Source organism: Teichococcus oryzae, assembly GCF_008386565.1.
GTDB classification, from domain to species: Bacteria; Pseudomonadota; Alphaproteobacteria; order Acetobacterales; family Acetobacteraceae; genus Pseudoroseomonas; species Pseudoroseomonas oryzae.
In genome coordinates this window covers 439,160-494,596 of the sequence record NZ_VUKA01000002.1, presented here as the reverse complement: position 1 = coordinate 494,596, position 55,437 = coordinate 439,160, and the positions used below count along the sequence as shown (strand labels likewise).

Annotated in this window: 53 protein-coding genes and 1 tRNA gene (2 of these 54 only partly in view); 20 read left to right on the top strand and 34 right to left on the bottom strand. The window is 70.0% G+C overall.

Annotated elements, in window-relative coordinates; genetic code table 11:
* Window positions 1-225, top strand: partial view of an SDR family NAD(P)-dependent oxidoreductase gene (locus F0Q34_RS08445; RefSeq protein WP_149811709.1) — the 3' portion only. It extends 690 nt beyond the left edge of the window; only the last 225 of its 915 coding nucleotides appear in the window; its start codon lies off the left edge, out of view; it ends in the stop codon at window positions 223-225.
* Between the two features lie 46 nt (window positions 226-271).
* On the opposite strand, the gene F0Q34_RS08440 is transcribed toward F0Q34_RS08445, so the two are convergent.
* The 6 genes from F0Q34_RS08440 to F0Q34_RS08415 all read right to left on the bottom strand — a co-directional run bounded on the left by F0Q34_RS08440 (window position 272) and on the right by F0Q34_RS08415 (window position 6,324).
* Window positions 272-1,285 carry a Bug family tripartite tricarboxylate transporter substrate binding protein gene (locus tag F0Q34_RS08440; RefSeq protein ID WP_241665392.1) on the bottom strand — a complete coding sequence of 338 codons (1,014 nt, stop codon included), beginning with the start codon at window positions 1,283-1,285 and terminating at the stop codon, window positions 272-274.
* Between the two features lie 75 nt (window positions 1,286-1,360).
* Window positions 1,361-2,194, bottom strand: a complete 834-nt coding sequence (locus F0Q34_RS08435) for an IclR family transcriptional regulator (RefSeq protein WP_241665391.1) — start codon at window positions 2,192-2,194, stop codon at window positions 1,361-1,363.
* A 40-nt stretch (window positions 2,195-2,234) separates the two neighbouring features.
* Window positions 2,235-3,191, bottom strand: coding sequence for an SMP-30/gluconolactonase/LRE family protein (locus F0Q34_RS08430; RefSeq protein ID WP_241665390.1), 957 nt, complete (start codon window positions 3,189-3,191; stop codon window positions 2,235-2,237).
* Between the two features lie 19 nt (window positions 3,192-3,210).
* Entirely contained in the window at window positions 3,211-4,293 is a 1,083-nt protein-coding gene (locus F0Q34_RS08425) for a phosphotransferase (RefSeq protein ID WP_149811708.1), read from the bottom strand.
* A gap of 4 nt (window positions 4,294-4,297) precedes the next feature.
* A complete protein-coding gene (locus F0Q34_RS08420) occupies window positions 4,298-5,086 on the bottom strand; it encodes an SDR family NAD(P)-dependent oxidoreductase (protein ID WP_149811707.1) in 789 nt (262 codons plus the stop codon).
* Entirely contained in the window at window positions 5,083-6,324 is a 1,242-nt protein-coding gene (locus F0Q34_RS08415; protein WP_149811706.1) for an acyl-CoA dehydrogenase family protein, read from the bottom strand. Before F0Q34_RS08415 ends, F0Q34_RS08420 begins: the two co-directional genes overlap by 4 nt.
* 106 nt (window positions 6,325-6,430) lie before the next feature.
* On the opposite strand from F0Q34_RS08415, the gene F0Q34_RS08410 reads away from it, so the two are divergent.
* A complete protein-coding gene (locus F0Q34_RS08410) occupies window positions 6,431-7,429 on the top strand; it encodes an NADPH:quinone oxidoreductase family protein (RefSeq protein WP_149811705.1) in 999 nt (332 codons plus the stop codon).
* Here the strand turns inward: F0Q34_RS08410 and F0Q34_RS08405 are convergent.
* From F0Q34_RS08405 to F0Q34_RS08340, 14 genes are all read right to left on the bottom strand, one after another.
* Window positions 7,398-9,575 (bottom strand): acetate--CoA ligase family protein, encoded by a 2,178-nt coding sequence (locus F0Q34_RS08405; protein WP_149811704.1) that lies wholly within the window; start codon window positions 9,573-9,575, stop codon window positions 7,398-7,400. The genes F0Q34_RS08410 and F0Q34_RS08405 overlap by 32 nt on opposite strands.
* On the bottom strand, window positions 9,572-10,555 hold the full coding sequence (locus F0Q34_RS08400) for a branched-chain amino acid ABC transporter permease (RefSeq protein ID WP_149811703.1): 984 nt from the start codon (window positions 10,553-10,555) through the stop codon (window positions 9,572-9,574). The genes F0Q34_RS08405 and F0Q34_RS08400 overlap by 4 nt, the downstream gene beginning before the upstream one ends.
* The gene (locus tag F0Q34_RS08395) at window positions 10,555-11,421 is read right to left on the bottom strand and encodes a branched-chain amino acid ABC transporter permease (protein WP_149811702.1); all 867 of its coding nucleotides are present in this window, start codon (window positions 11,419-11,421) and stop codon (window positions 10,555-10,557) included. The genes F0Q34_RS08400 and F0Q34_RS08395 overlap by 1 nt, the downstream gene beginning before the upstream one ends.
* Window positions 11,418-12,149, bottom strand: a complete 732-nt coding sequence (locus F0Q34_RS08390; protein WP_149811701.1) for an ABC transporter ATP-binding protein — start codon at window positions 12,147-12,149, stop codon at window positions 11,418-11,420. Before F0Q34_RS08390 ends, F0Q34_RS08395 begins: the two co-directional genes overlap by 4 nt.
* Window positions 12,146-12,928 (bottom strand): ABC transporter ATP-binding protein, encoded by a 783-nt coding sequence (locus tag F0Q34_RS08385; RefSeq protein WP_206667973.1) that lies wholly within the window; start codon window positions 12,926-12,928, stop codon window positions 12,146-12,148. The genes F0Q34_RS08390 and F0Q34_RS08385 overlap by 4 nt, the downstream gene beginning before the upstream one ends.
* A complete protein-coding gene (locus F0Q34_RS08380) occupies window positions 12,925-14,073 on the bottom strand; it encodes an ABC transporter substrate-binding protein (protein WP_149811700.1) in 1,149 nt (382 codons plus the stop codon). Before F0Q34_RS08380 ends, F0Q34_RS08385 begins: the two co-directional genes overlap by 4 nt.
* Window positions 14,074-14,166: 93 nt before the next feature.
* Complete coding sequence (locus F0Q34_RS08375) at window positions 14,167-15,228, bottom strand: SDR family oxidoreductase (RefSeq protein ID WP_149811699.1); 1,062 nt, start codon at window positions 15,226-15,228, stop codon at window positions 14,167-14,169.
* A gap of 5 nt (window positions 15,229-15,233) precedes the next feature.
* The gene (locus F0Q34_RS08370; RefSeq protein ID WP_149811698.1) at window positions 15,234-16,208 is read right to left on the bottom strand and encodes a Bug family tripartite tricarboxylate transporter substrate binding protein; all 975 of its coding nucleotides are present in this window, start codon (window positions 16,206-16,208) and stop codon (window positions 15,234-15,236) included.
* A 50-nt stretch (window positions 16,209-16,258) separates the two neighbouring features.
* Entirely contained in the window at window positions 16,259-17,023 is a 765-nt protein-coding gene (locus F0Q34_RS08365) for a tyrosine-protein phosphatase (RefSeq protein WP_161600804.1), read from the bottom strand.
* 2 nt (window positions 17,024-17,025) lie between these two features.
* A complete protein-coding gene (locus F0Q34_RS08360; RefSeq protein ID WP_149811696.1) occupies window positions 17,026-17,820 on the bottom strand; it encodes a crotonase/enoyl-CoA hydratase family protein in 795 nt (264 codons plus the stop codon).
* The gene (locus tag F0Q34_RS08355; protein WP_149811695.1) at window positions 17,817-18,791 is read right to left on the bottom strand and encodes an acyl-CoA dehydrogenase family protein; all 975 of its coding nucleotides are present in this window, start codon (window positions 18,789-18,791) and stop codon (window positions 17,817-17,819) included. The genes F0Q34_RS08360 and F0Q34_RS08355 overlap by 4 nt, the downstream gene beginning before the upstream one ends.
* Window positions 18,791-19,951 carry an acyl-CoA dehydrogenase family protein gene (locus tag F0Q34_RS08350; RefSeq protein WP_149811694.1) on the bottom strand — a complete coding sequence of 387 codons (1,161 nt, stop codon included), beginning with the start codon at window positions 19,949-19,951 and terminating at the stop codon, window positions 18,791-18,793. Before F0Q34_RS08350 ends, F0Q34_RS08355 begins: the two co-directional genes overlap by 1 nt.
* A gap of 4 nt (window positions 19,952-19,955) precedes the next feature.
* The gene (locus tag F0Q34_RS08345) at window positions 19,956-20,930 is read right to left on the bottom strand and encodes a Bug family tripartite tricarboxylate transporter substrate binding protein (RefSeq protein WP_149811693.1); all 975 of its coding nucleotides are present in this window, start codon (window positions 20,928-20,930) and stop codon (window positions 19,956-19,958) included.
* A complete protein-coding gene (locus F0Q34_RS08340; protein ID WP_306419383.1) occupies window positions 20,927-22,225 on the bottom strand; it encodes a CaiB/BaiF CoA transferase family protein in 1,299 nt (432 codons plus the stop codon). The genes F0Q34_RS08345 and F0Q34_RS08340 overlap by 4 nt, the downstream gene beginning before the upstream one ends.
* 205 nt (window positions 22,226-22,430) lie before the next feature.
* Here F0Q34_RS08340 and F0Q34_RS08335 point away from each other — a divergent pair, with 205 nt between their 5' ends.
* Complete coding sequence (locus tag F0Q34_RS08335; protein ID WP_149811692.1) at window positions 22,431-23,225, top strand: IclR family transcriptional regulator domain-containing protein; 795 nt, start codon at window positions 22,431-22,433, stop codon at window positions 23,223-23,225.
* A 66-nt stretch (window positions 23,226-23,291) separates the two neighbouring features.
* On the opposite strand, the gene F0Q34_RS08330 is transcribed toward F0Q34_RS08335, so the two are convergent.
* From F0Q34_RS08330 to F0Q34_RS08315, 4 genes are all read right to left on the bottom strand, one after another.
* Complete coding sequence (locus tag F0Q34_RS08330; protein ID WP_161600803.1) at window positions 23,292-24,296, bottom strand: Bug family tripartite tricarboxylate transporter substrate binding protein; 1,005 nt, start codon at window positions 24,294-24,296, stop codon at window positions 23,292-23,294.
* A gap of 162 nt (window positions 24,297-24,458) precedes the next feature.
* Window positions 24,459-25,256, bottom strand: coding sequence for an SDR family NAD(P)-dependent oxidoreductase (locus F0Q34_RS08325; RefSeq protein WP_149811690.1), 798 nt, complete (start codon window positions 25,254-25,256; stop codon window positions 24,459-24,461).
* A gap of 30 nt (window positions 25,257-25,286) precedes the next feature.
* A complete protein-coding gene (locus F0Q34_RS08320) occupies window positions 25,287-26,096 on the bottom strand; it encodes an SDR family NAD(P)-dependent oxidoreductase (RefSeq protein ID WP_174242011.1) in 810 nt (269 codons plus the stop codon).
* Window positions 26,083-26,631, bottom strand: coding sequence for a carboxymuconolactone decarboxylase family protein (locus F0Q34_RS08315; RefSeq protein WP_149811689.1), 549 nt, complete (start codon window positions 26,629-26,631; stop codon window positions 26,083-26,085). The genes F0Q34_RS08320 and F0Q34_RS08315 overlap by 14 nt, the downstream gene beginning before the upstream one ends.
* Before the next feature lie 242 nt (window positions 26,632-26,873).
* On the opposite strand from F0Q34_RS08315, the gene F0Q34_RS08310 reads away from it, so the two are divergent.
* Together F0Q34_RS08310 and kdgD are read left to right on the top strand one after the other, a co-directional pair.
* Window positions 26,874-28,130, top strand: a complete 1,257-nt coding sequence (locus tag F0Q34_RS08310; protein WP_149811688.1) for a DNA polymerase IV — start codon at window positions 26,874-26,876, stop codon at window positions 28,128-28,130.
* 147 nt (window positions 28,131-28,277) lie between these two features.
* Window positions 28,278-29,213 (top strand): 5-dehydro-4-deoxyglucarate dehydratase, encoded by a 936-nt coding sequence (gene kdgD, locus F0Q34_RS08305; RefSeq protein ID WP_149811687.1) that lies wholly within the window; start codon window positions 28,278-28,280, stop codon window positions 29,211-29,213.
* A 104-nt stretch (window positions 29,214-29,317) separates the two neighbouring features.
* Here kdgD and F0Q34_RS08300 read toward each other — a convergent pair whose 3' ends face one another.
* Window positions 29,318-30,076 (bottom strand): HpcH/HpaI aldolase family protein, encoded by a 759-nt coding sequence (locus F0Q34_RS08300; RefSeq protein ID WP_149811686.1) that lies wholly within the window; start codon window positions 30,074-30,076, stop codon window positions 29,318-29,320.
* Window positions 30,077-30,203: 127 nt separating this feature from the next.
* On the opposite strand from F0Q34_RS08300, the gene F0Q34_RS08295 reads away from it, so the two are divergent.
* The 6 genes from F0Q34_RS08295 (at window position 30,204) to F0Q34_RS08270 (ending at window position 36,894) form a co-directional block, all read left to right on the top strand.
* Window positions 30,204-31,271, top strand: a complete 1,068-nt coding sequence (locus tag F0Q34_RS08295; RefSeq protein ID WP_149811685.1) for a metal-dependent hydrolase — start codon at window positions 30,204-30,206, stop codon at window positions 31,269-31,271.
* Between the two features lie 82 nt (window positions 31,272-31,353).
* On the top strand, window positions 31,354-32,223 hold the full coding sequence (locus tag F0Q34_RS08290; RefSeq protein ID WP_149811684.1) for a dimethylarginine dimethylaminohydrolase family protein: 870 nt from the start codon (window positions 31,354-31,356) through the stop codon (window positions 32,221-32,223).
* Window positions 32,220-33,614 (top strand): FAD-binding oxidoreductase, encoded by a 1,395-nt coding sequence (locus tag F0Q34_RS08285; RefSeq protein WP_149811683.1) that lies wholly within the window; start codon window positions 32,220-32,222, stop codon window positions 33,612-33,614. Before F0Q34_RS08290 ends, F0Q34_RS08285 begins: the two co-directional genes overlap by 4 nt.
* Window positions 33,615-33,755: 141 nt before the next feature.
* Window positions 33,756-34,865, top strand: coding sequence for a TRAP transporter substrate-binding protein (locus F0Q34_RS08280; protein ID WP_149811682.1), 1,110 nt, complete (start codon window positions 33,756-33,758; stop codon window positions 34,863-34,865).
* A gap of 35 nt (window positions 34,866-34,900) precedes the next feature.
* A complete protein-coding gene (locus tag F0Q34_RS08275; RefSeq protein WP_149811681.1) occupies window positions 34,901-35,449 on the top strand; it encodes a TRAP transporter small permease subunit in 549 nt (182 codons plus the stop codon).
* A gap of 32 nt (window positions 35,450-35,481) precedes the next feature.
* A complete protein-coding gene (locus F0Q34_RS08270; RefSeq protein WP_149811680.1) occupies window positions 35,482-36,894 on the top strand; it encodes a TRAP transporter large permease in 1,413 nt (470 codons plus the stop codon).
* Window positions 36,895-36,945: 51 nt separating this feature from the next.
* Here F0Q34_RS08270 and F0Q34_RS08265 read toward each other — a convergent pair whose 3' ends face one another.
* Window positions 36,946-38,577, bottom strand: coding sequence for an FGGY-family carbohydrate kinase (locus F0Q34_RS08265; RefSeq protein WP_149811679.1), 1,632 nt, complete (start codon window positions 38,575-38,577; stop codon window positions 36,946-36,948).
* 28 nt (window positions 38,578-38,605) lie between these two features.
* Window positions 38,606-39,409, bottom strand: a complete 804-nt coding sequence (locus F0Q34_RS08260; protein WP_149811678.1) for a DeoR family transcriptional regulator — start codon at window positions 39,407-39,409, stop codon at window positions 38,606-38,608.
* 131 nt (window positions 39,410-39,540) lie between these two features.
* Between F0Q34_RS08260 and deoC the strand changes: the two genes are divergently transcribed.
* The 7 genes from deoC to rbsK all read left to right on the top strand — a co-directional run bounded on the left by deoC (window position 39,541) and on the right by rbsK (window position 46,955).
* A complete protein-coding gene (gene deoC / locus F0Q34_RS08255) occupies window positions 39,541-40,263 on the top strand; it encodes a deoxyribose-phosphate aldolase (protein ID WP_149811677.1) in 723 nt (240 codons plus the stop codon).
* 32 nt (window positions 40,264-40,295) lie between these two features.
* Window positions 40,296-41,369, top strand: coding sequence for an autoinducer 2 ABC transporter substrate-binding protein (locus tag F0Q34_RS08250; protein ID WP_149811676.1), 1,074 nt, complete (start codon window positions 40,296-40,298; stop codon window positions 41,367-41,369).
* A gap of 65 nt (window positions 41,370-41,434) precedes the next feature.
* Window positions 41,435-42,931: a sugar ABC transporter ATP-binding protein gene (locus tag F0Q34_RS08245; RefSeq protein WP_149811675.1), complete on the top strand. Its 1,497-nt coding sequence runs from the start codon at window positions 41,435-41,437 to the stop codon at window positions 42,929-42,931.
* Window positions 42,928-43,920, top strand: coding sequence for an ABC transporter permease (locus F0Q34_RS08240; protein WP_149811674.1), 993 nt, complete (start codon window positions 42,928-42,930; stop codon window positions 43,918-43,920). Before F0Q34_RS08245 ends, F0Q34_RS08240 begins: the two co-directional genes overlap by 4 nt.
* Before the next feature lie 16 nt (window positions 43,921-43,936).
* On the top strand, window positions 43,937-44,929 hold the full coding sequence (locus F0Q34_RS08235; RefSeq protein ID WP_149811673.1) for an ABC transporter permease: 993 nt from the start codon (window positions 43,937-43,939) through the stop codon (window positions 44,927-44,929).
* Between the two features lie 2 nt (window positions 44,930-44,931).
* The gene (locus F0Q34_RS08230) at window positions 44,932-46,026 is read left to right on the top strand and encodes an aldose 1-epimerase family protein (protein ID WP_149811672.1); all 1,095 of its coding nucleotides are present in this window, start codon (window positions 44,932-44,934) and stop codon (window positions 46,024-46,026) included.
* A complete protein-coding gene (gene rbsK, locus F0Q34_RS08225; RefSeq protein WP_149811671.1) occupies window positions 46,023-46,955 on the top strand; it encodes a ribokinase in 933 nt (310 codons plus the stop codon). The genes F0Q34_RS08230 and rbsK overlap by 4 nt, the downstream gene beginning before the upstream one ends.
* Before the next feature lie 22 nt (window positions 46,956-46,977).
* On the opposite strand, the gene F0Q34_RS08220 is transcribed toward rbsK, so the two are convergent.
* The 6 genes from F0Q34_RS08220 to F0Q34_RS08195 all read right to left on the bottom strand — a co-directional run bounded on the left by F0Q34_RS08220 (window position 46,978) and on the right by F0Q34_RS08195 (window position 52,693).
* Window positions 46,978-48,093 (bottom strand): FAD-dependent oxidoreductase, encoded by a 1,116-nt coding sequence (locus F0Q34_RS08220; protein ID WP_161600802.1) that lies wholly within the window; start codon window positions 48,091-48,093, stop codon window positions 46,978-46,980.
* A 75-nt stretch (window positions 48,094-48,168) separates the two neighbouring features.
* Window positions 48,169-48,972, bottom strand: a complete 804-nt coding sequence (locus F0Q34_RS08215) for an aldose 1-epimerase (RefSeq protein WP_241665389.1) — start codon at window positions 48,970-48,972, stop codon at window positions 48,169-48,171.
* A gap of 11 nt (window positions 48,973-48,983) precedes the next feature.
* Window positions 48,984-49,826, bottom strand: a complete 843-nt coding sequence (locus F0Q34_RS08210; RefSeq protein WP_149811668.1) for an NAD-dependent epimerase/dehydratase family protein — start codon at window positions 49,824-49,826, stop codon at window positions 48,984-48,986.
* Between the two features lie 39 nt (window positions 49,827-49,865).
* Complete coding sequence (locus F0Q34_RS08205) at window positions 49,866-51,146, bottom strand: TRAP transporter large permease (RefSeq protein ID WP_149811667.1); 1,281 nt, start codon at window positions 51,144-51,146, stop codon at window positions 49,866-49,868.
* A 13-nt stretch (window positions 51,147-51,159) separates the two neighbouring features.
* Window positions 51,160-51,696, bottom strand: a complete 537-nt coding sequence (locus F0Q34_RS08200) for a TRAP transporter small permease (protein WP_149811666.1) — start codon at window positions 51,694-51,696, stop codon at window positions 51,160-51,162.
* 1 nt (window position 51,697) lies between these two features.
* Window positions 51,698-52,693 carry a TRAP transporter substrate-binding protein gene (locus F0Q34_RS08195; protein ID WP_149811665.1) on the bottom strand — a complete coding sequence of 332 codons (996 nt, stop codon included), beginning with the start codon at window positions 52,691-52,693 and terminating at the stop codon, window positions 51,698-51,700.
* 232 nt (window positions 52,694-52,925) lie between these two features.
* Between F0Q34_RS08195 and F0Q34_RS08190 the strand changes: the two genes are divergently transcribed.
* Both F0Q34_RS08190 and F0Q34_RS08185 read left to right on the top strand, forming a co-directional pair.
* Window positions 52,926-54,287 (top strand): amidase, encoded by a 1,362-nt coding sequence (locus tag F0Q34_RS08190; protein WP_149811664.1) that lies wholly within the window; start codon window positions 52,926-52,928, stop codon window positions 54,285-54,287.
* Window positions 54,288-54,358: 71 nt separating this feature from the next.
* Window positions 54,359-54,435: transfer RNA gene (locus tag F0Q34_RS08185), tRNA-Arg, on the top strand.
* 313 nt (window positions 54,436-54,748) lie between these two features.
* Here F0Q34_RS08185 and F0Q34_RS08180 read toward each other — a convergent pair.
* Window positions 54,749-55,437: the end of a N,N-dimethylformamidase beta subunit family domain-containing protein gene (locus F0Q34_RS08180; RefSeq protein WP_149811663.1), read on the bottom strand. It continues 1,507 nt past the right edge of the window; 689 of the gene's 2,196 nt are visible here — the last part of the coding sequence; its start codon lies off the right edge, out of view; it ends in the stop codon at window positions 54,749-54,751.

Below are 55,437 nucleotides of genomic sequence, written 5' to 3'. Positions count from 1 at the left end.
GCGGTGTTCCTCGCCAGCGATCAGGCAAAGGACATCAGCGGCCAGGTCTTCGCCGCGCGCAACAACGAGATCTTCCTGATGACCCAGTCCCGTCCGGCGCGCAGCGCGCATCGGAGCGAGGGTTGGACGCCGGAGCTGATCGCGGAACATGCGATGCCGGCGCTGCGCTCCGGCTTCATGCCGCTGGACCGCAGCGGCGAGGTGTTTTCCTGGGATCCCGTCTGAAACCCAGGAAGCGCGCCCTTCCCTTCCGGGAGGGCGCGCCGGCGCTCTAGCCGATATCCATCTGCAGGCCCTCGCGCCGCACCACGCTACCCCACTTCTCTGTCTCGGCCCGCACAAAGGCGGCGTATTCGGCGGGCGTGCCATAGGCGGGGACACCGCCCATCTCCGCGAAGCGCCGCTGCGTTGCTGGCATCTCCAGCAGCACCTTGATAGCGGCGTTCAGCTCAAGAACCGCCGCTTCCGGCGTTCCGGCGGGCAGGAAGGCACCGAACCAGGTGCTGACATCGTATTCGGCCAGTTCCGGCATGGTTTCGCGCATCGGTGGAAGTTCCGGGATCTGCGCATTCCGCTCGGCGCTGGTGACGCCGAGCGCACGCACCTTGCCGGCGCGGATCTGCTCGACGGCGGTGGTCAGGTTGTCCACCGCGAACTGCACGTCGCCGCCCACCAGCGCCAGCATCGCGGGCCCCGCGCCCCGGAAATGCACCGCCGTCGCCTGCGTGCCGGTGAGCTGCTGCATCCAGACGGCGGAAAGATGCCCGGACTGCCCAGGGCCGGAGGTGCAGTAGTTCAGCTTGCCCGGATTGTCCTTCAGGTATTGGATGAACTCCGGCACGGTTCGCGCCGGCACCGAGGGATGCACCATCAGGGCGTTGGGCCCGCGGATCATGTTCGACACCGGGACCAGCTGTTCCGGCCGGTAAGGCAGGTTGCGGAACAGCGAATAGGCGATCGCCTGCGGGCCGATATTGCCGACAAGGATCGTGTGCCCGTCAGGCTTCGCGCGAACCACCTCGGCCGTGCCGAGCGTGCCGCCGGCACCGGACTTGTTGTCCACCACGGCCGGCTGGCCCCAGCGTTCCTGCAGCACCGGCGCCAGCAGGCGGCCCATGATGTCGGTGGTGCCGGCGGCGGCGGCCGGCACCACGATGCGGACCGTCTGCGTCGGGCGCCAGGCGCCCTGGGCACGAATTGTCCGGGGTGCCGCCAGGCCTAATGCCAGGCCGCCCATGGTCAACGCGCCGCCCCACAGCGCATCACGGCGATGGACCTGCCTCATACCGCCTTCTCCCTCATGACCGGCTCGGTAGCCGCTTTTGCATGATGCCGATGGTGCGTCAGGAGAGGCTGGATGTCATGGTAAATCCGGCCCCGGCCGCGCGGCGAACAGGGCGCGCCCAGCAGAACAGCCCACTTCGCGAAGATCCTCTCCCAGCAAGGGAAAAGCCGCGGGATCGTGCTGCGCGGCGATGGTGATTCCGCTGAGGCCGAAGCGCGGCCGGCCAGCCGGGTCGGTGATCAGCGCGGCCACCGTGACGATGCCGCGGTAAAGATGGCCGTCATCCATGCTCCAGCCCTTGTCCCGCGCCGCGCGCACATCCTGGAGATAGCTCTCGAAGCTGGGCGGCGATTGCCAGCGCAGCCGCGCGAAGCGCTCCCGCAGCTCGGCTTCCGGCAGGTCCAGGATGGCGGCGATGCAGCGCCCGACGGCGCCCACCAGCATCGGCAGCCGGATGCCGGTCGACATCTCCACCCGCACGCCATGCGGGTTGTGGGCGCGATCGGCCAGGATGATGTGGCCATCCTCCGTCACGCGCCACAGCGCGATCAGCATGCCGTGCTTCAACGCCAGCCTTTGCAGCTCCGGCCGGATCAGTTCCGTGTGGCTGATGCCAAAGAAACGTGTCGCCAGCTCCGCCACGCCGAGGCCCAGGGCATAGACCTTGCGCGCTTCGTCGAAGGACACGAAGCGGGCCCGCGTCAGGGTGCGCAGGATGTTGAAGCAGGTGCTGGCGCTGATGCCGGTGCCACGGGTGATGGCGGCGACGCCAAGGGGCTGCGCCGCCGCCGCGAGATAGCGCAGGATGGCGATGGCATGAACCACCGCGCCGACATCCCGCCCATGCCCGGCGGCGCGCTCCGGGCCGGCAAGCGGCGTGTCAGGAATCCTGCTGTCCATCGCCGCCATGTTAAGGCGGCTGGTCCCGCCCCGGCAATGATGGCAAGCCTCAACCGGCCAGGGCCAGCCCGGCTTCGGCCCAGGGCAGCATCAGCAGCCGCCCGGTGTTGGAAAGGGTGACATAGGCCGTCCTGCGGTCCGCGCCGCCGAAGCAGAGATTGGTCGGCATCCGCTCGTCGCAGCGCACGACATCGAGGATGCGGCCATCCGGCGAAACGGTGGTGATCTCCCCCGCCACCAGGGTCGCCACGCAGATATTGCCCGCTTCCGTCACCGCCAGGCTGTCGAGCCGGCGGAAGCCCGGGAACTGGCACAGCATGCGGCCGCCATGCGGGCTCGGCCACGGCTCCTTGCGCAGCTCCCCGGGGCCCAGGATGTCGAACGCCCAGAGGCGGCCGGTTTCGGTTTCCGCCACGTAGAGGATGCGCCCGTCGGGCGACAGGCCGATGCCGTTGGCGCCGCCGGGAAAGGGATGCGCCGCCTCGACGATGCGGCTGCCATCGAGCGCGATCCAGTAGACGGTGCCATGATCGCGGTCGCGCGCGCGGCTCTTGCCGTAATCGGTGACCCAGGCACCGCCCTGGCCATCCAGCACGATGTCGTTTGGGCCGCGCAGGCGCCGCCCGTCGCAGGAATCGTAAAGGCGGGTGATGGCGCCGGTGGCGGGATCGATCCGCTCGATCCAGCCGCCGGCATAATCCGGCGGGCAGCCATGCGGGCGGAGCACGCCCGGCTCCTCGATCCATTCGAAGCCGCCATTGTTGCAGCAATACAGCATCCCGTCGGGGCCGAGGGCCATGCCGTTCGGCCCGCCGCCGGGCCGCGCCAGCACCGTCCTGGTGCCATCCGGCGCCACGGCGGTGATGCAGCCGGAGGCGATCTCGACCAGCGCCACGCGCCCATCCGGCAGGATCACCGGCCCTTCCGGAAAGCGCAGCCCTTCGGCCAGGATGCGCGCCCCCGGCATTTCAGCCGCGTCACGGCCTTCCGGCGTCATGCTTGTCATGTCCGTTTCCTTCCCCAATTCAGCTGCGTGCCTGGCAGGCGATGTCCCAGGCGCGCTGCGCCATGCCCCGGTAGCGCTCGCGATAGGCGATGGCGCGCGGGTCGGAGGCATTGCCGTCCAGCGCGCGGCGCCAGACGCCCGCGACGATGGAAGCCAGCCGGAACATCGAGAAGACGATGAAGACATCGAGGCCGCCGGGCACGGGCCTGCCGGCGTGCCGGCAATAGGCCGCGACGAACTCGGCCTCGGACGGGATGCCCGGAAGCTCCGCCTCTGCGCCCAGGATGCCGGTCAGCCCGCTGGGCCCCGGCGGCATGTGGTAGGTGAGGCAGGCATAGGCGAGATCCGCCAGAGGATGGCCCAGCGTCGCCAGTTCCCAGTCCAGCACGGCGACGATGCGCGGCTCATGCGGGTGCAGGATAACGTTGCCGAGGCGATAGTCGCCATGCGCGATGGTGGTTTCCTCCTCCTCCGGCAGGTGCGCGGCGAGCCAGGCGGCGGTGCGGTCCATCGCCGGCATCTCCTCCACCTTCACGGCCTCCCATTGCCGCGTCCAGCGCTGCACCTGCCGCTCCATGTAGCGCCCGGGTCGGCCGAAATCGCCGAGGCCCGCCGCCTGCCAGTCGACGCGGTGCAACGCGGCCAGCACCCGCGCCAGGTCGGCGTAGACGGCGCCGCGCTCCTCCGCGCTGCCGGACCGCATCACGCGGTCCGGGAAGATGCGGCCGGGCACGTGGTCCATGATGAAGAAGGCCGTGCCGATAACCGACGCATCCTCGCACAACAGGCGCGCCGCCGGCACCGGCACGTCGCCGCCGGCCAGGGCGCGCATCACCTGGAACTCGCGCTCCACCGCATGGGCCGAGGGCAGCAGCTTGCCCGGCGGCTTCTTGCGCAGCACGTATTCTTCCCCTCCGGCGCGGAGGTGGAAGGTCGGGTTGGACTGGCCGCCCTGGAACTGCCGGACCTCGACCGCGCCACCGTCGAAGCCGGGCAGGCGTCCCGCCAGGTAGCGCGCCAGCGCCGCCTCGTCGAAGCGGTGGTTGTCGAGCACGGGCACCAGCACGGGCATGCCTTCCGCCGCCGCGCGATCGGTCGCCATGGCGTCAATCCTCCCGCGGCAGGGGCGGGCCGGCCATGACGCCGCCATCGATGACGATGGTCTGCCCGGTCATGAAGCTGCCCGCCGGCGCGGCGAGGAAGACGGCGGCGCCGGCGATCTCGTCCGGCTCGCCGATGCGCCCCAGCGGGGTGTCACGGGTGCGCTTGCGGTAGGTCACCGGGTCCTCCCACAGGGCGCGGGCGAAATCCGTGCGTACCAGGCCCGGCGCGATGCAGTTGGCGCGGATGTTGCGCGGCCCCCACTCCACGGCGAGGTTGCGCACCAATTGCATGTCGGCCGCCTTCGAGATGCCATAGGCGCCCAGCACCGCCGAGCCGCGCAGCCCGCCGATCGAGGAGATGACGATGACCGAGCCGGAACCGCGCTCCGCCATCCCCGGCAGCACCATGTTCGCCAGCCAAAGGTTGGAGCGGATGTTGGAGGCCATGATCTTGTCGAACGCCGTGTCCGGCAGCTCGGCCGAGGGGCCGAAATGCGGGTTCACCGCGGCGTTGCAGACAATGCAGTCGATGCGGCCCCAGCGCGCCATGGCGGCATCCACCAGCGCCTGCAGATCCTCCTTGCGGCCGATGTTGCAGGCCTGCGCGAAGGCCTCGCCGCCGCGCGCGGCGATGCCGGCCACCACTTCCTCGCAGGCGTCCAGCTTGCGGGAGGAAACAACGACCCGCGCCCCATGCTCCGCCATGCGTTCGGCGATGGCGCGGCCGATCCCGCGCGAGGCGCCGGTGACAAGAACCACCTGCCCCGTCAGGTCGAACAGCGATCCGGTCATGCCGGCGCCCCGCCGGCGCCGTTGCGGGGCGGCCGGTACTTGTTCAGCTCCATGCGGCCGAGCTGGAAGCGGTGCACCTCGTCAGGCCCGTCGACGATGCGCAGCGTGCGCGCGATCTTGAACATGTAGGCCAGGGCGAAATCCTCGGTCACGCCGGCGCCGCCATGCGCCTGGATCGCCCAGTCGATCACCTGGCAGGCCATCTCGGGCGCCGCCACCTTGATCTCGGCGATCTCGGTGCGGGCTTCCTTGTTGCCCACCATGTCCATCCGCCAGGCGGCGTTCAGGGTCAGCAGCCGCGCCTGGTCAATCAGGATGCGCGACTTGGCGATGCGCTCGATGATGACGCCCTGTTCCGCCAGCGGCTTGCCGAAGGGTCGCCGTTCCAGCGTGCGCCGGCACATCATCTCCAGCGCGCGCTCGGCCAGCCCGATGGCGCGCATGCAGTGATGGATGCGCCCCGGGCCGAGGCGCCCCTGCGCGATCTCGAAGCCCCGGCCCTCGCCCAGCAGGATGTTCTCCACCGGCACGCGGACATCCTCGAACAACAGCTCGGCGTGGCCATGCGGCGCGTCGTCGAAGCCGAACACCGGCAGCATCCGCTTGATGGTGAGGCCCGGCGTGTCGCGGGGCACCAGGATCATGGATTGCTGGCGGTACTTGTCGGGATTGTCGGGCGAGGTCTTGCCCATGACGATGAACACCGCGCAGCGCGGATCGCCCGCGCCCGAGGACCACCATTTCCGCCCGTTGATGACGTAGTGGTCGCCGCGCCGCTCGATCCGCGTCTGGATGTTGGTGGCGTCGGAGGATGCGACATCCGGCTCCGTCATGGCGAAGCAGGAGCGGATCTCGCCCGCCAGCAACGGCTTCAGCCAGCGCTCCTTCTGTTCCTCCGTGCCGTAGCGTTCCAGCGTTTCCATGTTGCCGGTGTCGGGCGCGGAACAGTTGAACACTTCGCTCGACCACGGAATGCGGCCCATGATCTCGGCCAGCGGCGCGTATTCCAGGTTGGTCAGCCCGGCGCCATGCCGCGACGCGGGCAGGAACAGGTTCCACAACCCCGCCTCGCGTGCCTTCGGCTTCAGCGCCTCGGTGATGGGCACGGGCTGCCAGCGGTCGGTCATCGCCGCCTGCTGCTCATGGTGCAGGTGGTCGTTGGGCAGGACGTGCTCGTCCATGAAGGACTGGAGCCGGCGCCGCAACTCCAGCACCTTGTCCGAATAACCGAAATCCATGCGCCTTCTCCCTTTCTGTTATCGGGGCTTGTGCCCTGGTCCGCCTCTCGCCCAGTCTGCGGTGGCATCGCTTTCCGCTGCCGCAAGATCAGGGAGGACGGACATCATGAAAGCCGTCATGTGCCACGAATACGGGCCGCCATCCGCGTTGCGGGTCGAGAACGTGCCGGAACCGCGTCCGGGGCCGGGCCAGCTCCTGCTGCGCGTCGAAGCCTGCGGCGTGAACTTTCCTGACACACTGATCATCGAAGGGAAATACCAGCAGAAGCCGCCCATGCCCTTCATCCCCGGCGGCGAGGTCTGCGGCGTGGTGACCGCACTGGGCGAAGGCGTCGGCGGTCCCGCACCCGGCACGCGCGTCGCCGCCGTCATCACCCATGGCGGCTTCGCCGAGGCGGTGGCGGTGGACGCGGCCAAGGCTGTCCCGGTGCCGGAGGGCGTGGCGCCGGAGGATGCGGCGGCGCTCGGCCTCGCCTACGGCACTGTGCTGCACGCGCTGGAAGACCGCGGCGCCCTGAAGCCCGGCGAAACGCTGCTGGTGCTGGGCGCCGCGGGCGGCGTCGGCATGGCCGCCATCCAGATCGGCAAGATCCTCGGCGCCCGCGTCATCGCCGCGGCGTCCACGGCGGAGAAGCTCGAAGCCTGCCGCGCCGCCGGGGCGGACGACCTGCTCGATTACGCCCAGGAAGGCTGGCGGGACCGGCTGCGCGCGATGTGTGGCGGCGAAGGGCCGGACGTCATCTTCGATCCGGTGGGCGGCCCCTATAGCGAGCCGGCGCTGCGCTCCATCGGCTGGCGCGGGCGGTTCCTCGTGGTGGGCTTCGCGGCGGGGGAGATCCCGCGCATTCCGCTGAACCTGGCGCTGCTGAAGAACTGCGCCATCACCGGCGTGTTCTACGGCGCCTTCACCCGGCGCGAGCCGGAGCGCAACCGCGCCCTGCTCACCCGCCTGTTCGCCTGGGTGGCGGAAGGCCGGCTGCGGCCGGCCATCTCGCGCCGCTTCCCGCTCGACGCGGCGGCGGAGGCGCTGGAAACGCTCGCCAGCCGCCGCGCCACCGGCAAGCTGGTTCTCCTCACCCATCCGACGGTGCCTCCGGCGGGCTGAGGGCGATCAGCGCGTCCACCGCGATCTGCCGCGTGCCGGCGCAGATCACCGGGTTGACGTCGATCTCGGCGATGCGGCCGGCATGGTCGGCCGCCAGCTCGGACACCCGCTGGACGATGCCGGCCAGGGTGTCGAGGTCGGCCGCGGGCAGGTTGCGGAAGCCCGAGAGCAGCCGCGCCCCCTTCAGCCGGCCGAGCATCGCCCGCGCTTCCCCGGCGCCGACCGGCGCCAGGGCCACGGCGCTGTCGCGCAGCAACTCCACCAGCACGCCGCCCAGGCCGACCAGCACGGTGGGGCCGAACAACGGGTCCCGCCGCGCGCCCACCACGATCTCGATCCCCGCCGGCACCATGGGCTGCACCAGCACGCCGTTGATCGGCGCGTCCGGCGCGGCGCGGCGGGCATTGTCCATCACCTCCGTGAAGGCCGCGCGCACCGCGCCGGCATCGCCGAGGCCGAGTCGGATCACCCCCGCCTCCGTCTTGTGCGGCAGGGCCGGGCTCTCGACCTTCAGCACCACGGGGAAACCGGTGGCCTCGGCCGCCCGCACCGCCGCCTCGGCATCCGTCGCCAGGGTTTCCTGCACCACGGGGATGCCATAGGCGGCCAGCACCGCCTTGGCTTCCCGCTCGGTCAGCACCGGGCCGCTCGCTTCCGCCAGGAGCCGCGCCGCCTGCTCCCGCGCGGCGGGCGGCGAAAGGCGCGTGGGGGGCGCCTCCGGCATCGCCGGCCCGGCCTGCGCCTGCCAGGCTGCGATGGCGGCCAGGCACCGGTCCATGGAGCGGAACAGCGCCACATTCCGCGTCGCCTCGACCTCCCGCGCGCCCGGCCCTTCCAGCCACTGGCTGGTCCACACCACGCAGGCTGCCTTGCCATGTTGCGCCGCCAGCTCATCCAGCAGGCGGAAGCGCGGCGTCGCCACGTCATAGGCGAAGCCGTTGGGCAGGATCAGCGCGCCATAGGCCGGGTCGGCGAGCAGCGCCTCCATGCAGTCCCGCAGGGAGCCCGGGTCCGTCAGCACCTGGGCGGTGACGTCGCAGGGATTGCGGGCCGAGCCGAATTCGGGAATGCGCGCGGCCAGCACGGCCTGCGCCTCCGGCCCCGGCTGCGGCAGGGGAACGCCATGCGCCTCGGCGCAGTCGGCTGCCATGATGGCGGCGCCGCCCGAGGTCGACACCACCGCGACGCCCGCCGCCCCCGGCGCCGGCGCCTTGGCGAAGAAGCCCGCCAGTTCCAGCAGCCCCTCGAAGCTGTCGGCATGGATCATGCCGGCGCGCGCGAAGGCGGCCCGGTAAACCTCGTTCGAGCCGGCGAGGGAGCCGGTATGGGACATGGCGGCCTGGGCGCCCTGTTCCCCGGTGCCGAGCTTGTGCACCACCACCGGCTTGCCGTTGCGCCGCGCCAGCGACGCGGCCTCGATCAGCCGCAGCGGCTCGGCCATTCCCTCGAACAAAAGGGCGATGGCGGAACAATTCGGGTCCTCGGCCAGCGCCGCCACCAAGTCGGCCACGTCGATGTCGCCCGAATTGCCGCAGGTCAGCACGCGGCCGACCTGGGCGCCGGCCTCCACCGCCTGCGCCAGCGCGAAGCCCAGATTGCCGGACTGGCTGACAATGCCGATGGCCGGCCCCGTTGGCGGCGCGGCCGGGCGCGGGATGGCCACGAAGCTGATCTCGGCGCGGCGGACATAATCGGTGAGGCCGATGCAGTTCGGGCCCAGCAGGCGCAGCCCGCCCGCCCGCGCCATGCCGACGATGCGCCGTTGCAGCGCCGCGCGCTCCGGCCGGCCGGTTTCCGCGAAGCCGGCAGCATACAGCACCAGCGCCCCCACCCCGGCGGCGACGCAATCGGTCACCACGGATTCGCAGGCTTCCATCGGCGTGGCGGCGACCACCAGGTCCGGCACTTCCGGCAGGGCGGCGATGGAGGGGTGGCAGGGCCGCTCCCCCAGCCGGTCATAGCGCGGGTTCACCAGGTGCAGGCGGCCGGCGAACTGCGCGAGGTTGCTCACGGTCCGCTCGCCGAAAGAGCCGGGGCGGGCGGAAGCGCCCACCACGGCGATGCTGCCCGGCTCCAGCAGCTTCAGCAGGTCGGCCCGGCGGTAGAGCGGCCGGGTGGGCAGGGCGTGGTGCGGTTGCGGCGTCATGACTGAGCGACGGGCCTCCTGTCGGAATGAGGGGCGGGCTGGGCGGTCCGGGCGAAGGCGCGGCGGAACAGCCCGTCCAGCCCGCCCGGCAGGACGGCCAGCGCCAGAACAAGGGCACCGCCCAGGATGATGGCGTTGATGTCGCCGCCAAAGGACAGGAAGCGTTCCTGCCCGATGATCAGGGCGGTGCCGATCAGCGGCGCCAGCAGGCGGCGGCGCCCGACCAGCACCACGGCGGTCAGCATCAGCACCAGGAAATAGGTTTCGAACAGGTCCGGCCCGACATAGGCGCGCTGATAGGCATAGAGCCATCCGGCCACGGCACTGAACGGCGCCGACAGCACGAAGACACCGAGCCGCACCCGCCGCACATCAATGCCGGACATGGTCGCCAGGCGGGGGTTCAGATGCACCATCATGGCCATGGCGCCGAGGCGCGAGCGCCGGAACTGCCGCACCGCGTAGAGCGTCAGCAGCAGCAGGCCGAAGGCGAAGGGCCAGAGCTGGACGTCGTTGGTGGCGCCCAGGCGCAGCGGCCCCAGCGGCAGGTCCAGCGTCGGGATGCCAGAAACGCCGTCCGAGCCGCCGAGGACGTCCCAGTTATGCGCCACCGCCGCGGCGACCACCGTGGCCGCGTAGGTCACGAGGGAGAACACGAATTCCCGCAGCGCCAGGGTGATGAGCCCGAGCACCAGCGCGATCAGCGTTCCCGCCGCCAGGGCGCCGGCCAGCGTCAGCCAGCCATTGGCGCCGAGCCGCGTCGCCAGCAGCCCGGTGGCATAGGCGCCGGCGGCGAAGAACACGGTGTGCGCCAGGCTGACCTCGCCCAGATCCGACACCACGATGTCGAGGCCATAGGCAGCGATCGCCATGATGGCGATCACGGTGAAGGCGCCATGCACGCCGCCCAGCCATCCCGGCAGCAGAAACACCAGGATGGCGAGCGGGACGGCCAGGAAGGGCGCGAGGCGGCCGGCCATCAGCGGCCTCCCGCGCGCATGGCCAGGCCGCTCGGCCGCAGCACCAGCACCACGATCAGCACGCCGAACGCCGCCGTGGTGGCATAGGCCGGCGACACGAAGCCGCCGAACAGCGCCGTGAAGATGCCGAGCCCGAGCCCGGCCGCGTAGCTGCCCGCGACCGAGCCGATGCCGCCCAGCACGACAACCACAAAGGTCACGATCACCTCCTCGAAGCCGATGCTGGTCAGGATCGGGGTGCGCGGCGCGACCATGGCGGCGGCCAGGGCGACGGCCGCCCCCTCGAAGGCGAACACGGCGAAGTAGACGCGCTTCACATCGATGCCGGCGAGCTGCGCCAGCTTCGGGTCTTCCGCCACCATGCGCGCGGTGCGGCCCAGCGTGCCGCGCTCCAGCCCGAAATGCAGCAGCGCGAAGGCGGCGATGCCGACCAGCACCACCGCCAGGTCCTGCGCCGTGACCCAGGCGCCGGCGATCTCGAAATCGATGTAGCTCAGCGGCGTTTCCAGCACCTGCGGGTGGCCGCCGAAGACCAGGCCGGCGATGCCGCGCATCATGTGGCCGAAGCCCAGCGTCACGATCATGATGGAGACGAGATCCTGCGCGAAGGTCAGCCGCAGCATCGCCGCCTGCATCAGCAGGCCGATCAGCACGCCCGCCAGCATGGCGGCCAGGATGGCGACGGGATAGGGCAGGCCAAGCCCCGCCACCGCCCACCAGGTCACGAAGGCGGCCAGCATGTAGATCTGCCCATGGCCGAAATTCACCAGCCGCGCGACGCCGAGAAGCACCGTCCAGCCAACCGCGATCAGCGCGTAGCCATGGCCGAGCACGATGCCGTTGATCAGCTGCTGCACCAGGTTCATGCCGCCGCCTCCCCCAGATAGGCTTCCAGGATGCGCGGATCGTCCCGCATGGCGGCCACCGGACCCTGCGCCAGGATGCGCCCGCGCTCCAGCAGGATCAGGCGGTCCACCACGGCGATGGCGGCGCGCACATTCTGCTCCACCAGCAGCACCGAGAGATGCTGGTCCACCAGCCCGCGCACCGCGCGCAGCACATCCGTGACCAGGCGCGGCGCGAGGCCGATGGAAGGCTCGTCCAGCAGCAGGGCGCTGGGGCCGAGGCGCAGCGCGCGCGCGATCGCCAGCATCTGCCGCTCGCCGCCCGACAGGGCCGAGGCCATGTGGTGCCGCCGTTCCCGCAGGCGCGGGAACAGTGCCTCGATCTGCGCCTCGTCATGGGCGCGGCCGGCGGCGCCGGCGGGCGGGGTCGCGGCCGCCAGGTTCTCCGCCACCGACAGGCGCATGAAGACGGCGCCGCCCTCCGGCACCAGGGCCAGGCCGCGCGCGACGCGCGCATGCGGCGGCAGGGCGCCGATCTCCTCCCCCGCCAGCCGCACGCTGCCGCTCACCGCCGGCGCGCCCCGCGACCAGCCGAGCAGGGCGTTCACCAGCGTGGACTTGCCCGCGCCATTGGCGCCGACCACCCCCACCAGCTCGCCCGGCGCGAGGGCGAGATGCGGGATGTCGAGCGCCACATGGCCGCCATAGGTGACGCGCAGCTCCCTGGCTTCCAGGATGGGCGTGCTCATGCCGCCTGCCCCAGATAAGCCTCGCGCACGCGCGGATCGGCCTGGATCGCCTGCGGCGGGCCGGAAGCCAAGGGGCGCCCCTGGTCCAGCACCAGGATCCGGTCGGCGACCGACATGATCAGGTCCATGTGGTGCTCGATCAGCACAATGGCGACACCTTCGCCGCGCAGGCGCCGCAGCAGCGCGGCGAGATGCGCCATGTCGGCGCCGCCCAGTCCGGCCGCCGGCTCGTCCAGCATCAGCACCCGCGCGCCGCGCCCGAAGGCGAGCGCGATGGACAGCATGCGCTGGCTGCCATAGGGGATGTTGGGCGGCCTTAGCCCGTGCAGGGCGCGCGGCACGCCGAAGCGCTCCAGCAGCGCCGCCGCCTCACTCTCCAGCGCCGCCCGCCGCCGGGCTTCCCGCAACGGCAGCAACAGACTGGGCAGGAGGCCGGTGCCGGCTTCCGGCGCCAGAACGGCCACCATGTTGTCGAGCACCGTCATGGTGGTGAAGAAGTTGTTCTGCTGGAAGGCCCGCTTCAGCCCGAGGCCGGCCAGCGCGTGCGGCGGCAGCTCCGTCACGTCCCGCCCGCCGAGCCAGACGCGGCCGCTGCGCGCCGCCATGTGGGTTGCCGCGTCGTAGCAGGAGCTTTTGCCGGCGCCGTTCGGCCCGATGATGCCCAGGATCTCCCCCGCCGCCACGTGCCAGCTGACATCCTGCAGCGCGACCAGCGCGCCATAGCGCACGCCCAGCCTTTCGACCCGCATGGCCGGCGGCGGCGGCGCGGCACCGTTCACGAGCGCACCTCGATGCGCCCCTCACGCACGGTGAAGAGCTGGTGGCGGGAAGCCAGCTGGCCTTCCGGGCTGAAGGTCACGTCGCCCAGCACCGTTCCGGCGAAGCGGCCGCCGCGGATGCGGTTGGCGATCTTCTCGCGCTCCAGCGTGCCCAGCTCATTGGCGGCGCTGGCCCAGATTTGCAGGGAGGCGGCGCCCAGCGCCATGAACTTGTCGGGGGAATAGCGGATCTTCTCCTCGGCCCGGCGCACGAAGTCCTGATTCACCGGGTTGGAGGCGAAAGGCTCGACCTTGGGGAAATAGATGTCGGCGCCGATGATGCCGTTTGCCGCCTCCCCCGCCACCTGGATCACGCTCGGCGCCACGGTGCCGACCGCCGTGACCAGCTCGCCGCGCAGCCGCATCTGCCGCGCCTGGCGGATCAGCGCCGGCAGGCCCGATCCTTCATTGGCGTTGATCGCCACCACCGCATCGGCGTTGCTGGAGCGGATATTGGTGAGGGCCACGCGGAAATCCGCCTGGGCGAAGGGAAAGCGCTCCTCCCCCACCTTGGTGTAGTTGTGGCCGATCGCCTTCAGCTCGTTCTCGATCGAGGCCTGCGCGCCGTTTCCATAGGCGTCGTTCTGCGTCAGGAAGGCGATGCGCGCGGCGCCCGTCGCCTTCAGGTGCTCGGCGATGACGCGGCCATCCTGCGCGTTGGAGGAGTTCAGCCGGATCGCCAGCGGATTGCCGCCGCCGGTCAGGATCTGGTCCGCCTTGGAGATGGCGGTGATGTCCAGCACCCCCGCCCGCGCCAGCACGGTCTGGGTGGCCAGCGTCACCGGGCTGTTCCAGCCCTCGATCACCACGGCCACGCGCTCGGCGATCAGCTCGTTGGCGCGGCTGACGCCCACGGCGGGCGTCGATTCGTCATCCCGCCGCAGCACCTGCACCGGCCGGCCCAGCACGCCGCCCGCATCATTGACCATGGCCGCCGCGATCTCGATCGCCTCGCAGACATGCTGGCCTTGCACGGCGGCGCCGCCGCTGAGGGGAAACAGCGCGCCAACCCGGATCGGATCGGCGGCGCGCGCCAGCCGTGGCGCACCAAGCGCCAGCGCGCCGGCCGCGGACAGCGTCAGGAATTCCCTGCGTGACAGAGCCATCGAAGCCTCCTCCAATGCCGCCATGCATTCATGGTCGGTTCTGCATCATCGCCCGGCGGAAGGCCGTGCCGGGCCCACGGATCGGGCGGCGCCTCAGCGTGGCAGGATGCGCCGCCGCTGCAACTCGCCCAGCCACCATTCCAGCATCGCGGCGCTGTCGATGCATTCGCCGAAGCCGGCCTGCCGGATCTTGATCGTGCTGACCAGCGAGGCCGCCTGATCGTCGCGGCTGAAGGCGAAATCGGCGAACTGCCAGGAACTGCCGACCAGCTCATCCAGCCGGTGCGGCCGCAGGCCATGCTGGCGCACCACCTCCTGCCAGACGGCCTCCTTGTCGGCCATCAGAACGGGCAGCGGCATCGGATGCGGCTCGCCCTGCTGCATGCCGAAGGCGCGGGCCAGCACGGGAAACAGGCTGCGCCAGGTGAGAACGTCGCCATTGGTCACGTTGAAGATCTGGTCGCGCGCCGCCTCGCTCTGCCCCGCCCAGGCAATGGCGGAAGCGAGCAGCCGCGCATCCGTCACCTCGGTGATCCGGTCGCCACGCCCCGGAAAGACCAGGGGCAGGCCCATGGCGCGGCTGACCGCCGCGTAGACGCCCATGGCCGAGAGCAGGTTCATGGCGCTGCCCAGCGCGAAGCCGATCACCGCCTGCGGCCGCAGCACTGTCCAGTGCCAGCCGCACCCGCGCTGCCGCTCGCGCAGCCAGTCCTCCTGAAGCCAGTAGAAGTTCGCATGCATGTGGCGCGGCGCATCCTCCTTGCCGGGGATGGGCATCTGGCCCAGATGCACGCCATAGGCCTTGGTGCCCTGCAACAGCGTGACGTGGCGCAGCGCCCCGCCATCCAGCGCCTCGACGCAATTGGCCAGCATGGCGCGGTTTGTCTGCATCTGCTCGGGATCGAGCCAGCCCGCCCGCAGCTCCGGCTTCTCGTACAGGGCGCTGTACACGAGATGCGTGGCGCCCAGCCCCGACAGCGCGGCGCGGCAGGCCCCGGCATCGGTCAGGTCCACCGACAGGATGCGGGCGCCGAGATCGTCCGGCGGCGCGCGGCGGGACAGGCCCACCACGTTCCAGCCATCGGCCACGTAGCGATCCAGCGCGGCGCGGCCGACCAGCCCGAGCGCGCCCGCGACAACAACGGTGCCGGCCACCGGCGTCAGGCCTTGGCCAGGCGCGCGACGAGGTCGCGCCAGCGATCCGCATCCCGGCGCAGATAGGCGGCGTAGTCATCCGGCGACCCGTCTGCGACGTATTGCCCTTCCTTCAGCAGGCGGTCGCGCAGCTCTGGTGCCTGCATTCCCTTCAGCGCCGCCTCGTTGAGGCGCAGCACCGCAGCGCGCGGGGTGCGCGCCGGCACCAGCAGGCCGAAATGCGTCTGGCAGACCATGTTCGGCCCCAGCTCGGAAAAATTCGGCACGTCCGGCGTCACCGCCAGCCTTTCCTTCTCCCCGGTCCAGCCGATGATGGTGCCGCGATCCGCGCGCAGCGCCGCCAGGGCGGAGCTGCCGCCCACCACGATCACGTCCAGCGTGCCGGCCATCAGGTCGGTGAGCTGCTGGGCATCGCCGCGATAGCTGATCTCCTGCATGCGGATGCCGAGGCCCTCCATCACGGTGATGGCGGCGATGTTGTTGAAGCTGGTCGGGCCGTTGGAGCCGTAGTTCAGCTGCCCGTTGCGCGACTTGGCCAGCGCCACGAAGCTGGCCACGTCATGCGCCAGGCCCTTGCGCACCACGATGCCGAAGGGCAGCGTCGTGACCAGCGCCACCGGCGCCAGATCCTCCGCCCGGTAGGACAGCTTTTCCGGCAGCAGCGGGTTCAGCGTCATGGTGGTGCCGGAGGCCATCAGCATGGTGTGGCCATCGGGCTCCGCCCGCGCCACCGCATCGGCGCCGATCGCCGTCTGGGCGCCGGGCTTGTTGTCGATGATCACCGGCTGGCCAAGCAGCGGCGCCATCTTCTCGGCCAGGGTGCGTGCGGCCACGTCGGTGGCGCCCCCCGGCGGAAACGGCACCACCATGGTGACGGGGCGCGAGGGAAAGGGCGCGGCGGCCCGCGTCAGGGCTGGCCGCGCCAGCATGGATGGCAGCAGCGCGGCTGACGCCAGCCCCAGAATGCTCCGTCTGCGCATTGTTCTTCCTCCCTGTTCCGCCGGCCTTTGGCGGCCGGTCGTTTCACGTCTTATTCGAGCAGCGCGGCACGCAACGCATGAAGCGCGGCGGGGCCGAGGCCCAGCGCGCCGGCCAGGAACCCGGCCTCGTCGCGGTGGCCCGCCATGGCGCGGTCCAGCGCGGCTTCCAGCAGCGGCGCATGGGCGCTCAGCAGCGCCTCCGCCACCGCGTCCGGCGTGCCCGGCGGCAGGGAACGCTCCCGCCGCCACAGGCGGTTGGTGGCCAGGTAGTCCTCGATCACCACCTCGCGCTCCACGCCCAGCGCGATCAGCAGCAGCGCGGAAGCGAAGCCGGTGCGGTCCTTGCCGGCCGTGCAATGGAACAGCAGCGGCCGCCGCTCCGGCGCCGCGGCGAGGGCGAGCAGGGCGCGGAACTGCGGCAGCTTCTCGGTGGCATAGGCGTCATAGGCGCGCGCCAGAAGCGCCAGCACGTCTTCCCCCGTCGCGTTGCCGCGCAACAGCAGGTCGCGCAGCGAGGCGCCGACGGTGGGCTCCACGGGCAGGCTGACCACCTCGGGCGGCGGGCCAAGCAGGCAGGATGGGGCACGCTCCCGCTCGGCCACGCCGCGAAGGTCCACGACGGTGCGCAGGCCGAGGCCGCCGAGGATTTCGAGATCCGCATCCGTCAGCGCCGCCAGGGAGGAAGCGCGGAACAGCTGCCCCATCCGCACCCGCCGCCCATCCGCCCCGCGATAGCCGCCGAGATCGCGGAGGTTGCTGCACCCGGCGAGGTCGATCCGGCGCGGCAGTTCCTGGGCGTCGGCGGCGCGGTCCATGCTCAGCGGCCCTCGAAATGGGGCGGGCGCTTGTCGAACCATGCGTTCACCGCTTCCTCATGGTCGCGCGTGGTGTGCGCCAGCGCCTGGAAGGCCGCGGACATCTCAAGCAGCGAGGAAAGCCGCATGTGCTGCCCTTCCCGCAGCAGCCGCTTGGTCATGCGCAGCACCTGCGGCGGGTTGCGGGCAATGCGGCCGGCCAGGGCGCGGGCGGCGTCCATCAACTCGCCATCCGGCACCACGCGCGAGATCAGCCCGCATTCCAGTGCAGCGCGCGCATCCATCCGGTCGCCGGTGAAGGCCATCTCCGCCGCCTTGGACTGGCCCACCGCCCGCGGCAGCAGCCAGGCGCCCCCGTCGCCGGGCACGATGCCGACGCTGACGAAGCTTTCCGCGTAGGAGGAGCTTTCGGCGCCGATGCGGATGTCGCACATGCAGGCGAGGTCGAGCCCGGCGCCGATCGCCGGGCCGTTCACCGCCGCGATGGTCGGCACATCCAGCTCATACAGCGCCAGGGGGATCTGCTGGATGCCGCGCCGGTAGCTCTCGCGGATGGCGGCGGGCGGCATGCCGAAGCGCTCGCGCATGGATTTCAGGTCGCCGCCCGCGGAGAAGGCGCTGCCCGCGCCGGTCAGGATCACCGCCCGCACATCCGCCTCGGCGGCGATGCGGCGGCAGGCATCGGTGAAGGCCTCGGTGCTGCCGCCCTCGATGGCCAGCGCGTTGCGGCGTTCCGGCGCGTTCATGGTCAGGGTGACGATGGGGCCGTCGCGTTCAAACAACAGGAAGTCGCTCATGGGGATGTCTCCGGCAGGGCTGGGCCAAGGTGGGCGCGAACAAAGCCGAGCGTGTCCGGCGCGTCGTCGGCCAGCACCTGCCGGCCCAGCCATTCCGCCCAATAGGCCTCGCCGCCGAAGCGCAGCCGGGCTGCCTGCAACCGCCCGGTGAAGCGGTGCAGCGCCACTTCCTCGGTGATGCCCATGGCGCCCTGCACCGCGTGGGCGATGCCGGCCACGCGGCAGGCCGCCTCCCCCGCGCGCAGCTTGGCGGCGGCGACACGCCGGGCATCCAGACCCGCCACGCCATCGCTGCCCGCCACGGAGGCGAGCTGCGCCGCCATGCGGGTGGCGAACACATCCTCGGTCAGCACGCTGAGCTGCTGCTGCACGGCCTGGAAGGCGGCAACGGGGCGGCCGAATTGCTGGCGGTCCCGCGCATGGCGCAGCGTGTCCTCCAGGATGCGCTCCATGGCGCCGGCCATGACCGCGACCTCCTGCCAGGCGCCGGCCACCAGCAGCCCGGCCGCCGGCAGGCGCGGGCCTTCACCGCCTGGGCGGCGCAGCACCGCGCCGCCCGGCGCGCTCGCCTCGGTGAGCGGCATGGCCTCCGCCAGCGGCAGCAGCATGGCCGCCTCGCCTTCCGGCCACAGCGCCCAGTCGGGGCATGGCCCGGGCGGCAGGCGCGCGGCATCCGTGCCCCAGGGCTCGGCCAGCCCGATCAGCCCCGGCGGCGGCGCCACGCCGGCGGCGGCCAGGGCGGCCCGTGCCAGCATGGTTTCCCCCAAAGGCAGCCGCACCGCGAAGCGCCCGGCGGCGAGCAGGATCGGCAGCGCCTCGGCCGGGCCGAGGCCGATGCCGCCCGCAGCCTCCGGCACCAGCGCATCCAGGAAGCCCGCCTCCTCCACGGCTTCCAGCAGGACGGCCGGCTGGGAGGCATCGGCGTGGCGGGCGAACAGCTCCTCGGCGGAGCGGGCGAGCAAATCGTCCATCAGCGCAACCCCATGCCGCGCGCGATCATGCCGCGCAGGATCTCGCGCGTGCCGCCGCGCAGGGAGAAGGACGGCGCCATGGCGGCGGTGTAGGCCAGGGTGCGCATCAGCCCGCCCGGCACCGCCCGCCCCGGCTGCGCCAGCAGCGGCGTCAGCAGGGCGGGGATGGATTGCTCGAACTCGGTGCCGAGATCCTTCACCAGCGCCGCCTCCACCACCGGGCTTTCGCCCTGCGCCAGATGGCCGGTGACAGAGACGGACATGGCGCGCAGCACGGCCAGATGCGCCACCAGCCGCCCCAGCAGAGCCGTCTCCGCCTCGGTCGCCGCCCCCTCGGCCTCCACGGCGCCGCGCAGCCAGCGCAGCCATTCATCCAGCAGCACGGCGGAGGACAGCACCCGCTCAGGCCCGCTGCGCTCGAAGGCCAGTTCGGCATTCACCTGCGCCCAGCCGGAGCCTTCCTCGCCGATCAGCGCGTCATCGGGAAGCCGCACATCCTCGAACACCACCTCGGCGAAATGCGCGTCCCCGGCCAGGTCGCGGATGGGGTGGATGCGCACCCCCGGCGCGTGCAGGTCGATGATCAGCTGCGACAGGCCCTTGTGCCGGTCCTGCGGCGTGCCGGAGGTGCGCACCAGCGCGATCATGTAATGCGCGTGCTGCGCGTTGGTGGTCCAGATCTTGGCGCCGTTCAGCCGCCAGCCCCCCTCCTCCCGCACCGCGCGGGTGGTGACGCTGGCAAGGTCGGAACCCGTGTTCGGCTCGCTCATGCCGATGCAGAAGAAGGCTTCGGCGCGGCAGATGCGCGGCAGGTAGAAGCGGCGCTGCGCCTCGGTGCCGAAGCGGTGGATCAGCGGCCCGCTCTGCCGGTCGGCGATCCAATGGGCGGCGACCGGCGCGCCGGCGGCCAGCAATTCCTCCACCACCACGTAGCGGGCGAAGGGGCCGCGCCCCCCGCCGCCATATTCCTTCGGCAAGGTGAGGCCCAGCCAGCCCGCGGCGGCCATGGCGCGGCTGAAGCCGGCATCGAAGCCCATCCAGGAGCGGGCCCGCTGCTCGGGCGGGAGGGAAGGCATCGCCTCGTCCAGGAACCGGCGGATCGCCGGGCGGAGCGCCTCGTCCTCGGCGGGGATGGTGGCGAGGGAAAGGGCACCGATCATCGCGTCAATCCAGCTTCACGCCGCTGTCGCCGATCACGCGGCCCCAGCGTTCCATCTCGGCGCGCAGGATGCGGCCATAGTCCTCGGGGGTTGTGCCCAGCGGCTCGGTTCCCTGCTCGGCCAGCCGCCGGCGCACATCGGGATCGGCGAGCGCCCGCAGCACCGCTTCGTTCAGCCTGTCCACGACCGGCCGGGGCGTGCCGGCGGGCACCATCATGCCCTGCCAGGCGCCCACCTCGAAGCCGGGGATCAGCGCCTCGGCCACGGTCGGCACGTCGGGCAACGGCGCCAGCCGGGCGCGGCTGGTGACCGCCAGGGCGCGCAGCCGGCCTTCCCGGATCAGCGGCAGGGCGGAGTTCACCGTGTCGGTGAGGAACTGCACCTGTCCCGCCGCCGCGTCCAGCAGGGCCGGGGCGCTGCCGCGATAGGGCACATGCACCGCTTCCAGCCCCTGCGAGCGCAGCAGCAGGAAGGCCGCCAGATGCGTGACGTTGCCGCTGCCGGCGGAACCATAGGACAGCGCGCCGGGCCTTGCCCGCAGATGCGCCACGAAGCCCTGCACATCCTGCACCGGCAGGGATGGCGTCACCGCCAGCACCAGCGGAATGGTGGCCGTTTGCGCGACGGGGGCGAGGTCCCGCAGCACGTCATAGGACAGCCGGGTGTAGAGCGCCGGGCTGAGCGCGATGGAGGAGGTGTTGTAGAGCACGGTGTAGCCATCCGGCTCCGCCTTGGCGACGGCCTCATTGCCGATATTGCCGTTGGCGCCGGCCCGGTTCTCCGTCACCACCGGCTGGCCCAGCGTTTGCGCGACATGCGCGGCCAGCACGCGGGCGACGATGTCGGTGGGCCCGCCCGGCGGAAATGGCACCACGAGGCGGATCGGCCGCGCCGGCCAGGATGCCTGGCCGCGCGCCGCCGGCATGGCGGCCAGGGTGGTGGTGGCGGCGAGCAGGGCGCGGCGGGTGGCGCGCATCATGCGGAACTCCCCGTGCCCGGAGGCGGCTCCGCCAGGGCGATAACGCCGGCTGCCCGCAACGCCTCGATCTCGTCGGCGCCGAGGCCCAGCGCCTCGGCCAGCACCGCCCGCGTGTCCTGGCCCAGGCGCGGCGGCGCCAGGCGGTAGGTCGCCGGGCTGCGCGAAAGCTGGCCGGGGAAGCCGAGCACCGTGACCGGGGTGCCGTCATCGCGGCGCATTTCCCGCAGCATGCCGCGCGCGATCACCTGCGGGTCCTGCAGCACCTGGTCGATCCCGTTGATCGGCCCGCCGGGCACCCCCGCGCGCTCCATGGCGGCCAGCAGATCGGCGGCGCGCCAGGGCGCGATGGCCCGCGCCAGCTCAACCTCCAGCACGCGCCGGTCCCGGTTGCGGCCGGCATTGGTGGCGAAGCGCGGGTCCGCCGCCAGATCCTCCCGCCCCAGGAGCCGGCACAGGGCGCGGAACTGGCCATCGCTGCCGCAGGCCACCAGGATGTAGTCGTCGCTGGCGGCGAAGTCCCGGTAGGGCACCACATTGGGATGGGCGTTGCCGAGCCGGCGCGGCACCGCCCCGCCCACCAGGTGGTTCATCGCCTGGTTCACCAGCAGCGATACCTGGCTGTCGAGCAGGGCGCAGTCGATGTGCTGCCCTTCCCCGGTGCGCTCGCGGTGCTGCAGGGCGGCCAGGATCGAGACCGTCGCGTAAAGCCCGGTGAACAGGTCGCTCACCGGCAGCCCGACCTTCATCGGGCCGGCGCCCGGCTCGCCCTCCGGCCGGCCGGTGACGCTCATCACTCCGCTCATGCCCTGGATCAGGAAGTCATAGCCGCCGCGCGTGGCATAGGGGCCGGTCTGGCCGAAGCCGGTGATGGAGCAATAGATCAGCCGCGGATTGGCGCGCAGCAGCGAAGCGGCGTCGAGCCCGTAGCGCGCCAGCCCGCCGGTGCGGAAATTCTCCACCAGGATGTCCGCACCGGCGGCCATGCGGCGCAGCAGCGCGGCGCCTTCCGGCTTGCCGAAATCGATCGCGACGGAACGCTTGTTGCGGTTGGCGCAGAAATAGTAGGCGGCGTCGGGCCGCGCCGAGCCATCCTCCAGGAAGGGCGGCCCCCAGCCGCGCGTGTCGTCGCCGCGCCCCGGCTGCTCGATCTTCAGCACCTCCGCCCCGAGATCGCCCAGGATCTGGGTGGCCAGTGGCGCCGCGAGCACACGCGAAAGGTCCAGCACCTTCAGCCCCTGCAACGGACCCGGGCCCGCCGCCGGCATGTCTTCCGCCAGGCCGGCATCCATGGTCATGCGGCGCCGCCATGACAGCGCGCGCACCTGCTGGGCGTGAACATTCGCCTTCCTCCCGACCGGGCTTCTATGCCTGGCGTTTCGCCAGCCTGCCCGGCTTCTTGACCATTATTTCATTCAATGAAATAACGTTTCAACACGAGTTTGGCACGGCATGGCGCCCGCAGGAAGGGGAAAAGCCGCCCTGCCGCAACGGAGTGAAGCGATGCCATCCTATGAGCCGGTGACGGCCCTGCTGCGTGGCCTCGATGTGCTGCGGGCCGTGAACCGCCTGTCTTCCGCCAGCGTGAAGGACATCCACCGGCTGACCGGCCTCAACCCGCCGACAGTCGTGCGGATGCTGGAAACGCTGATCCATGCCGGCTTCGTCCGGCGCCACGCGCAATTGCCGGTCTATCTGCCGACCGGCAAGACGCTGGAGCTGAGCGGCGGCTACACCCTGCACCGGGATATCGGGGCGGCGGCGATGCCGGTGATGACGCGGCTGCGGCAGGCGGTGGGATGGCCTTCCGATGTCGGGGTCTTCGACGGAGACGCCATGGTGGTCGCGCATACCAGCCGTGGCGAGGGGCGCTTCCTGTTCGAGCGGCGCACGGGCTTCCGCGCGCCGATGCTGGCGACCTCGCTGGGCCGCGCCTATCTCGCCTTCTGCGATGCCGCCGACCGGGAACGCGCCATGGCCATGGCCGCCCGCTCGCCGGAGCCGTGGAACGCCATCCTGCACCAGCCGGGCGAGCTGGAGCGATGCCTGGAGGCCATTCGCATCAATGGCTATGCCTCGATGGATGAAAGCTACGCCCAGCGGGAATATGGCGGCCTGGCCAGCGCCATCGCGGTTCCGGTGCTGTCGCATGGATGCGCCATGGCGTCGCTGAACCTGATGTATCTGCGCGAGGCGATGGATCTGGACATGGTGGTGCAGCGCATGATGCCGCTGCTGCGGGACGCGGCGTCCGAACTGAGCAGGGTCATCGGCGGCATGGAGGCCCGGCCCGCCTGAGGCGGGCCCTGGCGCATCGGGCGGAGCCGCTCCCGCATTGCCGGGGGAGCGGCTCCGCTCCTGGCCTCAATCCGCTCGGATGTTGGCGGCCTCGGCGATGTTGCGCCAGCTGGCGATTTCGGCGCGGAGCCGGCGCGCCACCTCGTCCGGGCCGGTGAACTTCACCAGCGAGCCGGCATCGAAGGCCCGCTTCTGGATCTCCGGCTGGGCGAGCGACGCCTCCATCACCTCTGAAAGCCGGGCGCGGATCTCGGCCGGGACATCCTTCGGCGCGTAAAGCGCGAACCACACATTCAAGGGCAGGTCGCGCAGGCCTGCCTCGGTCGCCGAAGGGATGTCGGCAAGGCCCGGATGCCGGTCATTGGAACTCACGCACAGCGCCCGCACCTTGTTGTCCCGCACCAGCGTGACCAGGGGAGGCGGCGAGTTCATGTAGAACTGCACGCGGCCAGCGACGAGGTCGCTGATCGTTTCACCGGTTCCGCGATAAGGCACATGAAGCAGGTCCATGCCGGTGCGGGATTTCAGCAATTCCGTGCCGAGATGGTGCATGGAGCCATTCCCCGCGGACGCATAGGTGAGCTTTCCGGGGTTGGCCTTGGCATGGGCGATGAACTCCGGCAGGGTCGCGGCCGGCACGGAAGGATGCACCACGAAAAGCTGCGGCGTGTCGGAAACCTGCCCGATCGGCACGAAGTCGTCGGCGGTGCTGACACTGCCGGTGCCGCCGATGGCCGCGCGGCCCGCCATGGTTCCGCAATAGCCCATCAGCAAGGTGTAGCCATCCGGCTGCGAGCGGGCGACATGCATCAGTCCGACCACGTCATTACCGCCGGGCCGGTTCTCCACCACCACGGGCTGCCCCAGCAGCCGGCTCATGGGCTCGGCGATCAGGCGGGCCGCGTAGTCCGTTCCGCCTCCTGCCGGGATCGGCACCACGATGGTGATGGGGCGCCGCGGAAAGGAACCCTGGGCAATAGCGGGCGTGGCGCCGGTCCAGGCCATTGCTGCGCCGGTGGCCCCCAGAAGCGCCAGCCGCCTGCTGAAGCCCGGTCGTGGCGATGAACTCATGTGTTTCGTCTCCCCTGCTCCGGCTTGCCGCCGGTTGTCATGTCGCGCGGAAGCGCGCTCCGGGCATGATCCGTCCGGATGCGCCCACGGACCATGCTTCATATCCTGGTCCGGTCAAAGGACCGGCATTTTCTGGAGGCCCAGCCTGCGGGTGGTCACGCCTCAGGGCATCGCCGCGGAAATGCCGCCATCGACGACCAACTCGGTTCCGGTGATGTGCCGCGCCTCGTCCGCGGCCAGGAACAGCACCGCATGGGCGATGTCCCATGCATCGCCCATCTTTCCCATCGGCACCTGGGCGTTGCGCCGGGCGATCAGCTGCGCCGCGTCATTGGCGCCGAGCTGCCGCACCAGGCGGTTCTCCACCAGGGGCGTGTGCATCAGCCCCGGCACCACGGTGTTGCAGCGCACCCCCGCCCGCGCCTGCTCCATGGCGATGGACTTGCTGAAGGCGATGATGCCGTATTTCGACGCGCTGTAGGCGATGTGCGGCCGGTCCGCGCTCATGCGGAGCGCCGCGATGGAGGACAGGTTCACGATCGCCCCGCCCTTCTGCCGCAGATGCGGAAGGGCATGCTTGCAGCACAGAAAGGCACTGCGCAGGTTGAAGTCGATCTGCGCTTCCCAATCCGCCTCCGACAGGCTTTCCGCGCTGCCGGGAAAGGAGCCGCCGACATTGTTCACGAGGATGTCGAGGCCGCCATACTCGGCCACGCAGGCTGCGACGGCCTGCGCCACCTCCTCCGCCACGGTGACATCGGCGACATGCCCGATCGCCGTGCCGCCTTCGCCGCGGATGATGCCAATGGTTTCCTCGACGGCCTCCGCCCGGTTGTCGAGCGCGAAGACCTTCGCGCCCTGCCGGGCCATCAGCACCGCGGTGGCCTTGCCATTGCCCCAGCCCGGCCCGGCCGATCCGGCACCGGTGATGAAGGCGATCTTGCCGTCCAGCCTCAGCATGGCCGCATCCTTGTCCAGCTTCGCACCGCGTCAGCCCCGCACCGCGGCGCACAGGCCGCCATCCACCAGGATCTCGGTGCCGGTGATGTATTTGGCGGCGTCGGAAGCCAGGAACAGCGCGGCTTCGGCGACATCCCAGGCCTCGCCCATGCGGCCCATCGGCACCTGCTCATGGCGGCGGCGGTAGAAGGCGCCCCGGTCCAGGCCGGTTTCGCTGCTGGCGAAATCCTGCGCCAGCTTCTCGACCAGGGGCGTTTCCATCAGGCCCGGCAGCACGCAGTTCAGCCGCACGCCGCGCCGGGCATAGTCGATCGCCACCACCCGGCTGAACTGAACCAGCCCCGCCTTGGCGGCGGCATAGCCGGCCTGCGGCTTGCCCGTGTAGCGGATCGCGGCGGTGGAGGCGATCGAAACCACCGCGCCCTTGCCCTGCGCCTCCATCAGCGGCAGCACCGCCTTGCAGCACAGGAAGGCGCTTTTGAGGTTGACGTCGATCTGGCGGTCCCAGATCTCCTCCGGCATGGTTGCCGGATCGCCCGGCACCGAATGGCCGACATTGTTGACCAGAACATCGATCCGGCCCAGCCGCACGACGCAATCGGCGACCAGCGCATCGACGCGGGCTTTGTCCGTGACATCGCCGGTTCCGGCGATGAACCGCCCGCCCTCGGACTCGACGATGCGGCGCGTTTCCTCCGCCGCATCCGCGTTCAGGTCCACGCCGTAGATCACGGCACCATGCCGCGCGAAGGTCACCGCGATGGCCTTGCCATTGCCCCAGCCCGGCCCCTGGGAGCCGCATCCCGTGACAAAAGCGACCCTGCCTTCAAGCGCCCGCATGATCCGTTCCCGGCAAAGGGTCCCGCGCATCGACGCCCATCGCCTCAAGGAAGCGCGACACCATGTTGTAGGCGCCGATCGTCGCGGTCAGCTCCACCAGCTCGCGCGGCGGAAGCGCTTCGCGCACGGCGGAGAAGATCGCGTCCGGCACATGGATCTCACGCGTCATGGAGTCGCAGTAGGCCAGCACGGCCTGTTGCGTGGCATCGAAAAGATCGCTTTCCCGCCATTCCGGCAGGGCATCGATCTGCGCCTGGCTCATGCCTTCCTTCAGCGCGATCGGCGCATGCTGCTCCGCCTCGTAAGGCGCACCGTTCAGATGCGCGATCCGCATGATCACCAGCTCCCGCAACAGGCCGGGCAGGGCGCATTCATGCCGGATCGCCGTCAGGTAGCGCAGCCAGCCTTCCGCCACGGGCCCGCTATGCAGGAGCATGGCATACAGATGCAGGACGCTGCCGCGTTCGCGGATGATGCGCTCGACCAGCGGGCGCGTCTCGGGATTGGCGGGATCGGCATAGGGGATGCGGGCCAAAGATGTTTCCTCATGCTGCGCGGGACTCTCTTGTTGCTGGGAGCCTTCGCGAGCGGGCCGGGATGTCCGGCGCGCTCCTTGATTCACGGAACAACAATCCCGGTAGGCGGTCAACGTGCCGCATGATCAACAATGATCCACGGGCGGGCGGATCGTCGCGCCGCATGGAGGAACCGGAACGGCCCGGCCGGGGGCAGCCTTTGGTCGTTCCCAGGCCCTTCTTGCTTTATGATGGCGCCGCCATGCCCATTCTTTGCCGCGACTGCACCGCGACCTTCGCCCCCCCCCGGCCATCCTGCCCCGGTTGCGGCGGAAGGCGGCTGGTGCGGCATGACGAGTTGTTCGACCTCGCCATCGCGCATGTGGATTGCGATGCCTTCTTCGCCAGCGTCGAGAAGCGCGACAGGCCTGAGCTGCGCACCACCCCGGTGATCGTGGGCGGCGGGCAGCGCGGCGTGGTGGCGGCGTGCTGCTACCAGGCGCGCATCAAGGGCGTGCGCTCGGCCATGCCGATGTTCAAGGCGCTGGCGCTCTGCCCCGAGGCGGCGGTGATCAAGCCGCAGATGAGCAAATACGCCGAGGCGAGCCGCGCCATCCGCGCCCTGATGATGGACCTCACCCCGCTGGTGCAGCCGCTGTCGATCGATGAGGCGGTGCTGGACCTGTCCGGCACGGCGGCGCTGCACAAGGCCCCGCCGGCCGCCGTGCTGGCCCGCTTCGCGCTGGGGGTGGAAAGGCAGGTGGGCGTCACCGTTTCGGTCGGCCTGGCGCCGAACCGCCTCCTGGCCAAGCTGGCGGTGGAGCGGGACAAGCCGCGCGGCTTCGCGGTGATCGGCGCCGCCGAGGCCGCCTCCCTGCTGGCGCCGGAACCGGTGTCGGTGCTTCCCGGCATCGGCCCGGTGCAGGCCCGCAAGCTGCAGGCGCTGGGCCTCGCCACCCTGGGGCAGCTCGCAACGCTGAGCCCGCGGGAAGCGGCGGCGAAGCTCGGCGAGGACGGGCCGGCCCTCGCCGCCCGCGCCCGCGGCGAGGACCGGCGCCGCGTCGATCCGACGCGCGAAACCAAGTCGATCAGCGCCGAAACCACCTTCGAGCGGGACCTGCGCACGGTGCCGGAGCTGGAGGCGGTGCTGTGGCGCCTGTCGGAAAAGCTGGCGCGGCGGTTGAAGGAAAAGGGATTCGCCGCCGGCGGCGTGGTACTGAAGCTGAAGACGGCGGGCTTCGCCACCCGCACCCGCCACGCCCGGCTTGGCGCGCCCACCCGCCTGCCGGATACGCTGTTTTCCGCCGCGCGGCCACTGCTGGCGCGGGAAGCCGATGGCACGGCCTTTCGCCTGATCGGCATCGGCGCCCAGCTCCTGATGCCGGGCGAGGGCGCCGACCGTGGCGATCTGCTGGATGCGGAATCACCCCGCCGCGCCGCGCGCTGGGAGGCCATGGAGAAGCTTCGCGCCCGTTTCGGGGAAGGCGCGGTGATGCGGGGCCTGCTGGCCAAGCGGTGAGTTCCTGTTGCCCCTCGATGCCGGCGACCCGCCATCCCACTGCCGGAAAAGCCCCTCGGGTATCGTTGTTCCCAGGCCTTTGGGGTAGATCAGACCACCGGAATGGAAGTATGATGACCTGACATCATTCAAAAGGAAGCAGCATCAATGGCGTCCATGACTCCCACCGAGATGGCGCGGCAGATCGGCAGCGGCCTGCTGTCCTTCCCGGTCACCCATTTCAAGCCTGACTTCAGCTACGACGCCGCCCCCTATCGCGAGCATGTGGGCTGGATGCTGGGCCATGGTCCGGCGGGCCTGTTCGCCGCCGGCGGCACGGGCGAGTTCTTCAACCTGTCCCCGGCCGAGATCGCCGTGGTGGTGAAGGACGCGGTGGAGGAAGTGGGCGGCAAGGTGCCGGTCATCGCGCCGGCCGGCATGGCGACCGCCATCGCCCGGGAGCTGGCGCAATCGGCCGAGGCGGCCGGCGCCGATGGCCTGCTGCTGCTGCCGAACTACCTGGTCAATTCCGAGCAGGCGGGCCTTGCCGCGCATGTCGAGGCGGTGTGCAAGAGCACCAGGCTCGGCGTCATCGTCTACAACCGCGACAACGCCATCCTGAACGAGGACACGCTGGCCCGGCTGTGCGAGCGCTGCCCGAACCTGGTCGGCTTCAAGGACGGCGTCGGCGATGTAGAGCTGATGACCCGCATCTACGCCAAGCTGGGCGACCGGCTGACCTATGTGGGCGGCCTGCCCACCGCCGAAACCTTCGCCCTGCCCTATCTGGAGATGGGCGTCACCACCTATTCCTCGGCGATCTTCAACTTCGTGCCCGAATTCGCCAATGCCTTCTACGCGGCGGTGCGGGCCAAGGACGCCGCCAGGGTTTACCAGGGCCTGCGCGACTTCGTGCTGCCCTACATCGCCATTCGCAACCGCAGGAAGGGCTACGCGGTGTCCATCGTGAAGGCGGGCTGCGCCGCGGTGGGCCGGCCAGCCGGCCCGGTGCGCGCGCCTTTGACCGATCTGGAGGCCGCGGAGATGGACATGCTGAAGGCGTTGATCGCCAGGCTGCCCGCCTCGCAGGCCAAGGCGGCCTGAGAACCGGATGATCCCGGAAGGGGGAAGCCTTCCGGGATCGCCCGGCGCCTGCGAGGCCGCCAGGAAGCGGCAGGGCCGGCCCCGAGTCGCCGGCCCGTCCGTTTTCAGCTCTTGGCCGTCGCCACGGCGGCGCGCGCCGCCTGCAACAGGATGCCGCTGTCGTTGGAGATGGTGGCCAGCTTGAAGCCCATGCCGATCATCTTCTTCACATAGGCGGCGCTGCCATTGTGCAGGCCGACGGCGATGTTGCGCTTGCCGGCCTCGTTCAGCACGCGCTCATAGATGCGCAGGATCTCCGGCTCCTCCCGGTCCAGCGCCGGCTTCAGCCCATAGGACAGGCCGAGATCGGAGGGGCCGATATACACGCCATCGATGCCCGGCACGTCCAGGATGGCCTCGAGGTTGTCCATGGCCTCCTTGGTCTCGATCATCGGGATCACCGCCACATCCTTGTTGGCGGTGTCGAAATAGGTGCCCGCCTCGCCATAGATGCCGGCGCGGATCGGGCCGAAGGAGCGCGTTCCCTCGGGCGGGTAGCGGCAGGACCAGACCAGCTGCTGGGCCTGCTCCGGCGTGTTGATCATCGGGCAGATCACGCCCATCGCGCCGGCATCCAGCACCTTGCCGACGATGCCCGGCTCGTTCCAGGGCACCCGCACCATCGGGGTCACCGGATGCGGCTGCATGCCCTGGAAGCAGGCCACGGCAGACAGGTAATCCTGCACGCCGTGCTGCATGTCGACGGTAAGGCTGTCGAACCCGGCCTGCGCCATCACCTCGGCGGCATAGGCGCTCGGGATGGCCAGCCAGCCATTCACCACCGCGCGGCCCTGCGCCCAGGCTTCCTTGACCTTGTTCACCATGACTTGTTCGCTTCCTCGTGGATTGGGACTGGAACGCTAGGCTCCTCCTTCGGGGGGGTCAACGCGCCCTGAGCGTGACTTTGCCGTCCACGCGCCCAGATGATGCCCGGAACCTCGGAGTGTTTTCATGGACAGCGTGACCCAGGCCCTGTTCGGCGCCACGGTGGCGGCGGCCGGCTTTCACCGGACCCTCGGGCGGCGGGTGGTGGTGGCGGGGGCGGCACTTGGCACCTTGCCGGATCTCGACGTGGCGGTGGGATGGGCGGCGGATGGCTTCGCCACCTGGCGGCACCATCGCGGCATCACCCATTCCGTCCTGTTCGGCCCGGTTGTGGGCCCCTTCATCGGCCGCGCCATCGCCGGCTGGGAAGCACGGCGCCGTGGCGAACAAGACCCCGTCCGGCTGCGCGCCTGGATCTGGCTGTCCGTGCTGGCGCTGCTGACCCATCCGGTGATCGATGCCTTCACCAGCTACGGCACGCAGCTCCTGGCGCCGTTCTCGGATCATCGCTTCGCCCTGAACGCCATGCCGATCATCGACCCGATCTACAGCGGGGTGCTGCTGCTGGCGGTGCTGGTGACCGGGTTCAGCCGGCGCTCCGACCGCGCCGTGCCGGTTGCCGCCCTGGCGCTGCTGTTCATCACCTGCTGGACGCTGAACGCCTGGGCCCAGGGCGAGCGCACCGTCCGCCTGGCCCGCGGCCAGCTGGCGGCCGGCGGCGTGGCCGCCACCTCGGTCGAGGCTTATCCGCTGTTGTTCCAGCCCTGGTATCGCCGCGTCGTCGCCAAAGCCCCGGATGGGCTGCGCATCGGCCGCCACAGCCTGCTGGCGCCCGGCCCGATCCACTGGACGCATGTTCCGCAACTCCCCGATCCCCGCTTCAACACCGTGGCGGCGCTGCCGGAAGCCCGGCTGCTGCACTGGTTCGCCAAGGGGCACCTGGCCTGGCGGGCCGCGCCGGCGGCCGGAGGCGGCAGCGTGGTGGAGGCAACCGACACACGCTACGGCATGGCGGGGGACAGCCTGCTGGGCTTCTGGGGCATCCGCGTGCCCCTCGACGCGGCGGGGCAGGTCACCGGCCGGCCCGAGATCGTCACGCGGCGCCCGGCGGCGGATGCCGACTTCCTCGGGACCTTCTGGCGCGAGCTGATCCACGGGCCGGGAGCGCCGCCGCCCACCCTGCCGGAGGGATGATCCCGGAGGGCGGCCGGGACCCTGCGCCCGCCCGGCCGCCTGCCCCTGGATTGCGGCGCCGCGCGGGCGTAGCTTCCCGGCCATGTCATCCTGGCGCGTTTTCTCCGAAACCGGTGTGCTGCGGGACGTGCTGGTCTGCCCGCCCGATCACTATCACTGGCTGCCCACCAACAGCATCGCCCGCCGCACCCTGTCGGAAGCGCGGCAGGCCCCGGCGCGGGCGCACCTCCTGGCCCAGCATGCCGAGCTGGTGGCGGCGCTCGCGCAGGGCGGCGCCACCGTGCACCGCCTGCCGCCCGAGCCGCACCTGCCCTACATGGCCTATACCCGCGACAGCGTGGTGGTGACGCATCGCGGCCCGGTGCTGTGCCAGCTGGAACGGCCGCAGCGGCGCGGCGAATATGCCGGGCTGATCGACTTCCACGCCGCGCAGGGCAGCGCCTTCTGGCGCAAATCCTCCGCCGGCACGCTGGAAGGCGGCGATGTCCACATCATCCGCCCAGGCCTCGCCGTTATCGGCCATTCCGGCGGCCGGACGGATGAGGCGGGGGCCGCGCAGCTGGCCGGCTGGCTGCGCGACGAGGGCTGGGAAGTTCGCCTTGAGCCCTTCGACGAGCATTTCCTGCATCTCGACGTGCTGTTCTGCATGGCGGCGCCGGGGCTGGCGGTGGCCTGCACCGATGTGCTGGAGCCGGGCTTCGTCGCCTGGCTGAAAGGGCACGGCATCCGCTGCGTCCCCGTATCCTACCGCGACGCCATGCAACTCGGCTGCAACATCCTGGCCCTGGGGCGGGACCGGGTGGTGTCGGCGCGTGGCAGCACGGCGCTGAACGCCGCCCTGCGGGCCGAGGGCCTTTCCGTGCTCGACCCTGAGCTTTCCTTGTTCACCCTGGGCGGTGGCGGACCCCATTGCCTGACATGCCCGCTGGCGCGGGAGGAGTTCTCCGCATGACCGCCGACACCAACCCGCTGGATGCCGTGCTGGCCGCCGCCCGCGCCTTCCTGGGCGAGCGCCTGTCCATCAACGCCTCCATCCGCGAGCAGCATTCCCGCGGCGAGGACGCCAACCCGCCCGTGCTGCCCGATGCGGTGGCCTTTGTCGAAACCACCGCGGAAGTGTCGAAGCTGCTGGCGCTGTGCAACGCCCATGGCGTGCCGGTGACGCCCTTCGGCGCCGGCACCAGCCTGGAAGGGCATGTGGTGCCGGTCCGCCGCGGCATCAGCCTCGACCTGTCGCGCATGGCGGCCATCCTGGAAGTCAATGCGGAGGACATGGACTGCCTGGTGGAGCCGGGCGTGTCCCGCCACCAGCTCAACGAACACCTGCGCGACCAGGGCCTGTTCTTTCCCGTCGATCCCGGCAGCCATTGCAGCCTGGGCGGCATGGTGGCCACCCGCGCCTCCGGCACCAATGCCGTGCGCTACGGCACCATGCGGGAGGCGGTGATGGGGCTGGAGGTCGTGCTGGCCGATGGCCGGGTGATCACCACCGGCGGCCGGGCGCGGAAATCCTCCTCCGGCTATGATCTCACCCGGCTGTTCGTCGGCTCCGAGGGCACGCTGGGCGTGGTCACCAAGATCCGGCTGCGGCTGCAGGGCATCCCGGAGGCGACCACCGCCGCGGTCTGCCAGTTCGACAGCCTGAAGGACGCGGTCGAGACGGTGATCATGACCATGCAGGCCGGCGTGCCCGTGGCGCGGATCGAGCTGGCGGATGCCGACCAGATGCGCGCCTCCATCGCCTATTCCAAGCTGCCCTACGAGCCGCTGCCGACCCTGTTCCTGGAGTTCCACGGCAGCCCGGCCGGCGTGCGGGAGCAGGCCGAGGCAGTCGAGGCCATCGCCAGCGACATGGGCGGCAAGGGCTTCGCCTGGGCGGAGGATGCCGAGACGCGCAACAAGCTGTGGAAGGCGCGGCACGACGCGTGGTGGGCGGCCACCGCCCTGTATCCCGGCTGCCGCGGCATCACCACCGATGTCTGCGTGCCGATCTCCCGGCTGGCCGAGGCCATTGTCGGCGCCAAGGAGGAGGCGGTGGCGGCCGGGCAGAACACCTGCATCGTCGGCCATGTCGGCGACGGCAACTACCATTGCGTCATCCTGTTTCCCGCCGATGACCCGCAGGGGCTGGAAAAGGCCTGGGCGCTGGACCGCAGGATCGTGGCGCGCGGCCTGGCACTGGGCGGCACCTGCTCGGGCGAGCATGGCGTCGGCCTCGGCAAGCGGGAGTTCCTCGTGGACGAGCACGGGCCAGCGGTGCTGGACGTGATGCGCAGCCTGAAGGCGGCGATGGATCCCAGGGGCATCCTCAATCCCGGCAAGATGCTTCCGGACGCCGCGTGACGTTTCCGTGGGCGCCGGCCGGCGCCCGTGGAATGTTCCGCCCGTGCTGTTCGCGCGTGACAAATCATGGCCTTCCCTTGAAAATAGCAGAAAATCGGTGCGCGCCCGCAACGCCATCGTGCTGGGAAAGAGAAGTCCGAGATGATCCGTCGCCAATTGCTCACGGGAAGCGCCGCCCTTGGCGCCGCCGCGACCACCACGCTGGCCATGCCGGCCATCGCCCAAACCGCGCCGGAAATCCGCTGGCGCCTGGCCAGCTCCTTTCCCCGCTCCCTGGACACCATCTGGGGCGCCGGCGAGCAGGTGGCCAAGCGGGTGGCGGTGCTGACCGACAACAAGTTCCAGATCCGCGCCTTTCCGGCGGGTGAGCTGGTGCCGGGGCTGCAGGTGGCGGATGCGGTGCAGAACGGCACGGTGGAGTGCGCCCACACCGCCTCCTATTATTTCGTTGGCAAGGACCCGACCTTCGCCTTCGACGCCACCGTGCCCTTCGGCCTCAACACGCGGCAGATGAACGCCTGGATGCATCAGGGCGGCGGCCGCGAGGCCCTTCGCCCCTTCTTTGAAGGCTACAACATCGTCTCCATCCCCGCCGGCAACACCGGTGCCCAGATGGGCGGCTGGTTCCGCAAGGAGATCAAGGCGGTTGCCGACCTGAACGGGTTGAAGATGCGCATCGCCGGAATTGCCGGCAACGTGATGCAGAAGCTGGGCGTGGTGCCGCAGCAGATCGCCGGCGGCGACATCTATCCGGCGCTGGAAAAGGGCACGGTGGACGCGGCCGAGTGGATCGGCCCTTATGACGACGAGAAGCTCGGCTTCAACCGCGTCGCGCCCTTCTATTACTTCCCAGGCTGGTGGGAAGGCTGCCTGAACCTGTCCCTCTACGTCAACAAGGCGAAGTATGACGAGCTGCCGCCCCTTTACCGGGAGGTGCTGGAAAGTGCCTGCCGGGATGCCACGGTGGAAAGCCTGGCCAAGTACGACGTGCAGAACCCGGCCGCGCTGCGCCGCCTGATTGCCGCCGGCACCCAGCTCCGCCCCTTCCCGCGCGAGGTGATGGCGGCCAGCTACAAGGCCGCCTTCGAGCTTTACGACGAGCTGGCCGAGAAGAACGACACCTTCCGCAAGGTCTATGAAAGCTGGCGCGCCTTCCGCGACACGCAGTATGGCTGGTTCCGCGTCGCGGAAAACAGCTTCGACCAGTTCGTCTACGGCATGTATGCGCAGGAAGCGCAGCAGCGCCGGTAAGGCGATGATCCTGATGGCATAAGGAATACGGGCGAATGGGTGCCCTGCTTGCTTTCAGCCGGGTGGTGGACCGCCTCAGCCATGTCTTCGGCGAGGCGGCCTCCTGGATGGTGCTGTTGTCCTGCGCGATCAGCGCCGGCAACGCCACCATCCGCTACGGCTTCAACTATTCCTCCAACGCCTGGCTGGAGGTGCAGTGGTACCTGTTCGCCGGCATCGTGATGCTGGGTGCCTCCTATACGTTGCTGCGCAACGAGCATGTGCGGGTGGATCTGGTGTTCGGCAACCTGCCGCCGCGCGCCCGGCTCTGGGTGGACGTGTTCGGCCTGGTGCTGTTTCTGCTGCCGGCCACCGTGCTGCTGGCCTGGATGACATGGCCCTTCTTCCTCGACAGCTTCGTCCGGCACGAGGAATCCTCGAATGCCGGCGGGCTGCTCCGCTGGCCGGTGAAGATCCTGCTGCCGATGGGCTTCCTGCTGCTGACGCTGCAGGGCCTGTCGGAGCTGATCAAGCGCGTCGCGCTGCTGCGCGGCCAGAAGCCGGATGCCGAGGTGGTCACCGAATACCACCGCCCCGACCAATAAGCGCCACCCTGTAGAGCGGATCACCCTTTCCGATGCTGACCCTTGAGATGATGCCGCCGCTGATGTTCGGCGGCCTCGTCGTGTTCCTGCTGATCGGCTTTCCGGTGGCCTTCTCGCTGGCGGCGGTGGGGCTGTTCTTCGGCTTCATGTCGATCGAGCTGGGCTTCTTCACCTCGGCCTATCTGGGCAACCTGCCCTTCCGGGTGTTCGGCATCATGTCGAACGAGTTGCTGCTGGCCATTCCCTTCTTCACCCTGATGGGCGCCATCCTGGAACGCTGCGGCCTGGCAGAGGATCTGCTGGAAGGCACCGGCCAGTTGTTCGGCAAGGTGCCAGGTGGCCTCGCCTATGCGGTGATCCTGGTGGGGGCGGTGCTCGGCGCCATCACCGGCACGGTTGCCGCCTCGGTGATCGCCATGGGCATGATCTCGCTACCGATCATGATCCGCTATGGCTACGACATGCGCATCGCGACCGGCGTGATCGCGGCCTCGGGCACCATCACCCAGGTGATCCCGCCCTCCCTGGTGCTGATCATCCTGGGCGACCAGCTCGGCAAAAGCGTCGGCGACATGTATGCCGGCGCCATCGGCCCTTCCATCCTGCAGGTGGGGCTGTTCATCCTGTTCATCCTGCTGACCTCCATCTTCCAGCCGCACAAGGTTCCGGCCCTGCCGCCCGAGGCGCTGGGGCCGCGCGGCTGGCCGCTCTACTGGCGCGTGCTGAAGGGCATGGTGCCCTCGGTGGTCCTGATCTTCCTGGTGCTGGGCACCATCTTCCTCGGCCTCGCGACGCCGACCGAGGCGGGGGCGATGGGAGCGGTGGGCGCCGTGGCGCTGGCCGCCATCAACCGGCGCCTGACCTGGTCGCTGGTGAAGCAGGCCATGGACAACACCATGCGCATCACCTGCATGGTGGTCTTCATCCTGGTCGGCTCCACCGTGTTCTCGCTGGTGTTCCAGGGCGTGGACGGGTCGCTGTGGATCGAGCACCTGCTGTCGCACCTGCCGGGTGGCCAGACCGGCTTCCTGGTGTTCGTCAACATCTTCATCTTCTTTCTGGCCTTCTTCCTCGACTTCTTCGAGATCGCCTTCATCGTGGTGCCGTTGCTGGCGCCGGTGGCCGCCAAGCTCGACATCAACCTTGTCTGGTTCGGCGTGCTGCTTTGCGTGAACATGCAAACCAGCTTCATGCACCCGCCCTTCGGCTTCGCGCTGTTCTATCTGCGCGGCATCGCGCCCAAGACGGTGCGGTCGAGCGACATCTACTGGGGTGCGGTTCCCTGGGTCGGGCTGCAGCTGATCCTGGTGGCCATTGTCATCTTCTGGCCGGAAAGCGTCACCTACTGGCTGGAAGCCGGAACGGGCGTCGATCCCGATTCGGTGCGCATCGAGGTGCCGCTGCCGGACCTGCCGGCCGAGGACGCGCCGGTGATCTTCAAGTAAGCGCCAGGCAGGCGGGCCGCCCGCCTGCCTGGCCGCGCCGTCAGCCCGCCATCAGCCCGCCATCAGGGCGCGATACGCCATCTGGTCATCATGCATGCGGCGGAACACGGCGTATTTGGCATCGTGGTAGCGCCGCACCGCCTCCTCCCCCGCCTCGATCACCGCGCCGGCGCGGCTCATCGCCGCCATGGCGGCCGGCAGGTCCTGCTGCAACCCGCCCGCCACCGCGCCCAGCATGGCGGCGCCCAGCAGGATTGCTTCCGGTTCCGCCGGCAACACCAGCCGGCAACCCGTCGCATCGGCATGCTCCCGCAGGAAGACCGGGTTCTTGGTGCCGCCGCCGCAGGCCAGCACTGTGTCGATACGGTAGCCCTGTTCGTTCAGCGTCTCGATGATGTGCCGCGTGCCATAGGCCACCGCCTGCACCGTGGCGAGATACAGCACCGCCAGGTCATCCGCCGTGGCCGAAAGCCGCAGCCCGGAGATCATGCCGCGGAGCGAGGCATCGGCGCGGGGTGACCGGTTGCCGTGGAAATCCGGCATCACATGCAGCCCCTCGGTCAGCAGCGCCGGAAAGGCGAGCGGCGCCGCCAGCGCCGCGACACGCTCGTTCAGGGCCTGGTAGATGCTGATCCCGGCCTGCCTCGCCTCCTCGGCCAGGGCCGGGTAGGCGGCATGGGTGGTGATGACGTGGTCGATCAGCGCCCCCGTCGCGGATTGCCCGCCCTCGTTCAGCCACAGCCCCGGCTGCATGGCCGAGAAATACGGCCCCCAGACCCCCGGCACGAAGCGGGGCGTGGCGGACACCGCCATATGGCAGGAGGAGGTGCCGCCCACCAGCGCCACGCGCCGCAGCAGCGCCGCCTCATCCGGCGCCTCGCCATCCAGCGCAGCACCGATGACGCCGAGCCCCCCCGCATGGGCATCGATGGCCGAGGTTCCGACCGGAATGCCGGCCGGCAGGCCAAGTTCCGCCGCCGCAGCGGGGCTGAGGCCGCCAGGAATGGGATGGCCCACGGGCAGGATGTCGGTGCCGATGCGGCGGAAGCCTTCCGCCGCCAGTTCCTCCAGCCCGATGGCGCGGAAGAAGGCGTCGTCCCACCGGCCTTCCTGGCCGAGATAAGTCCATTTGCAGACGGTGGAGCAGAGCGAACGCGTGGCGCCACCCGTGGCGCGCCAGGTCAGGAAGTCGGGCAGATCAAAGAAATGCGCCGCCCGCCGCCAGGATTCCGGCAGATGCCGCTTCAGCCAAAGCAGCTTCGGCGTCTGCATCTCCAGCGACACCTTGCCGCCGACATAGCGCAGCACCTCATGGCCGCCGGCATTGATGTGGTCCGCCTCCGCCGCCGCGCGATGATCCATCCAGACGATGATATCCTGCTCCGGCCCGCCATCCGGGCTGACGGTCACAGGAGCGCCGGCGGCATCCAGCACCACCAGGGAGCAGGTGGCGTCGAAGCCGAGGCCCCGCACCGCGGCAGGGTCGAGCCCCTGCATGGCGTCTCGCACCGCCGCGCAGACCGCTGCCCAGATGTCGGCCGAGGATTGCTGCGCGAAGTCTGCCTGGGGGCGCCACATGCGGATCGGGTGCACCGCCTGCGCCAGCATGGTGCCCTTTGCCGTGAAGGCGGCGGCGCGGGCGCTGCCGGTACCGACATCCACGCCGATCACGATGTCCTGCATGAAACGGGCCCCTTCCTGTTCCGCCGCGTTATGGATCACCCGCCGCCACGTCAAGCGACAGCCCGGCGCGGAGCAGCGCCGCCGCCGCCTCCGGCCTGTCCGGCGGGCTGGTGACGATCCGCTCGAAGGCGGAAGCGGGCGCGAAGAAGGCCGGCTTCAGCCGCCCGAGCTTGCTGGCATCCACCACCAGCACCGATTGCGCGGCGGAGGCCATGGCCGCCTGCTTCACCGGCACCTCGTTGAAGTTGGTGCAGGTGACGCCGCGCGTGGCGTGCACGCCGCCCGCCGAGATGAAGGCCTTGTTGATCCGCAGCCGGCGCAGGCTGGCCAGCCCCTCATCCGAGGCGAAGGTGGCGGAGGCCGGGTGGAACAGCCCGCCCAGCAGCACAAGCTGGGTCTGCGGCCGGCGGCTGAGCGGCACCGCGATGTTGAGGGCGTAGCAGGCCACGGTCAGGAACAGGCCTGGCGGCAGCGCCTCCACCAGATGCGGCATGGTGGTGCCGCAATCGATGAACAGCGTGTCGCCGTCTTCCACCAGCGCGGCGGCGCGGCGGGCGGCCTGGCACTTGGCCGCGGCATGGCTGTCCTGTTCACGCTCCAGCGCATAGCCGCGCCGCGCCGGGACGCCGAGCGGCACCACATGCCCCCCCAGCAGGCTGAAAGGCTGGCCGGGGCGCGCCAGGTCCCGCCGCAACGTCATGGAGGAAATCCCCAGCGCCGCCGCCGCATCCCCCAGCCGGGTCGGGCCACCCTGGCGCAGCATGTCCTGCAGCCGCGCCAGCCGCACGCTGCGCCGCGCCTCGGAGGCCGCCTGGACTCCGCCCTCTGCCATTCACCGCTCCTCCCCTCCCGGCGCCCGACTTGACGGCAAGCCCGGTTGATGTGACGATTATAACAAGAGAAACAAAACTAACAAATTAAGGGACGCCAGCGGCCCGCCGCGCGTTCCAGGGACGCCACCGCATGACCCAGCCCCTCGCCACGCCCCGATTGCCAGCCGAACTCGCGCCGCTGATCGACCACACCCTGCTGAAGCCCCACGCGTCCGAGGCGGAGCTGCGCCGCTACTGCGCTGAGGCGCTGGAGCATCGCTTCTGCTCGGTCTGCGTGAATCCGGTGAATGTGGCGCTGGTGGCGGCGCTGCTCCGTGGCAGCGGCGTGAAGACCTGCTCGGTGGTGGGCTTTCCCCTCGGCGCCACGCCACCGGCCATCAAGGCCGCCGAGACAGCCCAGGCCGTGCGCGACGGCGCCGACGAGATCGACATGGTGATCAACATCGGCGCCCTGCGCGACGGCAAGCTGGACCTGGTGCGGGCCGACATCGCCGCCGTGCGCGCCGCCTGCTCCGGCAAGGTGCTGAAGGTCATCATCGAAACCTGCCTGCTGGATGACGAGCAGAAGCGCGCGGCCTGCCGCCTGTCCGCCGAGGCCGGAGCCGATTACGTCAAGACTTCCACCGGCTTCTCAACCGGGGGCGCGACCGTGGCCGATATTGCGTTGATGCGCGATGCGGTGGGCGGCAAGCTGGGGGTGAAGGCCTCGGGCGGCGTGCGGACATGGGATGCGGCGCTGGCGCTGATCGCCGCCGGCGCCACCAGGATCGGCGCCAGCTCCGGCGTCGCGCTGGTCGGCGGGGCGCCCAACGGGACGTCCGGCGGGGCACAGGCAGCGTCCGGCAGCTACTGACAACGGCCTCTTCGAGAGGGAAGGAAACAACGATGGTTGAGTTCAACAGGCGCTCCTTCACGGCGTTGAGTGGCGCGGCGATGATGTCCGCGATCATGGGCCGCCCGGCCTGGGCCCAGGGACCATCGGGCGGTGCCGCGGTGGATGCCGGCAAGGTGTCCGCCGACATCAACGCCAAGGCGGCCAAGAAGCGCGTCATCGCGACCGTGGTGAAGGTGGACGGCATCGCCTGGTTCGACCGGATGCGGGTGGGCGTCACGCAGTTCGGCAAGGACCAGGGGCATGACACCTGGATGATCGGCCCCAGCCAGGCCGATGCCGCGGCCCAGGTGCAGCTCGTCGAGAGCCTGATCGCCCAGGGCGTGGACGCCATCTGCATCGTGCCCTTCTCGGTCGAGGCGGTGGAGCCGGTGCTGCAGAAGGCACGGCGCCAGGGCATCGTGGTGATCTCCCACGAGGCGTCGGGCCTGGAGAACATCGACTACGACATCGAGGCCTTCGACAACCACGCCTATGGCGCCAAGCTGATGGAAGTGCTGGCGCGCGACATGGGCGGCGAGGGCAAGTACGTCGCCACCGTCGGCAGCCTGACCTCGCAGTCGCAGATGGAATGGATCGATGGCGCCGTCGCCTACCAGAAGCAGCACTTCCCGAAGATGCAGGAAGTGACGCGGCGTATCGAAACCTATGACGACGCGACCACTGACTACAACAAGCTCAAGGAAGTGCTGACCGCCTATCCCGACCTGAAGGGGATCGTCGGCGCGCCGATGCCGACCTCGGCCGGGGCGGGGCGCCTGATCGCGGAGCGCAACCTGAAGGGCAAGCTGTTCTTCTCCGGCACCGGGCTGGTGTCCGTCGCCGGGCAGTACCTGCGCAATGGCGACATCAACTACATCCAGTTCTGGGACCCGGCCGTCGCCGGCTATGCCATGAACATCCTGGCGGTGATGGCGCTGGCCAAAAAGGACATCAAGGCAGGGCTCAATCTCGGCCTCGCGGGCTATGAGAACCTGCAGGCGCCGGACGCCAAGAAGCCCAATGTCCTGGTCGGCCAGGGCTGGGTCGGCGTCACCAAGGACAACATGGCGCAGTACAATTTCTGAGCACAACTTCTGAGCCGGGGCGGGGCGGCCATGCGCCGCCCCGTGCCGCCGGCTGACGGATTCGCATGACCGCTCCGCTGATCGAACTGCGCCACATCGGCAAAAGCTTCGCCGCCGTGCGCGCGCTGGACGACGTGTCCCTGAGCATCGGCCGGGGCGAGATCCATTGCCTGGCCGGCGAGAACGGCTCGGGCAAATCGACGCTGATCAAGGTGATCTCCGGCATCTGGCAGCCGGATCAGGGCGAGATCCTGATGGATGGCCAGAAGATGGAGGGGCTGACGCCGCGCTCAGCCATCGCCCATGGCGTGCAGGTCATCTATCAGGACTTCTCGCTGTTCCCCAATCTGAGCGTGGCCGAGAACCTCGCCCTCAGCAGCGAATTGCACGAAGGCCGCAAGCTGGTGTCCTGGCGCCGGGTGCGGCAGATCGCCGCCGAGGCGATCGCCAAGCTGGGCGTCGATCTGGACCTGGATGCGCTGGTGGAAACCCTGCCCACCGCCGGCAAGCAGCTTGTCGCCATCGCCCGCGCGCTGATGTCCGACCCCCACCTGCTGATCATGGACGAGCCCACCACGGCGCTCACGGGCCGCGAGGTCGAGGCGCTGTTCCGCGTGGTGCGCGACATCCAGGGCCGCGGCATCGCCGTGCTGTTCGTCAGCCACAAGATGCGCGAGATGCTGGAGATCAGCGAGCGGCTGACGGTGATCCGCTCCGGCCGTGTCGTCGCCGCCGGCCCCATCTCCGAATTCGACGAAGCCAGGATCACCCGTGCCATGACGGGCCAGGAGATCGCGGCGGAAGGCTATCGCTGGACCGGCGACCCGCGCGGCAAGCCGTTGCTGGAAGTGGCGGCGCTGAGCATCCCCGGCCAGCTGGAGAACATCGCGCTGCGCATCATGCCGGGCGAGATCGTCGGCGTGTCCGGCCTGCTCGGCTCGGGGCGGACCGAGCTGGCGCTGGCGCTGTTCGGTATGAAGCCCGGCTATGAGGGGCGCGTGCGCATCGACGGGCGCGAGGTGCGGCTCGACAGCGTGCAGGAAGCGATCGGCCACGGCATCGCCTATGTGCCGGAGGACCGGCTGACCGAGGGCCTGTTCCTGACCCAGACCATCGACCGCAACATGCTGGTCACCTCGCATGACCGGCTTTCGCGCGGCGGGATCATGCAGGGCGGCCGCGCCGCGCGCGAGGCGGCTGAGATGATCCGGGAGATGGCCATCGCCACCCCCACCGGCGACCGGCCGGTGACGCAGCTTTCGGGCGGCAACCAGCAGCGCGTGGTGATCGGCCGCTGGCTGCTGAACGATCCGCGGCTGTTGATCCTGAATGGCCCGACGGTGGGCGTCGATGTGGGCTCCAAGGCCGGCATCCACCGCAAGATCCGCGAGCTGGCGCAGTCACGCGGCCTGGGAGTGCTGATGATTTCCGACGACCTGCCGGAGCTGATGGACAATTGCAACCGCATCCTGGTGCTGCATCGCGGCCGGCTGGTGTCCGACACCCCGGCAGCGGAAACCAACGAAGCCAAGCTGAGCGAGCTGCTGGGGGCGCTGGCATGAAATCCCTTGCCTTGACGCTGCGGCGCCACCCGGAATGGATGGTGGCCGCCGTGCTGGTGGTCGCCGTGCTGACGATCGGGCTGATCAACCCGGTGTTCTGGCAGCCCGCCAACATCTTCAGCCTGCTGCGCGCCTCGGTGATCACCGGCATCCTCGCGCTGGCCGTGCTGCTGGTGATGCTGTCGGGCGGCATCGACGTGTCCTTCCCCGCCTTCGCCATCGCCGCCATGTATCTGACGGTGAAGGCGATGATCGCCTGGGGCTTCGACGGCGTGCTGCTGCCCTTCGCCATGGCCACGGCGATCGGAATCGGGCTCGGCCTGGTGAACGCCGTCTTCGTGCATCACCTGCGCATGATCCCGCTGATCGTGACGCTGGGCACCGGCACCGCCGTGCGCGGCTTCATCCTGGGCGTGGTCGGCACCAGCCAGATCAACATCGACCAGATGCCGCCGCTGCTGATCGACTTCGCCCGGCAGGACCTGTTCACCGTCACCCAGGGCGATGGCAGCGCGGCGGGGCTTTCGGCCATGGTGCTGGTCTATGCCGTGATCGCGCTGGGGGTCCACCTGATGCTGCGCCACACCATGATGGGCCGCTCCATCTACGCCCTCGGCGGCGGCGAGGAAGCGGCACGGCGCGTCGGCTTCAACACCCGCCGCACCACCTTCTTCATCTACGGGCTGGCCGGCGCGCTGGCGGGCTTCGCCGGGCTGCTGCACGGCGCCATGATCTGGACCGCCAACCCGCGCGACATGGTCGGGCTGGAGCTGGACGTGATCGCGGCGGTGGTGCTGGGCGGCGCCTCCATCTTCGGCGGGCGCGGCAGCGTGATCGGCACGATGCTGGGCGTGCTGACGCTGGTGGTGATCACCAACAGCCTCATTATCCTGGGCGTGGACACCACCTGGCAGCGCGTGGTGGTCGGCCTGATCGTCATCGCGGCCACGGCGGTCACCGCCTGGCGCGACCGCAAGCGCATCGCCTGAGCAGGGGCACCGCATCATGACCGCCATCGCCCAGCGCCTTCGCCGCGTCGATACCAACCTCCTGCAGCTCGTCGTGCTGACGGTGCTGATCTTCGCCGGCATGGCGGCGCTGAACCCGGAGCGGTTCCTGCGCCCCTATGTCTTCGAATCCATCACCTTCATCGCGCCGGAGCTGGGGCTGCTGGCCATCGCCATGATGGTGGCGATGCTGACCGGCGGCATCGACCTCTCCGTGATCGCCATCGCCAATTTGTCCTGCATCCTGGCAGGGCTGTTCTTTCACCAGGTGGGCGCGCCGCGCGGGCCGGATCTGGTGAATCTGCCCTGGCCGATGGTGGCCGCCGGCATCGGCATCGCGCTCGGCACGGGGCTGGCGGCGGGGGCCGTCAACGGGCTGCTGATCACCCGGCTCCGTGTCACACCGATCCTGGCGACCATCGGCACCGGCCAGGTGTTCACCGGCATCTGCCTGGTGCTGACGGGCGGCCCCGCCGTGGTCGGCTTTCCCAGGCTGTGGGGGCAGATCGGCAACGGCACCGCCTTCGGAATCGCCATGCCGCTGGTCGTGTTCCTGATCGTGGCGGGGCTAGTCTGGTTCCTCCTGTCGCGCACCGCCTTCGGCATCAACCTGGCGCTGATCGGCACCAACGCCAAGGCAGCCGCCTTCGCCGGGCTGCGGACCGGGCGCACCGTGTTCCTGTCCTACGTGCTGACCGGCGGGCTGGCCAGCATCGCGGGCATCCTGCTGTCCGGCCGCACCAACGCGGCGAAGTCGGATTACGGCGTGTCCTACCTGCTGCAGGCGGTGCTGATCGCCGTGCTGGCGGGCACCAATCCAGCGGGCGGGCGCGGCTCCGTGCCCGGCATCATCCTGGCCCTGGTGGCGCTGATGCTGCTGTCGTCCGGGCTGCAGATCATGCGCTTCTCCAACTTCCTGGTGGACCTGATCTGGGGCGGCTTCCTGCTGCTCTCGATCGCCCTGGCCGCCTGGCGCAACCGGGTACGCTGAGCATGACCGCGACCATCCCCCTGTTCCCCGAGCTGGCCACCGAGGCCGAGCGCCGCGTCCTGTCGGCCGGAGAGCTGACGGCCAGCCTGTTCCGCTTCCACACCGGCATCCCGGCGCTTCGCCTGCGCAACGGCCGTGGCGAGGTGGTGGTGCTGCCCTGGATGGGCGGCATGATCTGGTCGGTGCGCTTCGACGGCGTCGATCTGGCGATGCGAAGCGGCTTCGACGCCCCCCGCCCCGCCCGCAGCATCGCGGAAACCTATGGCTGCTTCGCCTTCCACAGCGGCCTGCTGCGCAACGGCGTGCCGGCGCCAGGGGATGACCACGCCGCGCATGGCGAGTTTCCCTGCGCCGCCATGGACCGCGCCTTCCTGGAATGCGGCGAGGATGAGGGCGGCCCCTTCCTGCGCCTCACCAGCGTGCGGGAACATGTGATGGGCTTCGGCGCGCATTACCTGGCGCAGCCGAAGGTGACGCTGAGGCCCGGTGAATCCCTGTTCGACATCGGCCTCGCCGTGCGCAACCTGTCGGGCAAGCCGATGGAGTTGATGTATATGTGCCACATCAACTTCGCCTTTGTCCCTGGCGGGCGCTGCGTGCAGCCGGTGCCCTTCACGCCCGATCGCACCGTGGTGCGCCGCGCCGTGCCGGCGCATGTGCAGCCCAACCCGGACTACCTGGCGCTGATCGAGGACCTCGCCCTCGACCCGGCGCGCATGGAAACGCTGCACGAGCCGGCGCTCTATGATCCCGAGCAGGTCTTCTACCTGAAGCAGCCCGGCACCGATGCGCGCGGCGACACGCATCTGATGCTGCAACGGCCCGAGGGTGACGGCTTCGCGCTGAGCTACGCCCCCGCCGCCTTTCCGCACACCGTGCGCTGGATCCTGAACGATCCGGACCAGAAGGTGGCCGCCTTCGCCCTGCCTTCCACCTGCGAGCCCGAAGGCTACACGGCGGAAAAGCGCAAGGGCCATGTGCGGCTGCTGCCGCCAGGCGGGCAGGCTGATTTCCGGGTCCGCGCCGGCTATCTGGACACGAGCGGAGCCGGGCGCATGGCATCCTTGATCAAGAGCCTGGGGGAAACGCGGCCATGAGCCAGCGCATCGGTGTGGTCGGCAGCAACATGGTCGATCTCATCAGCTATATCGACCGCATGCCGCGGGCCGGCGAAACGCTGGCCGCGCCCTCCTTCTCGATGGGGCATGGCGGCAAGGGCGCCAACCAGGCGGTGGCCGCGGCCAAGCTCGGCGCCGAGGTGCTGATGGTCAGCCGCGTGGGCGAGGACCTGTTCGGCGAAGGCACCCTCCGCAACCTGGGCGAGCTTGGCATCGACACCCGCCATGTGCGCACGGTGCCGGGCCAGCAGAGCGGCGTGGCGCCGATCTTCGTGGAGCCTTCCGGCGAGAACCGCATCCTGATCATCAAGGGCGCCAACGAGCACCTGCTGCCCGCCGACGTGGACGAGGCGGCGGCGGACCTGCGGCAATGCGGCCTGATCCTGCTGCAGCTCGAAGTGCCGCTGGAAACCGTCTACCACACCATCGCCTGGGCGGCGCGCGAGGGCATTGAGGTGCTGCTGAACCCGGCCCCCGCCGTGCCGGATCTCGACGTGTCGCGCATCCTGGCCGCGTCCTTCCTGGTGCCGAACCAGACCGAGCTGGCCATCCTGACCGGCATGCCGGCCGACACGCCCGAACAGGCGGAGGCGGCGGCGCGCAGCCTCGTCACGCGCGGGCTGAAGACGGTGATCGTGACCCTGGGCGCCGAGGGCGCGCTGCTGGTGAGCGACGGGCCGGCCGTTCATGTGCCTTCCCTGCGCGTGCAGCCGCATGACACCACCGGCGCGGGCGATGCCTTCATCGGCGCCTTCGCGCAGCACTACGTGCGGTCGCGCGACGTGGCGGCGGCCATGGCCTGGGGTGCCAGCTACGCGGCGGACGCCATCACGCGGCCCGGCACCCAGAAGGCCTTCGCCGACCTGACCGCCTTCCGGCGCTTCCGCGAGGCCCGCGGCCTGTCCTGAGCAGCGGCCTCGCGGGCGCCCGTCACGCCCGCGAGGCCGTTGGCGCCGCCCCGCCCCGGCCTGCCGCCCAGCCCGGCAGGGCCGCGAGGTTCCAGGCCCCGACCGCCAGGCCGAGCAGGGCGCCGAACTTGAAGCCGTGGCCGGAAAATCCGCTCATCACCACGCAGCGCTCGCCGAGCGGCTCCAGCAGGAAACGCTCCTCCGGCTCCACGTCGTAGTAGCAGGTCCTGGCGCCCAGGACGCGATACTGCCCGGCATCGCGCAGGCGCGGGCGGGCCAGTTCCAGGATGGCGTCCGCCTCGGCCTTGCTGGCTTCCCGCGGGTCATCGGCATCGCCCAGGCATGAGAAGCGGTGGTCGCCGATCTTCAGCCGGGTGCCGGGCACCGGCGGCACGGCATAGAAGCCGCCCGCCGCCGAAAGGTCGAGCAGCATCGGCGCCTGCTGCCAGGCGGCGCGGTGCTGCGCGGGCGGCTCCAGATACACCACGATCTGGCGGGAGGGCGTGACGCGCGCTGCCAGGCCCGGAACCAGGCGGGGCGCCCAGGGTCCGGCGGCCAGCACCAGGCGCCCGGCCTGGAGGGTGGCGCCATCCTCCAGGGTGAGGCTGGCCCGGGCGGGGTCCACATCCGTGGCCCGGCCCCGGATGAAGCGGACACCCTGGCGCCGCAGATGCGCCGCCAGCAGCCCGACGATGCGCCCGGCCATCAGCACCCCGCCTTCCGCCATGTGGAAGGCATCGCCCAGCCCGGCAGGGTTGATCATCGGGAAGCGGGCCGTGACGCCGCCGGCGTCGAGATCCTGCACCGCATGCCCGGCCTGCCGCAGCGTGGCGCGGCTGTCCGCCAGCCAGCCGGCGCCGCCATCGCCCAGCGCCAGCACGCCGGTGCGGGCATAGGGCACCTCGCCCAGTTCATCCCACAAAAGGTTCCAGGCGGCGAAAGCCTCCTCCACCATGTGCATGTAGCCGGCGGCGGCGCCGTAGGCGTGGCGGATCAGGCGGTGCTCATCGACGCTGCTGCCGCGCGGATTGGGCACATCGTCCTGCTCCACCACGGAAACGGAGAAGCCGGCCCGGGTGAGGCCCCAGGCTGCGGAAAGGCCCATGATCCCGGCCCCGAGGACAAGCGCGTCTGGCATGAGCGCAGCATGCGGCATGGTCCCCCGCCTGGCCAGGGGCGCCTTCCAGGAGGAAGGCGTTCCCCTGAGCCGGCGCTAGGCGCGCGCCGTCAGCACCAGTCGCGCCGTCATGGCTTCCCCCGGCTCCAGCACGCGCATGGGCCCGAGGCCGGCGAATTGCGGGCGGTTGATGACATCCGGCACATGGCTCACCGGCTCCAGGCACAGCACTGGCCGCTCCTCCGGCGCGAAGAATTGCAGGTTGCGGGCCCATTCCCCTTCGGCGGCCAGGTGGATGGCCAGGTCGGGGCGGCGCAACTCGGCCCGCCCGTTCCACGAAGCGAAATGCCGGTCCAGCCCCAGCCACCCCGCCTCGCCGCCATCCAGGCCGGTGGTGGCGAAGGCTTCCACCGGCAGGCTGCGCGCATCGGTGCGGAAGGCGGACCCCGCTTCCAGCCGGACCCGGCACGCCGGCGGCCGCGCGAACCAGGGATGCCAGCCCAGCCCCATCGGGCAAGGCTCCGCGCCCATGTTGCGCAGGCTGAGCGTCATTGCCAGCCCCGCCTCTCCCACCGAGAGATGCAGCCGCGCCGCGTAATGGAAGGGCGGATGGGACAGGGATTGCAGCAGGATCGCATCGGCGCCTGAAGCGTGTTTCACCGACCAGGGCGCATCCCGCCCCAGCCCGTGCAACGCGTTCCCAGCCGCCTCATTCACCGGCAGGCGGTGAAGCTGCCCGTTCCAGGGGAAGCGGCCGCCATCCAGCCGGTTGCACCAGGGCAGCATCCAGAAGGCGCCCTGCGGCGCCAGCAGCTCCCGCCCTTCATGCCGCAGGGCGGTGAAGACCGCGCCACGCTCCGGCGTGACCTCCAGAACCCAGGGACCGGCCTGGAGGCGCATGGCGGGGGTGCTCATTCCTCCAGCGCGAAGGGATCGCGCGGGCTGGGTGCCGCGCGGCTGTAGCCGGCGCCGGTGTAGCCGCCGCCCTGGTAGCGCTCCACCACCGGGTTGCCGGACAGCTTGTGCTCCACCTTGGCGCGGTAATCTTCCGCCGTGTCCTCCGGCTCCCAGCCGATGCGGGCGCGATGATCCGCGCCCCAGAAGCTGTCGGGGTTGCGGCTGGCGCCCCAGACCACGGCATGGCCCACCTTCGGCGCCTCCAGGAAGCGGGCGCAAAGCCGGCTCAGGTCGGGGTAGGACAGCCAGGTGGCCAGCATGCGGGCATCGGCCGGCTCGGGGAAGGAGCTGCCGATGCGGACATTGAGGTTCTCGACGCCGTGCTTGTCCCAGTACAGGCGGCCCATCAGCTCGCCATAGGCCTTGGACAGGCCGTAGAAGCTGTCCGGGCGGAAGGCGCAATCGACATCCAGCTTCGCCTCATTGCCTTGCGGCCGCTCGTGAAAGCCGATCGCGTGGTTGGAGGAGGCGAACAGCACCCGCGCCCCTTCCCGCCGCGCCGCCTCGTAGATGTGGTACAGGCCGCGGATGTTGGGGCCGATCACCGTCTCGAAAGGCTGGTCGGTGGCGCAGCCGCCGAAATGCAGGATCGCCCCGCAGCCCTCGGCCAGCTGCAGGATGGCGACGCCGTCATTCAGGTCGGCGCGGGTGAAGGAGGCGCCTTCCGGCACCGCGTCGGGAAACGGCGCCAGGTCGGTCAGGCGCAGGGCATAGCCCTGCGCCGCCAGGTCGCGCGCCAGCACGCGGCCGAGATTGCCCGAGGCGCCGGTGAGAAGAACCGGCTTCTGCTTGCTCATGGACGGCGACTCCTGGCCTGTCGGAAGGGAGCCTATTATTCAATGGAACAACCGGGGCAGCCAGAGCGACACCGCCGGAACATAAGTCACCACCATCAGCACCGCGAAGGCGGCGGCGTAGAAGGGCAGGCTGGTCTTGGTGGCCTCCCACATCGACACCTTGCCGACCGCGCAGGCCACGAACAGCACCGGCCCCACGGGTGGCGTGATCAGCCCGATGCCGAGGTTCAGGATCATCACCACGCCGAACTGCACCGGGTCCATGCCGAGCTTCATCGCCACCGGCAGGAAGATCGGCGTGCCGATCATGATCAGCGGCGCCATGTCCATGAAGGTGCCGAGCAGCAGCAGGATGACGTTGATCAGCAGCAGCAGCAGCAACGGGTTGTCGGTGATGCCCTCCATCAGCGCCACGGTCATCGCCGGCACCTGCAGCAGCGCCATCAGCCAGCCGAAGGCGCTGGCGCAGCCGATGATCAGCATCACCATGCCGGTGGTCCGGGCGCCGCCCAGCGCGGCCTCGGCGAAGCCGCGCCAGCCCAGGCTGCGGTAGACGAAGGCGGTGACCAGCAGGGCGTAGAGCACCGCCACCACGGCGCTTTCCGTGGCGGTGAAAATGCCGCTGCGCACCCCGGCGAAAATGATGACGATCAGCATCAGCCCTGGCAGCGCCGCCGCCAGCAGCCGCGCCAGCACCGCCCAGCCGGGAAACCGCTCCCGCGGGTAGCCGCGCTTCACCGCGACCGCCCAGGCCACGAACATCAGCACCGCCATCAGCAGCATGCCGGGGATGATGCCGGCCGTGAACAGGTCCGCCACGCTGATCGCGCCACCGGCGGCGATGACATACAGGATCATGTTGTGGCTGGGCGGGATCAGCAGGTCGATCAGCGCCGCGTTGGCGGTGACGTTGACGGCGTAATCCGGCGCATAGCCCCGCGCCCGCATCTGCGGGATCATCACGCCGCCCACCGCCGAAGCATCGGCGACGGCCGAGCCCGACACGCCGCCAAACAGCGTCGCGGCCACCACGTTCACCTGGCCGAGCCCACCCCGCATATGCCCCACCATGGCGGAGGCCAGCGCCACCAGCCGGTCGGCGATCTGGCCGCGCAGCATCAGGTCCCCCGCGAACACGAAGAACGGGATCGCCAGCATCGAGAACACGTTCATGCCGGAGGAGATCTGCTGGAACACCACGATAGGCGGCAGGTCCATGTACAGCACGGTGACGAAGGAGGCGGCGCCGAGCGCGAAGGCGACCGGCGTGCCGATCAGCAGCAGCAGGGCGAAGCAGCCCATCAGGACGGTGATTTCCATGGCCGTGCTTCCTTCAGGCGTCGCTGACCAGCGGGGCGGCGGCGCTGTCGGCGGGTGCCTCGGCCCCGGAAAGATGCGCCGCCAGCCGCTCCAGCCCGAACAGCGCGATCATCAGCCCGCCGATCACCAGCGGCAGGTATTCCACTGCGCCGGGCAATCCGATGGCGGGAAGCGTCGCGTCCCACACCCCCATGGCGAGGTCCGCGGCGAACCAGGCCATGCCGAGGCCAAACAGCATCACCACCAGGTCGGACACGGCGTCGCACAGCTTGCGCAGCGGCGCCGGCAGCGCCTCCTTCAGCGTGTCGAATCCCATGTGGAAGCCTTCGCGCACGCCGGCCGCTGCGGCGCCCAGGATCACCCACCCCATCAGCAGCATGGCGACCACATCGGCCCAGGCCGGCGTGTCGTTCAGCACGAAGCGCCCGAATACCGCCCAGGCCACCACGAAGGTCATCGCCACCAGAGAAACCGCGGCGATGCCCAGGCAGATGTTGCAGCAGAGGCCGAGGGCGGAGCGGCAGCCCTGGGCGAAGTCGCCTGCCGCCATGTCACGCGGCCTCACGGATGCGCTGCACCATCTGCTTCAGCCGCGAATCGCGCACGAACTGGTCATAAACGGGGGCCATCGCCTTCTCGAACGGCGCCTTGTCCACCTCGTTGAGCTTGGTGCCGGCGGCGACCACTTCCCGCTTGGCGCTTTCGCTGCGCGCGACCCAGAGCTTGCGCATCTCGGGCACGCTTTCGCGCGCCGCGTCGCGCAGGATGGTCTGCATGTCCCTGGGAAGCTTGTCGTAGGAACGCTTCGACATCACCAGGATCTCGGGCGACATGGAATGCTCGGTGATCGAGTAGAACTTCGCCACCTCGAAATGCCGCTGCGCCTGGTAGGTCGGGTAGTTGTTCTCGGCCCCGTCCACCACGCCGGTCTGCAGGGCGGAATAGATCTCCCCCGCCGGCATCGGCGTCGGGTTGGCGCCCAGGGCGCGCATCATCGCCAGCCAGAGATCGCTCTGCTGCACGCGCACCTTCATGCCGCGGATGTCGTCCGGCGAGTTGATCGGCTTGACGCGGTTGTACATGCTGCGCGCGCCACTGTCGTAGCAGCACAGGCCGATCAGGCCGTGCCTGTCGGCGCCGGCCAGGATCTCCTGCCCGATCGCGCCGTCCATGACGCTGTGCATATGCGCCTCGTCCCGGAACAGGAAGGGCAGGCCGGGGATCACCGTTTCCGGCACCAGGTTGTTCAGCGGGGCGAAATTGGTGCGGTTCAGGTCGATGACACCGAAGCGGGTCTGCTCCAGTGTGTCCTTTTCATCGCCCAGCTGGCGCGAATGGAAGACCTGGATGTTGATGCGCCCGTTGGAGCGTTCCTTGGCCAGCTTGGCCATGACCTTGACGCCCTCCACCGTGGGGTAGCCATCGGGGTGGATGTCGGCGGAGCGCAGGTTGATGGCCTGGGCACTGGCCTTGAAGCCGATCAGGGTGGGTGCGGCAAGGGCCACGCCGGCCAGCAGGGCGCGGCGACGGGGCAGCAGGATGGACATGAAGGACGCCTCCACTTGTGGCGACGGGTTCGGCTTCCAACACCAGACGCCGGGTTGCCGGACATCTTGTCGTCTGATGACGGACCTCCCATTCGTTGGGCCGATGCTTGCTGGCAACGTACCGGGATGTCAACGATCCAGCGCAACCTGTCGCACAAGTTAGGAAGCTTGCCCTGCTGGCCGGCTAGCGCCAGCATCGGCCCTTCTTCCGACGGGAGCCGCATCATTGCCCATGCCTGCCACCGAACCCGCTTCCCTTCCCGCCGCCGCCGAAGCCCTCGCCCGCGGCACCGTCACCGCCGAGGCGCTGGTCGAGGCCGCCCTGGCCCGCATTGCCGACCCCGCCGGGGAAGGCAGCCGCACCTTTGTGGCGGTGCAGGCCAAGGAGGCCCGGGCGGCCGCCAGGGCCATGGACATGCTGCGCAAGGCAGGGCGCGCGCCCTCTCCCTGGGCCGGCATTCCGATCTCGGTGAAGGACCTGTTCGACCAGCAGGGCGTAACGACCCGCGCCGGCTCCGTGGCGCTGGAAGACGCGCCTCCCGCCACCATGACCGCCCCGGCCGTGGCACGGTTGGAACGCGCCGGCTTTGTGGTGCTGGGTCGCACCAACATGGTGGAATTCGCCTTCAGCGGCCTGGGCGTGAACCCGCATTACGGCACGCCCCGCTCCCCCTATGACCGGGCGACGGGGAGGCTGCCAGGCGGCTCCTCCTCCGGTGCCGCGGTGGCGGTGGCCGATGGCATGGGGCTGGGGGCGCTGGGTTCGGATACAGGGGGGTCCTGCCGGGTGCCGGCGGCACTGTGCGGGATCGTCGGCTACAAGCCCACAGCGAAGCGGGTGCCGCTGACCGGCGTGCTGCCATTGTCGCAGAGCCTGGACAGCATCGGGCCCCTGGCCAACACCGTGGCCTGTTGCGCGGTGCTGCATGGCTTCATGGCCGGCGCGGAGAACGCCGAGCCGCCGCCGGTCCGGCCTGTGGCCGGGCTGCGCTTCGCCATTCCCGAGGACACCTTCCTGTTCGAGGAGCTGGAGCCCGCCGTCACCGCAGCCTTCGAGCGAGCGGTGGCCCGGCTGGAGGCGGCGGGCGCGCGGATCGAGCGCATCGCCCTGCCCGAATTGGCGGAGATCCCGGTCGCCAATGCCAAGGGCGGCTTCGCGGCGGCAGAATCCTACGCTTGGCATCGCCGCCTGATGGCCGAAGCCGGCCATCGCTACGATCCGCGCATCATCACCCGCATCCAGCGCGGCACCGATATGGATGCCGCGGATTACCAGGACCTGCTGGCGGCACGGGCGCGTCTGATCGCCTCGGCCGCCCCGCGCACGGCGCCTTTCGATGCCGTTCTCTGCCCCACCGCGGCGCTGACCCCGCCCGCCATCGCCGCCGTGGAGGACAAGATCGAGTACAGCCGCATCAATCTACAGCTGCTTCGCAATCCGGCGGCCTTCAACTTCCTGGACCGTTGCAGCATCAGCCTGCCCTGCCACCGCCCGGGCGAAGCGCCGGTGGGGCTCATGCTGACGGGCGCCCATGACGGCGATGCGGCATTGTTCGCGGTTGCTGCGGCGGCGGAGGCCGCCTTGGCCGCCTAGGCTCCGCCGCAATCCTTTGGCGGCGGGGGCTTCCCAGCGCCCGCCCCAGCCGCTAAAGAGGGGTTGGCTCAGGACCCGTAGCTCAGCTGGATAGAGCGTTGCCCTCCGAAGGCAAAGGTCGTACGTTCGAATCGTATCGGGTCCGCCAATTTTTTCAGGAAGTTAGTAAGCTTCAACTAACGTTCTCGGCCAAGTTTGTGCCACCGGATGCCTGAAGGCATAGAAGCAGGGCTCGTTTGGCGGGCCCTTCCTGTTTCTGGCAATTTATTCGGTAAGCCATTCAAAACCTGCGCTGCACCGCCACTACAGCCATTCGCGGTCCGGAGCGTCGCCGTCAGCAGGCCGCTCCCGGCTAGTCTGTGCTGCTTCCGCGGCTGGTGCTGATGCGGCCATGATCAATGCGCGGCGGCGCGGGGACCGGAGGATGTCCGCCCGCGATGGTTCTGCGGATGACCTGTTTTTCATGGAGGTGGAAAGGGTTCCGGATCGGCGAAGCGGCGCACGATGTTCACCACCAGCCGCGCCGCGACATTGCGGTAATCATCGACGGGCAGGCAGCCGATGAAGTTCATCGAACCCACCGAGAAGACCGCGCCACCATTCGGCGTCTCGAAAAAGGTCAGGTCGGAGCGGATGATGTCCTCCCGTGGCGCAGGCCAGGTATGGTCGCGCCGCTCCTCGTTCACCGGCTGGTAGGTCGGATCGGTCAACACCGCGCGGCCGATGATCACCGCGTGATGCGGCGTGCCGAGCGAGGTGTCGGCGCGATCGAGCTCGTGCCCGGCGGCACCTCCGCCCATCAGCCCGCGCTCGCCAAGCAGCCGACCCGGCAGGGCCAGTTCCTCGATGCCTTCCCGCATGAAGCCAAGCCGCGGCTCCAGGATTCCGTCCAGGAAGCTATAGGGATATCCTTTGTATTCGCCCTGCGTGCTGAAGCCCACGCCCACCAGTTGCTGCGGCGGGCGCCCGAGCCTGCGCCACAAGCCCCCATAGGAGCCGTCCTGCGCGTGATAGCTTTCGCCGGGCAGCGTTTCCCACAGCCGGATGCCGCCTTCGGCGCGGCGCAGCTCGAAGCTCCAGGGCCCGGTGCCATGCGGCACCACCTTCCAGTAGAAGCCGTTGCCGCCCAGATACATGAAGCGGCCGCCGC

Coding starts and splice junctions, on each gene's coding strand:
- F0Q34_RS08280 (WP_149811682.1), top strand. CDS start 33,756: ATGATCCGTCGCCAATTGCTCACGGGAAGCGCCGCCCTTGGCGCCGCC.
- kdgD (WP_149811687.1), top strand. CDS start 28,278: ATGGCGTCCATGACTCCCACCGAGATGGCGCGGCAGATCGGCAGCGGC.
- deoC (WP_149811677.1), top strand. CDS start 39,541: ATGACCCAGCCCCTCGCCACGCCCCGATTGCCAGCCGAACTCGCGCCG.
- F0Q34_RS08390 (WP_149811701.1), bottom strand. CDS start 12,149: ATGAGCACGCCCATCCTGGAAGCCAGGGAGCTGCGCGTCACCTATGGC.
- F0Q34_RS08345 (WP_149811693.1), bottom strand. CDS start 20,930: ATGATGCGCGCCACCCGCCGCGCCCTGCTCGCCGCCACCACCACCCTG.
- F0Q34_RS08435 (WP_241665391.1), bottom strand. CDS start 2,194: ATGGCGGCGATGGACAGCAGGATTCCTGACACGCCGCTTGCCGGCCCG.
- F0Q34_RS08440 (WP_241665392.1), bottom strand. CDS start 1,285: ATGAGGCAGGTCCATCGCCGTGATGCGCTGTGGGGCGGCGCGTTGACC.
- F0Q34_RS08370 (WP_149811698.1), bottom strand. CDS start 16,208: ATGCGCAGACGGAGCATTCTGGGGCTGGCGTCAGCCGCGCTGCTGCCA.
- F0Q34_RS08235 (WP_149811673.1), top strand. CDS start 43,937: ATGACCGCCATCGCCCAGCGCCTTCGCCGCGTCGATACCAACCTCCTG.
- F0Q34_RS08260 (WP_149811678.1), bottom strand. CDS start 39,409: ATGGCAGAGGGCGGAGTCCAGGCGGCCTCCGAGGCGCGGCGCAGCGTG.
- F0Q34_RS08245 (WP_149811675.1), top strand. CDS start 41,435: ATGACCGCTCCGCTGATCGAACTGCGCCACATCGGCAAAAGCTTCGCC.
- F0Q34_RS08420 (WP_149811707.1), bottom strand. CDS start 5,086: ATGACCGGATCGCTGTTCGACCTGACGGGGCAGGTGGTTCTTGTCACC.
- F0Q34_RS08215 (WP_241665389.1), bottom strand. CDS start 48,972: ATGCGCCTCCAGGCCGGTCCCTGGGTTCTGGAGGTCACGCCGGAGCGT.
- F0Q34_RS08295 (WP_149811685.1), top strand. CDS start 30,204: ATGGACAGCGTGACCCAGGCCCTGTTCGGCGCCACGGTGGCGGCGGCC.
- F0Q34_RS08285 (WP_149811683.1), top strand. CDS start 32,220: ATGACCGCCGACACCAACCCGCTGGATGCCGTGCTGGCCGCCGCCCGC.
- F0Q34_RS08355 (WP_149811695.1), bottom strand. CDS start 18,791: ATGGACGATTTGCTCGCCCGCTCCGCCGAGGAGCTGTTCGCCCGCCAC.
- F0Q34_RS08340 (WP_306419383.1), bottom strand. CDS start 22,225: ATGACCATGGATGCCGGCCTGGCGGAAGACATGCCGGCGGCGGGCCCG.
- F0Q34_RS08220 (WP_161600802.1), bottom strand. CDS start 48,093: ATGCCAGACGCGCTTGTCCTCGGGGCCGGGATCATGGGCCTTTCCGCA.
- F0Q34_RS08360 (WP_149811696.1), bottom strand. CDS start 17,820: ATGAGCGACTTCCTGTTGTTTGAACGCGACGGCCCCATCGTCACCCTG.
- F0Q34_RS08405 (WP_149811704.1), bottom strand. CDS start 9,575: ATGACGCCGCAACCGCACCACGCCCTGCCCACCCGGCCGCTCTACCGC.
- F0Q34_RS08195 (WP_149811665.1), bottom strand. CDS start 52,693: ATGTCCATCCTGCTGCCCCGTCGCCGCGCCCTGCTGGCCGGCGTGGCC.
- F0Q34_RS08290 (WP_149811684.1), top strand. CDS start 31,354: ATGTCATCCTGGCGCGTTTTCTCCGAAACCGGTGTGCTGCGGGACGTG.
- F0Q34_RS08230 (WP_149811672.1), top strand. CDS start 44,932: ATGACCGCGACCATCCCCCTGTTCCCCGAGCTGGCCACCGAGGCCGAG.
- F0Q34_RS08240 (WP_149811674.1), top strand. CDS start 42,928: ATGAAATCCCTTGCCTTGACGCTGCGGCGCCACCCGGAATGGATGGTG.
- F0Q34_RS08430 (WP_241665390.1), bottom strand. CDS start 3,191: ATGACAAGCATGACGCCGGAAGGCCGTGACGCGGCTGAAATGCCGGGG.
- F0Q34_RS08320 (WP_174242011.1), bottom strand. CDS start 26,096: ATGCGGGCGCTTGAAGGCAGGGTCGCTTTTGTCACGGGATGCGGCTCC.
- F0Q34_RS08330 (WP_161600803.1), bottom strand. CDS start 24,296: ATGAGTTCATCGCCACGACCGGGCTTCAGCAGGCGGCTGGCGCTTCTG.
- F0Q34_RS08415 (WP_149811706.1), bottom strand. CDS start 6,324: ATGGATTTCGGTTATTCGGACAAGGTGCTGGAGTTGCGGCGCCGGCTC.
- F0Q34_RS08425 (WP_149811708.1), bottom strand. CDS start 4,293: ATGGCGACCGATCGCGCGGCGGCGGAAGGCATGCCCGTGCTGGTGCCC.
- F0Q34_RS08190 (WP_149811664.1), top strand. CDS start 52,926: ATGCCTGCCACCGAACCCGCTTCCCTTCCCGCCGCCGCCGAAGCCCTC.
- F0Q34_RS08250 (WP_149811676.1), top strand. CDS start 40,296: ATGGTTGAGTTCAACAGGCGCTCCTTCACGGCGTTGAGTGGCGCGGCG.
- F0Q34_RS08300 (WP_149811686.1), bottom strand. CDS start 30,076: ATGGTGAACAAGGTCAAGGAAGCCTGGGCGCAGGGCCGCGCGGTGGTG.
- F0Q34_RS08270 (WP_149811680.1), top strand. CDS start 35,482: ATGCTGACCCTTGAGATGATGCCGCCGCTGATGTTCGGCGGCCTCGTC.
- F0Q34_RS08400 (WP_149811703.1), bottom strand. CDS start 10,555: ATGGCCGGCCGCCTCGCGCCCTTCCTGGCCGTCCCGCTCGCCATCCTG.
- F0Q34_RS08365 (WP_161600804.1), bottom strand. CDS start 17,023: ATGGACCGCGCCGCCGACGCCCAGGAACTGCCGCGCCGGATCGACCTC.
- F0Q34_RS08335 (WP_149811692.1), top strand. CDS start 22,431: ATGCCATCCTATGAGCCGGTGACGGCCCTGCTGCGTGGCCTCGATGTG.
- F0Q34_RS08325 (WP_149811690.1), bottom strand. CDS start 25,256: ATGCTGAGGCTGGACGGCAAGATCGCCTTCATCACCGGTGCCGGATCG.
- F0Q34_RS08275 (WP_149811681.1), top strand. CDS start 34,901: ATGGGTGCCCTGCTTGCTTTCAGCCGGGTGGTGGACCGCCTCAGCCAT.
- F0Q34_RS08395 (WP_149811702.1), bottom strand. CDS start 11,421: ATGAACCTGGTGCAGCAGCTGATCAACGGCATCGTGCTCGGCCATGGC.
- rbsK (WP_149811671.1), top strand. CDS start 46,023: ATGAGCCAGCGCATCGGTGTGGTCGGCAGCAACATGGTCGATCTCATC.
- F0Q34_RS08380 (WP_149811700.1), bottom strand. CDS start 14,073: ATGGCTCTGTCACGCAGGGAATTCCTGACGCTGTCCGCGGCCGGCGCG.
- F0Q34_RS08265 (WP_149811679.1), bottom strand. CDS start 38,577: ATGCAGGACATCGTGATCGGCGTGGATGTCGGTACCGGCAGCGCCCGC.
- F0Q34_RS08210 (WP_149811668.1), bottom strand. CDS start 49,826: ATGAGCAAGCAGAAGCCGGTTCTTCTCACCGGCGCCTCGGGCAATCTC.
- F0Q34_RS08205 (WP_149811667.1), bottom strand. CDS start 51,146: ATGGAAATCACCGTCCTGATGGGCTGCTTCGCCCTGCTGCTGCTGATC.
- F0Q34_RS08350 (WP_149811694.1), bottom strand. CDS start 19,951: ATGATCGGTGCCCTTTCCCTCGCCACCATCCCCGCCGAGGACGAGGCG.
- F0Q34_RS08410 (WP_149811705.1), top strand. CDS start 6,431: ATGAAAGCCGTCATGTGCCACGAATACGGGCCGCCATCCGCGTTGCGG.
- F0Q34_RS08200 (WP_149811666.1), bottom strand. CDS start 51,696: ATGGCGGCAGGCGACTTCGCCCAGGGCTGCCGCTCCGCCCTCGGCCTC.
- F0Q34_RS08310 (WP_149811688.1), top strand. CDS start 26,874: ATGCCCATTCTTTGCCGCGACTGCACCGCGACCTTCGCCCCCCCCCGG.